Genomic DNA, 57,671 nt, shown 5'->3' on the forward strand with positions numbered 1-57,671 from the left:
TTTACTGGACATATACGCATTAAATATAAATACGACCGAGAAAGTTTATGAATAACAATAAACAAACCCGGTCGTATTTAAATGTTATTGCAAGATAGAAAAGCATGTCGGTAAAGACAAATTTTGCTAATCTACAACATGTAAAGTACGATAAATGTAATTTTTATATTTTTCTGGATTAAGCTTACTACATATTTCAGCATTCGGAGTCTTCCCAGAGAAGAAATTAGCGTCAACAAGAACTGAACCATAACTTGGTCCAGGAGTTGCATCAACTTGGCAATAATATTTTGTGCATTCGCTTATACATTCAGGATATAGCGCAGCGGCAACAGCAGATGGATCAGCCATATCGAGATAAGCATCCCCAAAACGGCTAATATTCATTTCCATTAATTCCCTATTGCAATCAATGGCAAACTTACCAAGTTCTCCACTTTCGCGAATATTAGCAATTTCTTGTGGATTCAGCATACATTCTCCCAAGCATGCATCCCATCCAACAAACATAATATTTTTAAGACCAGAATCAACTAATATCTTTGCAGCTTCTGCATCTTGCCAAATATTGAATTCTGCTACAGGAGAAACATTTCCACGACCTAGACCAGCAGATCCCATAACTACTATGCGACCAACTTTTTTCATCGCTTCATAATCAACCTTAATAGCTAGAGCAATGTTAGTTAATGGCCCTAATGCAATAATGTCTATTTCACCATCCTCACTGTTTCTCAAAGTTTCAATCATTTTCAAAACAGCATTACCATTACTTTCTTTTAAGCGATGAGGCACTAGACCAATATCACCCATTCCATCTCTGCCATGGGTTTCATGAGCATAAACCAAATCGCGCAACAGCATGCTGCTACTTCCTTTATATACAGGTGGTTCATATGAACCAGCATGCTCGATAGTAGTAAGCGTATTAATAGTCGCTTGTTCCATGCATACGTTTCCTGATACAGTGGAAAACATTAATATCTTATATCTAGGATCATTTAAAGCCATGGCAATTGCCATAGCATCATCCGAACCACAATCTGTATCTATTATTATTTTCTTTTTAGAATAAATTTCTTTATTTTCCATAAACTCTCAACACCCTATCAATTAATAGAAACTGTATCTTCAAATGTAACTATCTTTAGCAGTGCAGCCGAAGCAATACATATTGCCAGCATTATAAGCCCAAATGTATATGAGAACCCTACTCCAAATTGCGAAATAACAGCACCAACAACGATAGGAGTTAGCATATCAGCTACGCCACTTGCTGTAGCAACGATAGAGCATGCTATACTCACGCGCTTATACATAATTCTAGAGGCAATTGCAACAATAACACTAAATAAAACGCCTAAGAAAAGACCAGCAACGAAAAGCCCAATATAGTAACTCAAGGCAGTGTTAACAAGCATTGCGGCAAGAATAGCAATAAAGGAACCGATACAATTCATGAGTAGCACTAAGGTACCTTTTACATATCTCAGAATCCAAGTGAAAAGGAAACCTCCAAGGACACAACCTAAGTTAAATAGTGTAAACATAAATGCAGCATTTGATTCGCTTATTCCTTTTGTTATTGCAAAACTTGTTGTATACATACCTATAGCAGTCGATACTCCGCTGAATGCGGCAACTGAAATAACAATTCCAGCATAGGCAAGAATCTTACTCTTAGCATATAGTGGCCTGATATGTTCTTCCTCTTTCTCTGTATCTTTAATCTCAGACGTATCTTTGACTATAAAAGACACCGCACAGATAATAAATGAAAGAATACCTAACACATAATATGACCATGCATAAGATAATTTACCACTCAAGAACAGACCTAATACAAATGGTGAAACTGTAGTTCCTACACCAAATAGTCCTTGTCCAAAAGTCAATGAACTTTCATAATTCTTTTTGAATATGCTACTTAACAATGTTGGGCATGCAGCATCCTGCGTGCCAAATGCAATGCCTCCCGCAAACGCAAGTATTAAACCAGAAACAAAACTAGGAATTGTAGGAATACCAAACATAAATATGCCAGTAATAAAAGTACCAATTCCTAAAACTTTTACTGATCCAATTTTCTCTACAAGAACACCTGTTATGTTAACGGTGAGAATTCTACCAAGAGCATATGCTGATCCAAGTAAACCGACAAGTTCAATCTTCTGTCCATAGGTTTGTACTAACTGTGGCAACGTACTGCCAATCATTACACATGTCGAACCTGCCAAGAAATACATAGCAAATGAAAGAAAAGCTTTTAGCGCATCATTACGCTTCATGATTTCACACTTTCCTAGTTCTTTTAATTAACATTTATAAACCATTAGAGGCTTGCCTAAAAAATATCATGATTTTATAATGCTTAAAATGACACTTGTCATGACTAATTTTGTTCTTAAGGAGTAAAAGTAAATCATGAACAACAAATGTATAGCAACGGCGCTTGCATTTATACTAGATGCAACGGATAGCATGAGTACGATTGTAAAAATAGAGAAAGCAAAACAACTCATTCCTCACCAATTCATACGAACATATCACACTAATGATGTTCTCATAAATATGAATAGTGCAGCAAAATATGTATATATCTTTTTAGATGGTAAAGCTACAGTTCGAGGAAGTTTAAATCGTAACGATGGAGTTATTTCAAATATTGAACCAATAGAAATACTGGGACTTTTTGAACTCGTTACCAATGAACCGCATTATACTGCTTTCGTTATGGCAGAAGAAAAAAGTTTGGTATTTAGAATTCCATCTTCGCTATTTCGCGAAATTGTTCAAGAAAATGGCAAAATTTGCTATTGCGTATTATCAATATTCGCAAAAACAGCGGGAAGAACAATGCAAGAAGCAGCAACGAAAAGACTACTTGAATCAATTGACATTATTGGATATTATTTATATACTCAAGCAAACAAAGATAGACCGTATATATGCCCATATACTCGCGAAGATTTAGCAAAAATACTAAATATTAATTTACGAACTTTATACAGGTATCTAGAATCCATGAAAAAAGAGAATCTTATAACAAGCATAAGAGGAAAATTGGTTATAACGGACCAACATTTTGCTTTGCTACATAAAAGATACTCTTCTATGACTATTTAATTATCAAATGACAAATGTCATTTGATAATTAAATAGTCAAAAAGATAATATTTGTAGTAATCAAATAGGAAGTGATTGCATGAAACAGATAATTAAATCATTCAAGGAAGAATTTACTACTGTTGCAGTTGTCACAATACCATTATGTGTTGCTGTTAATTATATTTCTGGAACTATAGCAGGTATGCTAAAACTACCTATTTTCCTTGATACTATAGGTACTTTATTTGCATGCATGATTTTTGGGCCACTTGTAGGAATAACAACTGGAATGCTATCTTCAATAATTTCATCAATCACTATGCCAACCATGCTTCCATTCATAGTGGTCAATATTGCTCTAGCCTTATGCGCTGGTATTCTAGCAAAACATAAAATGTTTTCAAATTATATGAAAATTTTTATTTCTTCAATAATCATGGCAACAATATCCATTATTATTTCAGCACCGATTGTAGTCCTAGTATTTAGCGGGTTCACTGGCGGAGGATCATCTATTATAGCGGCTTTAATAACTGCATCTGGAATGAATATCTGGATTTCTGTATTCTCTACTGAAGGATTCTTTACATGGGTTGATAGAGTATTAACAATCATTATATGCTTAAGCGTTATAAAATGCTTGCCCAATAAATTACTGCTTCTTTTCCCATTAGGTTTACTTTATTTAAAAAATTCAGATTCTGAATAGTAAAAATTAAATCGAGTTTACTATATAAATACAGAGATAAAAGTAATTATGTACATGCATTATATCGATACTATTAATCAAGTAAAAAATACCAAGATACTTGCGACGCTATACCCGACAACAAAATTTATATTGACCATATATTTAATATTAGTAGATATTATATTAAATACTTTTTCATTCACATTATACAATTTGCGACTTTTATTGTTCCCCTATTTTGTTGCTCTACTTGTTCTGATGATTCTATGTGGAATAAAAAAGAATGGATATAAGCTCGTATCAAGTATAGCCATGTTCTCATTATTTGTTGCGATATTTCAAGTCGCTTTCTGTAGACAAGGAAATACAATATTAAGTCTTAATTTTTTGCAGATTACAGATACAGCATTGTCTAATTCTATAACGCTCGGAATGAATACCTTAAATATATCAACTATAGTCATATGTTTTTTCCAAATAACTGATATAGAAGATATTACAATATCTTTAAACAAACTTGGGATGAGCAATAAAACATGTTTCATAATACTTTCTACTTTCCAAACTATTGATTATTTACAAGTGCAAATTAAAGCAATCATAACCTCGCAAAAAAGTCGTGGAATAAACTTTAATGGAAATTTAATACGTAGAATTGGCACATTTACTTCGATTTTGCTTCCAGCATTTATTACTTCATTAATAAACATCGAGCAACGCATAATGATGCTTGATTCGCGAAATTTTTTTAGTTCAGAAAAAAAGACATATATTAAACAGGTTAATCATAATGGTCACGAAAAATTGGTATTAACAATAGGAACAATTACACTAGTTTTTCTTATTCTAGGAAGAGTAATTTATGGTTATATCATATAATATTTGCAATTTTTCATACACTTATCCACTTACTTCAAAACCAGCTTTAAGCAACATAACAATACAGATAGAATCAGGGAAAATATATGGAGTAATTGGCGCTAATACTTCAGGTAAATCAAGTCTATGCTTATCTCTTAAGGGATATATTCCTCATTTCTATAAAGGAAAATATTCTGGAAAAATACTATTAAACAACACGATTGATTTATTAAAATCTAATGAATGTGACAGCGTAGGCTTTGTATTTAGCGATCCTTTTTCGCAGTTGAGTCATATCAAAAAAACTGTATTTGAAGAAATTGCATTCAGCTTAGAAAATCGCAGTATCCCTATTCAACAAATAGAGAGTCTGGTTACACAAGTTATGCAATTACTTAACATAGAACAACTTGCGCTTCAAAACCCACTAACCCTATCCGGAGGGCAGGTTCAACGCGTTGCAATCGCGTGCGTTATAGTTAATAATCCAGAAATACTAATTCTTGACGAACCTACTTCACAACTTGATCCAGAAGAAACTAAAAATATTTATAATTTTCTACAAAAATACAAAGACGAGGGACATACCGTAATAATTAGTGAACAAGATACAAATTTGTTAGCGGAATATGCAGATAATATCATTGTTCTTCAAAATGGTTTTATCACTCATTATGGAAATAAATATGATGTTTTTTATGATGAAACTTTCCCTTCTGACTGTATTGATATTCCAGAAGTTGTCAAAATTGTGAAAAAGTTACGTAAGTTTGATATCCAAATAACCCCTGGCATAACAGATATAGGCGAATTAATAGTTTTATTAAAGGAGAAATGCGATGAGCATCGCAATTAAATTGAACGATGTAAGTTTTCAATATCCTTCAAATGAAAAAATAAAAAATAAAAATAATGATAAACAAGAAAAATCCTGCAGAATACTAAACCACGTAAACATAGAATTCGAAAGTGGTGAATTATGCGCAATAATAGGTAGCAATGGAGCAGGTAAAAGCACTCTCGCCAAAATAATAGACAATTTATTACAGCCAACTTCTGGAGACATAACTATTGAAGGAAAACAATATAAGACATTAAAGCAACACGATATTACATCACTCGTTGGTTATATTTTTCAAAACCCAAATGATCAAATTTTTAACAGCACTGTACATAAAGAAATTACATATGGGATAAAGAATATAAACAATGATCTTTACAGTCGCGTTCTGAATCTTACTGGTTTAAACGATAAAGAAAATACAAACCCATTTAATTTGTCATTCGCTGAAAGAAAATTTATTAACATTGCATCTGCACTACTAAGAGAACCACATATTATTATTATGGATGAAGTGACTGGTGGGTTGGATAAACCACAAAAAATGCGACTTGTAAAAATACTTAATTATTTACATACGATAAATGTAACAGTATTATTTATCACCCATGACATGGAATTCGCATACGAAAATTGTCAAAATGCTCTCATACTTGATAACGGAAATGTGTTATACAAAGGGAGCATCGAATCTGCATTCCAGAATGTAGAAATAATAAAACGCGCGCATATTGACCAACCAATCATAGTACATATAATGAATGCGCTCGGAATTAACTATATGCATAAAGATAATCCTATACGTGCTTTAGCTAAATATATTGCGAATCGCAATAATCATTAAGGTATATGCAATCAAAAGCATCAAAATATAAACAAAATATCAACATTAAGATGCAATGCGAATACGCAATGAACATAGTTGGAAAGGACGTAATTCTACATTTAACGCGTCATTATTATTGTGCAAAGCTATAGGCATACCATGCAGCACTGGCATTTCCATAAGATCTACCTCTTCAATTGAGGAATAACGCAAGATTTTATTGAGTTTTATTTGCCCATTTGCATATCCACCAGACGGCTCGTGAATACGTAAGATTATATCTCCAGAACAATCGTCAGCCAGCTTAACCCAATCTAATGCAATTAGACCTGAGTTTCTGCGAATCGTAAACAATGGATCGACTTCTGGTAGCATATCAATAATTGGCGAATTCAAAAAATCAGCTGTACTTAGAACTGAATCCATATTTGCATCAGCAATAAATGACCAAGTAAATTCATGCTTACCTTGATCGGTGTTAGGATCGGGGTAAAGAGGCGCAGAAAGCAAAGATAATCTGAGCATAGTTCCATAAGATGAAGAATAATCGCCAATAGGAGCAGTATCAGCGCCATAAGTAGACGAATTTGCAACAGCAACAGCATACGAGGAATCTTCTATACGAACAAACCTATGTGTGCATGATTCAAACTTTGCATCATCACTACGAGTATTTTTTACTATTGGCCTTTCAACTAAACCATATTGGCACTCATACTGGGCCTTATCTGAACATACGGATGTTGGCATATCTACTTTTAGAAATTGCTCTTTAGCATTCCAATCAACTTGCGCATGGAAATCAAGTCGTTTAACACATGGCTCTAAAATTATACTTGTTTTAATCTTAACATCCTTTTTACATGCCAAGATTTCAACAGATACACCGCCCGATAAAAGCTCTTTAACGTCAACAATTGAAGAATCATCAATCTTACGATTCCTCATAAATGCATCTCGCTCAATATCCCATGCATCCCACTGATACGGCTCATCTTTTAATATCTCATATTGCGCCATGCGATAACCAGATGGGATTAGCTCACGATTAAATTTAATATCTTCAACAGAAGATACTGTGCCATCGCGTTCAATAGTCACACTTAAAACACCATTATTAAGAATTACTCCACCATCATTTTTGTGTTTTACAGTTGTTGTATTATTTTTACAGCTTTCACTACATTGATATAAATTCCAAGCGACCTCATTTTTACCTGTATAAGTCAACAACTTTACATTTTCACGCGCATTAACCGCGTTAACCGTGCTGTTAGCTTTTACAATCGCATTGGCAATATCTGAAATAATTTTACGTAAACAAGAAATATCTCTAGCATATTCTTCTCTAGCTTGCCTATGAACCCATGCAATAGCAGAACCAGGAAGAATATCGTGGAACTGGTTCAATAATAAAGTCTTCCAAATTCTAGTAAGCTCATCGTTATTGAAACGATATTCTGGCGCATACACTCGAGCTAAAACAACAAGATATTCAGCCACACGCAACAATGATTCCTCCATGCGGCAATAACGCTTCATATCTTGCTGAGAAGTAAGAGTTTTTCTATGCAACTCTAGATAAAGCTCACCCTTAAACACTGGCGTATTGCAATTTGAATCGTCAACAATATCTTTTCGTATTTTTTCAAATAACTCATCAGGAGTGCCGAAATCAACTCTAGGAGCACCCTCTAAATTACGATCACGCCTAATACGAGCAGTCATTTCGCGAGTAGGCCCTCCACCGCCATCGCCAAAACCGTATAACAATATTGCGTGATCAGATAAATCTTTATCCAAAAAATTGCGTTGAGAATAAACTAACTCATGCATGCTCACAGATGAAGCATAAGTATTAGATGGAGGAAAATGAGCTAAAATCCTAGAACCGTCTATTCCTTCCCAAAGGAATGAATGATGTGGGAATTTAGTGGTATCATTCCAAGAAATCTTTTGAGTTAAAAACCAATCAAATCCAGCGCGGCGAGCAAGTTGAGGCAATGCGCCAGTATAGCCAAAACTGTCTGGGAGCCAAATGCCATGCGGATCAACACCAAAATGCTCCTTAAAATAGCGCTTACCAAAAGTCATTTGTCGAATTAAAGATTCACCACATGGCATAATTACATCGGACTCAACCCACATACCACCAACAGGTATAAAACGTCCTTCTTTAATCCTATTTTTCATACGCTCAAATAAATCGGGATGCTCGTTTTCTAGCCACTCGTATTGTTGAGCAGAACTCATAGCATAAGTACAATCAGGATCCTCATCCATAAGAGCTAAAACGTTAGATATTGTGCGTGCGACTTTCCTGTGCGTCTCGCGCACAGGCCATTGCCAAGCAGAGTCAATATGAGCATGTCCAACAGCAATATGCCTTAGAGAACTTGCCGCCGCGGGCTGACTTAATACATTAGACAACATATTACGAGCATTTTGAACAGTAGAAGAATCATGTTCATCATAGGCATTTAAGGAGCGCTGTAAAGCTTTAGCTAGTTTCCAGTATCGCGGATTATCGTCATTCAATTCTCGCATCAAAGAACTTACAGTCTCAAGATCCATATAATAATCAAAAATATTACGATTAAAAACAGTAACGTCAACATACTTCAACATATATTGGCATTCGGTTTTTCCAGTAGCACGCTCACCTAAATCAGTAGGAGAAAACGCAGTAGGTCCTTCAACAAATGGATTGTCTGCAGCTTCCAAATATAAAGTAAAATTACCATTTTCATCAATACTAATCGAACGATTATTATGCTCATCAATCAACGGAACCCAATGATTACAAGGGTTTACAGCTTTTATAACTCTTCCGTCAACGTTATACACTAATCCTTCAGCTTGAAAACCAGGGAAAAGATTACTAATCCAACCTAAATCAACATTTAGCTCAACTTTGCACCCCTTTACCTTTGAAAGATCAATCGACCCTGATATCTCAAACCACGTTGTTCCCCAAGTTGTTCCCCAAACGCTTGGAACATTGAATGAATGAAACACAATATCGTTTCTTTTTAACTTAGAAAAGAATTCGTTAGAAGAAATAGGTTCTCCAGCAATCTCATACGCTCGAATTTTACAATGCAATAAAACAGTATTTATATGCGGGTATAAGCGTTGTTGCATAACTCTTGTACAGCGATTTAATTGCTGCTCAGGTAATAAAAACATAGTTTCTACACTTCTTTCTTACACAATTAAACATTTATACGTAAATCACGTACACGCAAATCACATACGCATAAATCGCATATCTAACATATAAAGACAAGACAAGTATACGATATTAAATCAGTAAAAGTTTATGACAAAAGACAGTAATTAATAAAAATTCATAACTGTTATGAATTTTGGGAAATAAACCTGAATTTTGCTAACCAAAGTTATAATATTTAATCAGCAAAGAGTAATTGTCCATATATAGTGATGAGCTGTTAGAAACTTCAGAAAATATTAAAGATGATATTTTCTAATTGGAATAATTATCTGTAGACAGTATATAAACAGCATAAATGAAGATAGGCAATTATTCATCCCTAACATAACACATGACTCTGTTGATTCAATTTTAAAATTACAATCTACGAAAGGACAATAATGCAAGATTTTGAAACAACTAAATATACGTTTGACACACAAGCCAACAGAATATTCATGGCAGAACAAACAAAACAATTACTTGATTTCGCAAAAAACTTCCCAGCACCAATAGGAGGGTCAGGATGGCTCAACACAGACGGAACACTAGATAAAACACGCGGAGTACAAACATGGATTACAGCACGAATGACTCATGTTTACTCAATAGGAGAAATGTTAGGATACAAAAAAGCGAATCAACTTGTTGAACGAGGACTCGACGGACTATTAGGTCCTTTACACGACAACGAACACGGAGGATGGTATCAACAAGTAAGTTGGAACAAAGAACCTGAAAAAGACAAAATTTGTTACACTCACGCATTCGTCATACTAGCCGCATCAAGCGCACTACTAGCAGGACATGAACGAGCAAAACAACTATTAGAAGATGCATTAAAAGTATTCGATAAATACTTCTGGAATAATGAAATAGGTTTAACAGTAGACACATGGGATACAAGCTTCAATAAGCTTGATTCTTATCGCGGGCTTAATGCAAACATGCATACAACAGAAGCATTTCTTGCAGTAGCTGATAGCACAGGAGATGAAAAATATAGAGAACGCGCAAAGCGCATAATCAGCCACGTAATCAATTGGGCATCTAACAACAATTGGCGAATACCAGAACATTTCAACGATCAATGGCAAGCAGACTTAGAATATAATAAAGACAAAAAAGATGACCAATTTAAACCATACGGTGCAACACCAGGTCATGGAATCGAATGGTCAAGATTAATACTCCAATGGGCATACAGTTACTATAAGGAAGATTGCAAACAGCGAAGAGAAGCATTAAACGCTGCAGAAAATTTGTTTAACCAAGCATTAAAAGATGGATGGAATGTTGACGGACAACCAGGTATCGTATACACAACAGACTGGAATGGAAAGCCTATAGTCCACGACCGTATGCATTGGACACTAGCAGAAGCCATTAATACATCATCAACGCTTTACAGAATCACTAAAAATAAGCAATATGCTACTTGGTATAAAGAATTCTGCAAATATCTAGACCACTCAGTCATTGATCACGCTAACGGTTCGTGGTTCCATCAACTCGATGATAAAAACAATGTTTTAAATACTGTATGGCCAGGAAAATCAGACGCTTATCATGCTTTCCAATCCACTCTGATTCCATTTATAGATCCGACGTGTTCTATAGCAAGTGCTATATACAGAGAGCAACTTGATTAATAATAAAATATTGTTAATTTATTAATTTAATAATCCACATTGCAGTTAAATCTGCAGTGTGGATTATTTCATCACATACACTCCAAATATTCCACAAATACGTATAAAAATATAAAAATGAGAAACGTTAAAAAGTAAAGTAAACAGCATTAGGACGTAAATACAATATTGATACACATTATAGAATTTGCGACTGAAGGTCTTTTCGAGCGCTTTCCATTTTAGTGATTTGACCTAAAAGAGTGAGCTTTTCTTGACCATCAGGAAGCTTACTCATACGAACTTTAAAAGCTCCAATTTTTCGCATAAAACCAACGTCTAGAAGTTTAATAAGCAGCTCGTTTGCGTACTTTTGCTCTTCTTCACTAGGAACGCGCAAAAGATCAGATGGTCCGCCTTTAACGCTTTCGCCACTATAGTCGTAAGCAGCCGACGAGTTAAGCGAAGAAGCGCTACTTAAGCCCTTGCTTAAAGACAATGGAAGAGGCATTACAGAAAGCTCGTTAATAACACCTTCTAACATAGGGCCAGCAGCTTTAGTTATAATATGAAGCCATAATCCTTGACTTACATTTGAAGTAGGCAATCCCCCAGCTGCAACAAAAGCCTGAAAAAGCGTTCTAAAAACTGGCGTAATAAAATTATTCAAAGTAAGCTGCGCAAAAAGCTGACTGTTAAACGCTAAAGGAGATTGCATAAGAACAGCCATAAATTGCTGCTCACACATAAACACGGAATCGTCAACCTTATAGTAACTTTGATTTTTGTACGCGCTTCTAAGCATAGCTGTTTTTATAGCAGCTTCATTCATGCTTTGAGAACGCTGATCAAATACGCGAGAATCCGAAGAAACGCTAAAAGAATAACTTTTAGAATAAGCGTCATCGTCTGCAACGTGCAATCGCCTTCTAGCAGACTCCACTTCCCTACGCATAACGTCTAAATCAACACCAATATTTCTAACAGCTTTCCTAGTGTACAAGTCCAACAAAGACCTATCTCGAATTTGCGCAACAAGAGGAGCAACCGCCTTAACAGCACCCATCTGCCCTGTTGCAAAAGACGTGTCAAACTTACGAATAACAGTGTCGATTACAAAATCGTAAAGAGGATTAGCGCGCGCAATCAAAGAACGAACAGCCTCATCTCCCCTTTGAATACGCAAATCACAAGGGTCTAAGTTGTTATCTGCAACAGCAACAAAAGTCTGTGTCAAAAACGCCGAATCTAAGCCAAAAGCATGTAACGCAGCTTTCTGACCTGCAGCATCTCCATCAAAAGTAAAAACAATACGCGAACTAACTTTTTGACCTTCTACTTTTACAGGCCCCACAAGCTGAATCGCTCCCAAAGAATCGTCTGCAATAAGACGGCGAATAATCTTCGCATGCTCCGCGCCAAAAGCCGTTCCACAAGTTGCAACAGCAGTATCTACACCAGCTAAATGGCAAGCCATAACATCCGTGTAGCCTTCCACAATCACAACTTGACGCTTTTTAACAATATTCGACTTAGCAATGTCAATTCCATAAAGAACTTGCGTTTTTCTATACAACACAGTGTCTGGAGTGTTAATGTATTTTGCGCTAATAGAATCGTCGTCGTAAAGCTTTCTAGCACCAAAACCCAAAGTTCTGCCTGTAGAATCGCGAATAGGCCACGTTAATCTGCCGCGAAAATAATCGTAAATTCCGCGCTGACCTTGGCGCGCTAAACCTGCATCCAATAATTCTTGACGAGTAAAGCCTTTATTAGACAAATATCTAACTAGAGTATCCCAACTATTCGGCGCATATCCGCAACCAAAACGTTCACATTGCGCTTGAGTAAAATTACGTCCAGCAAGCAAACTACGAGCTGGAGCTGCTTCTTTAGAGTTGATTTGGGACACGAAAAAACGCTGAGCTTCCTCATTTGCTTCTATAAGACGAGCACGCTTTGAACCTGCGTGAGCACTATCTTTACCAGCTTGCGATTGGTCATAATGAACTTCAACATGGTATCGATCTGCCAACAGTTCTACTGCCTCGCGAAAATCAATGTTTTCTTTTTGCTCAACATACTTAAAAACATCTCCACCAGCACCGCAACCAAAGCAATGCCAGACACCTAAGCTTGGACGAACGCTAAAACTAGGCGTTTTTTCATCGTGAAACGGGCAAAGCCCTACAAAAGTACCCGTTCCAGAAGGCTTAAGCGTAACAGTTGCAGACACAATATCGTACAAATCTGCAGCAGCGCGCACACGCTCAACGTCTTCTTTTACAATCATTCCAGCCATAGTCTCTAGCTTATCGCAAGCCGGAGGCTATAGACACTCTATACTAGAAAGAGTTGATTTAACACAAAGCGGCATGAAGAGCTGTAGCAGATCCATCTGTAAGACTTGCAACTTGATCAATCGCAACTCTTAAACGCTCGTCATCGCTAGAGCAAGCATTCCAATCGCTTATAAACACAGATTCCATAGCATCGTGCGCTCGCGGAGACTTGCTCATAAAAACTTCAACCAAATCCGTTAGAATCTTTTGCTCACGCCTATAAAACTCGCGCTCTCTAGGTTGGATTATAAAATGTACAGCCAAGCTTTTAAGAACGATTATCTCGTAAGATGTTTCTGGCGGAATCACAACGTTTGCGCGGTAGCGAATTAAAGCGCCGTTGCCGTATTTTTCTCGAGTTGCTCGCTCAACAGAGCTTGCAAACCTGCCGATTAAAGCACTCGTAATATTCTTTAGATAAGCGAGCGACCTTCTAGAGCCGTCATAAGAATCAGGGAACATGTTAAGAGAACGCAAACGCTTAAAAGCTGACAAAAGACTATCCGCATCCCACTGGCTACCGTACCAATTATGAGCTTCTTGAACAATTTGATCCGCAACGCTTGAATCCCAAACAAGCTCCGTGTTAAAAGCGCCAGTCACAATCGCATCTTCAATATCGTGAACACTGTATGCAATATCGTCGGAAAGATCCATAATTTGGCACTCCATAGGCTTCGATTCGCGTGGAGAGCCACTTTTTAGCCAATCAAAAACTTCTCTATCGTCTGGGTAAACGCAGAATTTTAGGTCACGCTCGCCTTTATCGTGCGCTTTTGCTTCATCAAAACCCCAAGGATATTTAACAGCAGCATCCAAGCTTGCACGCGTAAGATTTACGCCTGCGCTAGCTCCATTTTCTCTAAAAACTTTAGGCTCTAAACGCGTTAAAAGTCTAAGAGTTTGAGCATTTCCTTCAAAACCACCAATATTGCTTGCGATTTGAGCAAGCGCGCGCTCGCCATTATGACCAAAAGGAGGATGACCTAAGTCGTGAGCTAAGCAAGCGCAATCTACAACGTCTGGATCCGCGCCAAGCATCGAAGCAATCTGGCGACCAATTTGCGCAACTTCCAACGTGTGCGTTAAACGCGTGCGAGCAAAATCGTCGGAGCCTGCTACAAGCACTTGACTTTTAGCGCCGAGTCTTCTAAGCGCTGAAGAGTGGATTATTCTGGCTCTGTCTCGCTCAAACGGTGTGCGAGCGCGCGTGTGATGAGGCTCGCTAGCCCATCTCTCAGTATCGTGCAAGCTGTATTCGCCAACAACTTCGTTATCGGAAGCAATCACATCGTTACACATTAAAAACCTCTTCAACTAATCGCAAGCCGCAAATCGCAAAATATTTAGATTAAGCTTTTTTCGTCCAACATTTTTATGTCTTTTTTAGGCAAAACTTCGTAAGCATTCTTATACAATCGAGGAACTCTAGGACCAATCCCAGTCATAATCTCGTAGCTTATTGTTCCTGCAGCTTCCGCCCAATCGTCTGCCGTCGGCTCCGCATATTCAATACCTCTGCCTGGCCCAAAAAGCCTGACTGTATCTCCTTCTTTAACCCCAAGCTCTTTAGCACTGCCTTTTAAGTCAACGATAAATTGATCCATGCAAACGCGCCCCGAAACATGCAAAATCCTAGCACCGTTATTAGTTTCTACGCGCACTGGTCCTCCAGGCTTATCAACATGCCGAGATCCTTGCATATCGTATCCGCTAGCGGCGCGCAAAATGCCATCCGCATAGCCAAGTGGAACGATTGCTGTGCTTGTATTGTCTGGCGTTAAATACGTGCGGCCGTACGAAATGCCGTGACCTGCTTCTACAGATTTAACTGTTCCTAATTGCGCTTGTAAAGTCATAGCTGGACGCAAGTCGTAAGTTTGAGGCACTCCCATAACAGGGTCTGGCTCGTATCCGTACAATCCAATTCCTGGGCGAACAAGCTCAAATCGTATCTCTGGTCTATTAAGAGTTGCAGCCGTATTAGCTAAATGTCGGATTTTAGGCTCCAACCCAGCTTCGCGCATTCTGCGAGTAAAATCGTGGAATTGCTCAATTTGCCTATCTGTAGACGCCACAAACTCTGGAACGTCTGGGCAATCAGCAACAGCCAAGTGACTCCATTGCCCAATAACTTCGATTAATCCCTGGCTAGAATATTCACTAAGTTTTTCTAAAGCATCACTAAAGCCTGCAGGCGTAAAACCGTTTCTGCCAAATCCTGTATCTACTTTAACGTGTACGCGCGCGGTAGTGCAAACCGATTTAGCAGCGAGCGCAACAGCATCAATTGAATCAAGCGAGCCAACAGAAATATCAATATCCGCGTTTATTAAATCAGCAAAAAGAGACGTTGGAGCGCTGGTGAGCCACGTAAGAATACGGCATCTGCTTGAATCAATTCCACACGCGCGAAGTCGCAAAGCCTCATAAGGCTGAGCTGTGCCAAGCCAAGTTGCTCCTCCTGCTAGAGCTGCAAGCGCACTAGGAATAAGCCCGTGACCATAAGCGTCTGCTTTAACAACTCCCATAACTGCTGGCGACTTTTGCCCAGGCTGCAAATCTTTAGAAACACGCTCAACCAGCGTTCGCATATTATCCCTGAGCGCTTTTAAATCAACGATTACCTGCCCCGGGTATGTACTTAAGGCGCGAGCATAGTTTTCTTGCAAAATCGCTTGTATACTCGAATTTTTACACATATCTCACGCCTTTACTTTTAGTTTTTAGCTTTATGTTTAATTTTTACTTTTATATTTATTTTTCGTCTACTATATCTGCAACTAATTTTGACTTACATTTTAATACTGCAAATACAGCAAATACCGCTAATACCGTATTACATGATTATGCGAGCGCAACCATTGATACGCGATTCTAGTTGCACTATGCGCGCGATCTGGAATCACAACAAGACCACACTTGCTAAAGCCTTCTCGCAAAATAACTTTTTGCATAATCAAGTTGTCGGGATGAGTGTCGATTCTAACATTAGAGTAGTTGAGCTTAGCCCATTTTAAACACTCTCTTGCCATTTTTGGCTTGACTCCCGAAGATGCAAGTCGATGGATTGTAACGTATGGCAAAACGTCATCTAGCCACGCTCCGTCAATCTTTGCGTAGACTTCATCAATCCCTTCGCACAGTGCAAATTGCGCCAAAATGCGCTCATTGCCAAAGTCTGGGTCCGTGTCTACAAGAAGATTAAAACGGTTCAAACGAATATCTTCTATAACACTAGATGTTAGAGGAAAACGATCTCCCCATTGATGAGGATTGCCATTATTTGCCATAAATACTCTTGCTCTCTCATAAATATTTTCAATATCTTTTAGATCGCTAAGAGTTGCTTTCCTCAATCTTATTTCACACATACACCCCCCTATGCTTAGAATATGGCGATTTTACAGTATTACACAAGCGAACGCAACAAGTCACACAATCTTACGCTCAAAAGGATCGGAGCTAATGCCCTTGTCTAAAATATCTTTGCACCATTGACGCGCTCCAAACAAACTATGATCGCGGTAGTTTCCGCAAGACTCAATAGTTGTAGCTGGAACATCTTCCCAAGTAGCTTTGTACGCAATAAATTCAAGCGATTCCTTCAACGCGCGCGCAACATCTTCCGTGCTATGAGTGCCCCAAGTTAAAAGGTGGAATCCTGTGCGGCAACCAAATGGAGAGCAATCAATGTAACCTTCAATGCGCTGACGCAAAAGAACAGCAATCGTATGCTCAATCGTATGCAAAGCGCCCGTAGGAATAGCCTCTTGGTTAGGCTGAGTTAAGCGAATATCGTAGTTAGAAATAACATCTCCATTCGGGCCTTTTTGAGTGTCAATATAGCGAACATATGGAGCTTTAACTTTAGTGTGATCAAGCTCAAAGCTTTCTGGACGAGGAGTTGGCTTATTGTTTTGATTTTCGCTCATTTTATCTTTCCTAACTTGTAATACACGCGCAAAATGTATGCGTAAATATGCGTAAATAACGATTACTAACAATATTAGACGCTATTCTTGCCAAACACACATAAACGCGAATTTAAAAAATATTTTTTATTGACTTACAAAGCTTATTACTTACAAACTTGCAAGACTTACAGATACAGACTTACAAAGTAGCAGCATCAATAAGTTCACGCGTGTAGCTATGTTTTGGATTAGTTAAAATTTGACTTACATTCCCAGATTCAACAACAACGCCATCTTTTAGAACAACAACACTAGACGCCAAATGCTGAATCATACCAAGATCGTGGCTAACGAATACGCACGCCATATTAGGGCGATTTGCACGAATCACATTAAAAGCATCTAAAATTCTTGTGCGCTCAGCAACATCGATTGCGCTCATTGGCTCATCTGCAACCAAAACTCTAGGATTATTGATTAGCGCGCGCGCAATCGCAACGCATTGAGCTTGCCCACCCGAAAGCTCGCAAGGGTATCTTTTGCTAAAAACATTAGGATTTAATCCAACTAAATTCAAAACATCATCTACTTTAGAATCAATAACATGTGAATCAACAGTATTTGAATCAACAGTATTTGAATCAGAACTCATGTTTTTACGCCATATTTCAAGCGGCTCAGAAACACTTTTTCTAACTGTCCAACGCGGGTCTAAAGCTGCAAAAGGATGCTGAAATACAAGCGAACATTGTCTTCTCATATTTACGTAAGCAGAATCTTTTAAACTTAATTTTTTAGCGTTTTTAACAGTTTCAACAACTTTGCCGCAATACTCTATTCTTCCTTCGCTTATTTCTTGCAATCCAAGTAAAGAGCGAATCAAAGTTGTTTTACCACTTCCAGATCCGCCAATTAGCGCTAACGATTCGCCAACTCTAAGATTAAAGTCAACGCCTTTTAATGCTTCAACCCGAGTCTTTGAACTTCCTAAAACAACGTGAATGTTTTTAGCTTTAAAAATGCAATCATCTTTAGAAGAATTATTCTTATTTAAATCACTTTTACAGTCAAGGCTTAGATCATTATTATCTAAACTTAAATCATTTTTACTAAGACTTAAAGCTCGCGCAGCAAGAACAAGCTGTTTAGTAGAGCGAACCTTAGGATTTTCTAGCAATTCACCAACGCGCGCGCTATCGACTAATCGCCCAGAATCCAAAACATAGCAACGAGTAGCAGCGCGAGAAAGAACCGAAAAATCGTGAGTAACAAAAAGCATTGAAGCGCCCATATCATCAACTAAAGAAGTGAGCATATTTACAACATCTTTTTGCGTAACAGAATCAAGAGCAGTAGTTGGCTCATCCGCAAGAATCAACTTAGGGCAAGTTATAAGAGCTGTAGCAATACCAACTCGCTGCATTTGCCCGCCCGAAAGCTCAAAAGTACGCTTATTCAAAATATTCGCGCCTAAACCAACTTTTTCAAGCATAACTTTAACGCGATTTTGAATATCGTCTTCGTCTAAATTGTAATGAAGCCTAAGAGGTAACGCGATTTGCTCGCTAACACTCATAATAGGGTTAAGAGCACGATCCGCTTGCTGAAAAACGACGCCAACATACTTGCCACGAATGCGCGCAAGCGCAGAATCGTTAGCGCCAACAGTTTGGGCATTGCCAACATGGCAAGAACCAGTGATTTTGCAATTAGACGGAACTAAGCCAATCGCAGCTCTTAAAAGCATTGACTTACCAGAGCCAGAAGATCCAACTAGCCCAACGCGCTCACCATCTTTAACGTTAAGTGAAACATCACTTAAAATGCGCGAAGATCCAATGCTAAGAGATAATCCTTTTACATCAAGACTCATTCTTAGACTCCCTATTTGCTGGATTTGTAACACTTCTTAAAACATCGCCAAAAAGATTAAGAGCCAAAACTGTTAAAGTAACAACAAGACCAGGCCATAGAGCCGCAAGCGGATAAACGTGAATCAAAGTAACCGAAGTAGAAAGAACACGACCCCAACTCGGCACTCCCGAAGGAACACCAACACCTAGATAAGTCAGTCCGCTTTCCGCTAAAATAACAGTTCCTGCAGAAAGCGAAAGCTGAACGGAAGCAATTGGCAAAATATTAGGAAGAACATGCTTTAGCAAAACGTAACTTCTGCTAGCGCCATTAGAAATCGCGCAATCAACATAGTCAGACTTAAGAACAAGAACAGCACTTGGACGTAAAATACGCGCAAGATTTAAGCCGTAGCCGAATCCGCATGCAAGCATGATTACAAGAACGGACGCTCCAAGAGGCACAGCAAGCATAAGCGCAATCAAAACCGTTGGAATGGAAATTAAAGCGTCTACTGCCATAATGATTACGGAACGAATTTTTTGAACGCGGCAAATCGTAAAGCTTAAAATCACAAACCCAACAACGCTTGCAATCACAATTGTTGAAATAACAAGCAAAATCTCTACTCTAGAACCAGCCATAAGCCAACTAAGCATATCTGTACCCGTGCCATCTGTGCCAAGCCAATGCTTTAGCGAAGGCTTTTGCCATACCTGGTATCCGTTTGTTTCCAGAAGAGAATAAGGCGTCCACACAAAAGAAAGCGCAGCTACAAAAATCCACAAGCACAAAATAATGCAAACAAATTTTCCAATAATTCCGCGCCAAATGCGGCTTAAAAACTTAATCATTGCTTGAATCACTCCCCACTTGAATCTTGGCTAAGTCTTGAATCCAACAAACGATGCAACACGTCAATCGCAAACCCAACAAGCAAGAACAATGCAGAAAGCATAAAAAGATTGCCTTGAACAGATATAAGATCTCGCAAACCAACATCGCGCACAAGACCCATACCCATTCCAGGAAGCGAAAACAGATTTTCAATAACCATTACGCCCATAATCATGTGCGCAAAAGTCAAGCCGATTACAGACACAAGCTGCGGCAACGCTAATCGCAAGCCAACGCGCCAAATCATTTGCTTTTTAGTCATTCCACAAGCCATAGCTTGCAAAGCAATATCGCTATTAGAAATCTGTTCTAACGATGCTGCAGTGTAACGCATAAAACCAGATCCAACAATAATGCCAACTGTTAGCGCTGGAAGAATCAAAGACAAAAACGCACTACCAAAATCACGCCAACCATCTGTTGGAAAACCTTGAGTAGGGAAAAGCTCCACCAAACCAATGCCCTTGCCAAAAATCATGATTAAAATCATTCCACCCCAAAGAGCTGGAACAGATCCTGCTGTAATAGCACAAAACCTTGCGACTACTTGCGAAGCCTTGCCAGAATGCAAAACTTGCAAACATCCAAGAGGAATACCAATTGCGAGCGCAATTAAAAGTCCAAGGAAAATAAGTGGAAAAGTTATACTAGCACGCATAGCAATAGTGGATGCAACGGAGCGACCAGTGAGCATTGAAACACCAAAGTCGCCTCTAAAAACGCCAAAAATCCACTCTAAATATTGAACGAAAAGGGGCTTGTTTAATCCTAAATCGCGTCTTAATTGCTCAACTTTTCCATCTGGCGCGTTTAAGCCAGCCATAACTTGAGCAACGTCTCCAGGTAAAACCCTAAGAGCAAGAAATACGATTGCAGAAATAAATAGCAGCGCTACAAAAAACAACGTGATGCGTCGAAGAATCATGCGCTTCATACAAACCCCTTACTTAGTTTAATGTTCCCGAGAATTTCCGCTTTTTGTACGTGATTTTGCCTATTTTACGTACAAAATCGGGAAAATTAGAACAAATCACTTAAGTCGCAAGTTGTATAGCGGCAAAAGAACTTGATTAATATCAAAAGGCATGCCTTCAAGATTCTTTACCTTAGCTGTAACAACCTTATAATTAAGCAACCAATCTGCAGGAGCATCCTTGCTAACAATTCTCGCAGCCTTAGCAAGAAGCTTATTAGACTCCTTAGTATTCGCGCAAAGCATTGCCTTAGCATACAAATCCTGAACCTGCTTATTGTTGTAGCCATAGTAATATTTAGGATCTGCCCACTGGCCAAAATCATGGCTTTCATTGTGATCTACCATAGACAAATCGTAGTTTTTATTGTTATAAACGTCGTGAAGCCAAGTAGTAAATTCTACAATGTTTACCTTCAGATCAATGCCAATCTTCTTTAGCTGAGACCTCAACTGGTCACCAAGTTGCGTTCCATAAATATTCGGGTATGTAAGCGAAAGATGCAAAGGATTTGATTCGCTGAAACCAGCCTCCTTCATCAATGACTTAGCGCGCTTAACATCATGAGTGTAAATATTAGTCAAATCCTCATAACCTGGGTCAAGAGAAGGAATCGGTCCGCCAAGCAAAGCATCCGTACCGCCGCGTGAAGCAATAATCTGCTTATGGTCAATAGCATATCGAATCGCTTGGCGCACGCGCTTATCTTTAGTCCGCTCACCATTCATGTTCATAGCAAGCACAAATTTATCGGTACTGTTTCCAGCTTTAACAACATAGCGCTTTGTATCCGCTTTAAAAGTCTTAGCAAGCTGACCTGAAATAGGCGCCAAAGCTTGAACAGCTCCAGAAGAAAGCGCATCTACAGCAGCAACATCATCCACAAAATAGCGAACAACAACTTTTGATGTTCTAGGCTTATTAATACCCTTGTAGCACGGATTTGCCTTTAACACAACACGGTCATTCGGCACAAACTTTTCTACCAAATACGGGCCAGATCCAACAGCTTGAGTTTTAGCATCATAATTCGCAAGCTTATCGAAGACTAAGCCAGCTCTAGAGCACAACGCCCACAAAAGCTTTGCGTTTGGCTCTTTAAGCTTGATTTCAAACGTGTAATCATCTTTAGCTTTAGCGGATTCAACTTTTCCAACCATGTTTGATCCGCGATATTTCTTTGCAACAAGCTCGTTAAAAGACCACTCAGCATCTTTAGCAGTAAGCCTGTGCTTGTTAGAAAACACGACTCCCTTACGCATGTGGAACGTGTACTTTAAGCCATCTTTGCTTATTTCCCAACTCTTTGCAAGGGATGGAACAACCTGATTTTTAGTATTTCTAGCTACAAGACCTTCATACACGTTTCCAATCAATAGCTGTTCCAAGGAAGAGCCAGATTGATTGCGAATATCGAGATTTGTAGGAGCAAGTTTTAATCCGATTGACACAGTTTTATTTGATACTTGTGTAGAAGATGTTTGACTTGCAGGATTTTTTTGTGGACCTGTAAATGTTGCAATAATAGCGCTAACCACTGCAATTACTACGATTGCTACAGAAACAAGCCAGAATTTTCCTAAACCACGCTTATTAGCTTTATATCCCCTTTTAGACGCAGCATTAAGCGAAGCATCTGTACTAGAACTAAATTGCGATTGCTCTGCGTTTTCTTGCCCATAGAATTTATCGGTCGCGTCGTTATTGTACGCGCCATCTTTGGGTTCTTTGTTATCCATTCAACAAACCTTTCTGGATTGTAATTAGATACATTATTTATATTTAATTTATATTTATTCTGTTTTACAGCTCGTCGCTTTATCTAGCTGCAACTTTCGCAACCATAAAGTCAACGGCAAACACAATCGTATCCGATTCACAAGTCAAACGAAGATGCGGTGAGTCTAAACAACACATTGCATATTTGCATGATTTTTCAGATATTTTAAGCCTATTTTATTACCATATATCCTACGAATGTGATTAAATGCCAACAGACGTAAACTTGCAAACGTGCGCAAAATCCTAAAAAGATTAGAATCACGCTAGCTTGCATATTAACAAAATACATACGTTTAATAGATGCATGAAAATGTGTAGTATAACAATGTACAACATAAAAATGCGTTTAATATGTTTAGTAAAAAGCGAGGAATAATGGCAGAGAACTTGAATACTACGGTAACAGTAAACGAATCCTCGGATCCGCAAAATAACGGCAGCCAAGACCGCACTGCTCTAAATCGCCAGCTTGCACAAATGCTTAAGGGCGGCGTGATTATGGACGTTACTACTCCAGAGCAGGCACGAATTGCTGAAGATTCTGGAGCTTGCGCTGTAATGGCGTTGGAGCGTATTCCTGCCGATATTCGCGCGGCTGGCGGAGTTTCTAGAATGAGCGACCCAGCTATGATTCACGGAATCCAAGAGGCTGTGTCTATTCCTGTTATGGCAAAATGCCGTATTGGTCACTTTGTTGAAGCGCAGGTGCTTGAGGCTATTGAGATCGATTACATTGACGAAAGCGAAGTGCTTAGCCCAGCAGACGACGTTTACCACATTAACAAGCGCGATTTTGCAGTTCCATTTGTTTGCGGTGCAAAAGATTTGGGAGAAGCTTTGCGCAGGATTAACGAGGGTGCTTCCATGATTCGCACAAAGGGCGAGCCTGGAACTGGAGATGTTATTCAAGCTGTGCGCCACATGCGCATGATGAATTCCGCAATACGCAAGCTTACAAGCATGCGCGAAGATGAGCTTTTTGAGGAAGCTAAGACTTTGCGCGTGCCTTTCGATCTTGTAAAGTACGTTGCACAAAACGGCAAACTTCCTGTTGTAAACTTTGCAGCTGGCGGTGTTGCAACCCCTGCAGACGCTGCTTTAATGATGCAGCTTGGTGCAGAAGGCGTTTTTGTTGGCTCTGGCATCTTTAAGTCTGGAGATCCAGCAAAGCGCGCTGCTGCAATAGTTAAGGCTGTGACTAATTACAAAGACGCTAAAATGATTGCTAAGCTTTCCGAGAATTTGGGCGAAGCGATGGTTGGTATTAACGAGCAGGAAATCAAGCTTTTAATGGCAAATCGCGGCGAGTAATTGAGGCGAATTATTTTGGCAAACTCACCTATCAATACAAATAATTGCTCGCATACTGTAGCAGTTTTAGCTGTTCAAGGTGCTTTTCTTGAACATCGCTTAATGCTTGAAAAATTAGGCGCACACGTTATTGAGCTTCGTCAAGCGCGCGACTTGGAGCAGTCTTTTGACCGCCTTGTTTTACCGGGCGGCGAAAGCACTGTGCAATCGAAGCTTCTCAAAGAGCAAAATATGCTCGAACCTTTGCGCGAGAAGATTGCAAACGGAATGCCAGTTCTTGGCACTTGTGCAGGCTTGATTTTGCTTGCAAAAAACGTGGAAGGTAACGAAGTTAGCGGATTTGGCACACTAGACGTTACAGTTAAGCGCAACGCTTACGGCCGCCAGCTTGGAAGCTTCCACTACGAATCTGAGTTTGGAAATCTTGGCAAAGTGCCGATGACGTTTATTCGCGCGCCTTATATTGTGCAAGTCGGTCCTAATGCCGAAACTCTTGCAACAGTAGATGGCAACGTTGTTGCAGCTCGCCAAGGAAATCAAATCGGAACAGCTTTTCACCCAGAGCTTGATGAAGACACTAGAATACACCAGCTTTTCTTAAGCTTATAGATATCTTGCGTTTGTAAATTAAAGTGGCACTTAAATAACTTGATTAAGTGCCACTTTTATTGATTAAATCGCCAGTAAAATCGCTAATAAATCGCTATTTTACTTCAAAAATCGCGTATCCAAAAGCTCCAAGAGATTGATTTTGAGCATCATAATTGTAGCTAATAATCGGCTTACAATCAGGCAAAGCACTAAACGAATCGTTAGATTCATTAAACGCATTTAAAGCTACAACAACACGCTTAGAGTCAGTTTCTCGCGCAAACACAAACTTTCCGCGCTCATCATAGTCAAGAACTCTAAAATTACCATGAATAAAGCAATCGTTATTTTTACGCAATTTTATAAGTTCGCGAAATAAATCACGATTATCGCTGACAGGATTTGACCAAGGCATAGGCGCTCGATAATCACACTCTTCAAAACCAATTACACCAAGCTCATCACCATAGAACACGCTTGGGGCTCCAACAGATGTAAGCAAACAAAGCTCAGCCAAGCGGAATCGCTTATCTGCCGTAGAAAAGTCGCAAGCTTCCGAAGAGCTTTGAGCACACAAGCTTCTAAAGCGACTAACGTCATGGCTATCAAGCAAATTCAATTGACCTTGAACAATCGGGAATGGGTATCTTAAAAGCATATCTACAAATCGACTATTAAACTCGCGCGCATTAATCTTGCCAAAAGCAAAGAAATCGCGGCAAACTTTGCGGAATTCGTAGTTCATAGTGGAGTCAAACATGTCTCCTTGTAGCCAACGCTCAGAATTCTCCCAAATCTCAGCAATTAGCACACTATCTTTTTTAGTCTTTTTAGCAACAGAGCGGAAGGCACGCCAAAAGTCTTTATCAACTTCATTCGCAACATCCAAACGCCAACCGTCAACATCAAAATCTTCAAGCCAATAGCGGCAAACGTCCATAAAATAGTCGCGAACTTCGGGATTAGAAGTATTGAGCTTTGGCATTTTACGCTCATACGCAAAACACGTGTAGCTTGGGCGCTTACCATCTTCGGGGCGCTTAACAGGGAACTTTAATCCATAGAACCAATCCTTGTATCGCGAATTTTCGCCATTTTTAACAACATCGTCAAACGCGAAGAAATACCAACTAGAATGATTAAAAACGCCGTCAATAATTATGTGCATGCCGCGATTATGAACCTCGCTAACAAGCTCCCTAAAATCGTCGTCCGTTCCTAAATTAGGGCAAACATGGTAGTAGTCAAGAAGATCGTAACGATGGTATTCTGCAGCTTTAAAAATAGGATTTAAATACAAGCAATTAAAGCCCAAATCCTCAATATAATCAAGATTTTCGATTATTCCTCTAATGGTTCCACCTAAACGAGTGTGTAAAGTTTGGCCAGTTTTCTCATCAAAATAATCTTTTGCCTCGCAACTTATGCCACGTTTAGAATCTGCAAAACTATCTGGGAAAATGTTATAAACAACAGCCTCTTTAAGCCAATTAGGAACGTCGCTAATCTCCTCGCGGCGAATAAATGGGAACTGGTAGACTTCTGTACGATCGTCTGGAAAATCAGTCGCAATAGTATCGGCGTACAAATACAAGCGCTCATCCGCATCTTGCATCTCAAAGTAATAACAAACTCTATCTAAATCGCTGCTTATGTTTGCTTCATAGTAGTCAAAGTAATCGTCGCTTGCAATCTTTTCCATTTTCAGCGTGCAGAACTGATCTAACGGAGTCAAATCGACGCGATTTCCGTAATGCAAAACGCATGAACAAAGATTATTCTTTGCCGCACGCAAGCGAATTGTTAAACAATATTCTGCCGTAGAATACGCGTATTGTGAAAGTGGTCGGTGCAATATTGCATGACGATTTATCATTTACATTTCCTTTCTAGCCTCGCTGCCATTGTTTTCGACTTTATCACCTACTGTGCTACACCGCCACACTTTTATGCGATTTTCTAAAGCAGCAAGCACAAACAATCAAATTGAACGCAACGGACTTAGCATTAATGTAATATTGCTCTAAAGATGCGCATACTTAAGTTTGGCAACACACAACAAACACAACGGAGGCGAATATGCTTTTAGCAGTAGACATTGGAAACACGAATATTGTGCTTGGATTCTTGGAGAACGGCAAGATTGTTGGCACGTATAGAATGACTACAAAAGCAAATCACACTTCCGACGAATACGGCATTATGATTACGCAATTCTTAAATCTTAGCGGTTTTAGCGTAAACGATGTTGAAGATGTTATTGTTGCTTCGGTTGTCCCAAAAGTTATGCACTCGTTCCGCGCAAGCATTGTTAAGTTTTTGCAAATCGACCCTATGATTGTAGGCCCTGGAGTAAAAACTGGCGTAAATATTCGCATTGACGAGCCACGCTCTTTGGGAGCAGACTGCTTAGCGGATTGTGTTGGCGCGTTTTACGAATACGGCGGCCCCGTATTAGTTATAGATTTTGGCACAGCTACAACCTATAACTACGTTGATAAAAGCGGAGCAATTACTTGCGGACTTATTTGCACGGGAATTAGTGCGGCGGCTGCAGCTCTATGGGATAATACTGCTCAGCTTCCAGAAGTTGAGATTTCGCGCCCTAAATCCGTTCTTGCAAAATCAACTCGTCCTGCTATGCAAGCTGGATTGTATTACAGCTTCTTGGGTGGAATTGAGCGCACGATTGAGCAATTCAAAATAGAAATAAATGAGCCTTTTAAGGTTGTTGCTACAGGCGGCTTGGGACGACTTTTTGAAAAAGACGTTGAAACTATTGATTATTACGATCCAAATTTGATTTTTAAAGGAATGTACGAGATTTATAGACGAACGATCGGCTGCTAGCGACTTTTCCTTTGGATTACAGACCTAAAGTGCATAAGTCTAGCGCACAACAAAACCCTGATTATACCCGTATTCTTTCAAGTCTTTTTTCCAAAGATTAATACCATCTTTAAGACTAATTTTAGGACCAGGGTCGTCTGGAAGTTGAAAATCCTTACCATCGTCTTGTTTAATGCCTGCATCAATCATCGACTGCACTGTTAAACGTGCTCTTGATTTTCTGTTCCAATCATAGGCCAAACCGACTGTGAAACGAAAATCGCTACGAGAATATACTTCAAACGGCAAATATTTGTAGCCTGTATCTACATGATTTGCTGCATCTGCAAAAATACGGTTGAATTGTTGTCCTCCGAAATATGGCACATCGATTCCGCGAGAATCACGAACCATTGTTTTGTTTAGGAACGCTTTGTCTCTAAGAGTCACAACGTCTGCTGGGAATGCTCCAGATAAAACTCTTTCTTTAATACCAGTCTGATCATGGCATACAAAATTCACAAAACGCATCGCGGCTTCAGGCTTGCGACTAGACTGAAGGACGCTTAGAGCAGATCCTCCCATTTGCGCATTGTCATTGTTTCCATTCATAGTCGGAACTCTCGCTACACGCCACAACCCTGCTCCGCCTGGAATATCATGCATTAAAAGCGATGTCATCCATGCTCCAGCAAAAACAGATGCAACGCTGCCAGAACCGACTGCACTTTTCCAAGCTGGAGTCCAAGTTGCAAGTCTTGTATCAACCAAATCTTCGTCAATCATGGACTGCCAAAATTTAGTAAAGTCTTTTGTTCCTTTGTCTTTACTTAAGCGAACTGTAACGGTTTTACCATCGTGAGAAGTTATAAAAGGTCTTCCTCCTGCAAGCCAAATCATAGCGTTGTAAAAACTTGCATCTCCAGAATCTGCAGCAATATAAACGCCAATATTTTTTAATTTTCTTGCAGCATGTAGATAATCCTTCCAGGTGTGAATTTGCGTAACATCCACACCTGCTTGGTTGAATACGTCTTGATTATAAAACCATGCTAAAGGACCTGAATCCATTGGCAATCCATAAACTCGTCCTCCTAATTGAACAGAAGACCATGTGCCTGGCGTATAGAATGTTTGAGTTCCTTGAACGCGATTTGTAATATCCAAAAGTTGTCCGCTAACCGCGTATTGTGGCAAAGCGTGGTATTCAAGCTGGGCAACATCTGGCATACCGTAACCGTCTTGAATAGCGCTATTAAGATTGTTGTATCCGCTTGTATCTTTAACACTAACGCGAATATCTGGATTTTGTTTCTCAAAATCTGCCGCAATCCGCTTCATGCTTGGTTCCCAAGACCATACTGTTATTTTTGTTCTAGAATCAACAGATCCGCATGACGCACAAAAAGCAACAATAAAAACGCATGTAATCGCAGAAATTACGCGCTTTATATTACGAACAAAAACGCGGTTTATATTACGGTTTATATTACGCATAACAAAACAACCAAAATTCTGCTTGCGACTTTTCTGCGGGCTTCTTGCACACATAATATTCACTGCTATTCTACAGTTACAGATTTTGCAAGATTCCTAGGCTTATCAACGTCATAGCCTTTAAGCTTTGCCATATTCATAGCAAAAAGTTGTAATGCTACAACATCTACTAAAGGACTTAACAACGTTGGGCATTTAGGGCGCCAGAACACAATATCTGCGTAACGCTCAGCGTCTGGATCACCATCTTCTGCAACCGCAATAGTAAACGCTCCGCGAGCCTTAACTTCTTCAATTCCCGAGATTACTTTAGCGTGTAAAACGTCTCTGCCTCTAGAAGATGGCACTATAACAACAACTGGCTCGCCTTTGTCTACTAGAGCTATCGGGCCATGTTTAAGCTCTCCTGCTGCAAAACCTTCTGTAAACGTGTACGCAATCTCTTTTAGCTTTAATGCGCCTTCTAAAGCAACTGGGTAGCCAACATGCCTGCCAAGGAACAAGAACGATTTTGCATCTATTGTTTTCTTTGCGGCTTGCATAATCGAATCAGCTTGCGTATCTAAAACGTTTTGTATTTTATCTGGCATTTCTTTAAGCTGGGACACGATTTGCTGTATTTCATCTCTGTACATTGTTCCCTTGACTTGAGCCAAATAAAGCCCAAGCATGTATGCTGCTACGATTTGCGCAACAAATGCTTTTGTAGAAGCAACTGCGATTTCTGGGCCAGCATGAGTGTAAAGTACAGCATCCGATTCTCGCGGAATACTCGAGCCTTGAGTGTTGCATATTGCAAGCACGCGGCTGCCCTGCTCGCGCGCGTGCCTTAACGCCATTAACGTGTCCATTGTTTCGCCAGATTGAGATATTGCGACAACAAGCGTTCTATGCGTTAAAATTGGGTCTCTGTACCTAAATTCGTGAGCCAACTCCACTTCTACTGGCACGCGCACCCAATGTTCAATCGCATATTTTGCAACTAATCCAGCGTAGCTTGCTGTTCCACAAGCTACAACTATTATCTTGTCGATTGATCGCAAAATATCTTGACTAATCCTAACTTCGTCAAGAATAATATTCCCTTTTGCGTCGAATCGTCCTCGTAAAGTATCAGCTACGGCATGCGGATCTTCGTGGATTTCCTTATCCATAAAGGAATCCCATCCGCCTTTTTCTACTGCAGAAGCATCCCAGTCTACTGTAAAACAACTAGGGTTTTCAATCTCGTTGCCGTCAAAATCAGTAAGACGAAGCTGTGCTTTTTTGTTTCCTTCTATATCTCCGATTAAAACAGCCTGATCTTGACCAACTTCAAGCACTTTATCTGTGTATTGAACAAAAGCAGCAACATCGGAGCCTAGAAAATACTCGTTATTTGAAACACCTACTACAAGCGGCGAATCGTGACGAACAGCAGCAACAATATTAGGCTGTCTAACGTCTACTGCAAGTAGAGTAAAAGCTCCTTTAAGAATTTTTGCAACTCGTCTTATTGCTTCAAAAAGATCTGGCTTACCAGTTTCTTCAATTATTTGATTCGCGATTTTTCCAAGCGCTTTTGCTGCAACTTCCGTATCTGTTTGAGACGAAAACTCTATGCCTTCTTTTTGCATTCGTTCTTTAAGACTAATAGCGTTTTCAATAATACCGTTGTGAATAAGTGCGATTTTTCCGTCGGCACTAACATGCGGATGTGCATTTAAATCACAAGGAGCGCCATTCGTAGCCCATCGAGTGTGACCTATTGCCACACTCGCTTCTGGCATTGGATCAGCTTCTATATCTTTTCTTAAAACAGCTAAGCGACCAGCTTTTTTGCGTACGCATATAGAATCCATTCCTGGAGCAGCAAGAGCTACTCCAGATGAATCATATCCGCGATACTCTAAGCGTTCTAACCCATTTAAGCAAACTTCTAGAGGCTTTGAGCAAACTGTGCCAAAACCTGCATATCCTACAATGCCACACATAATTTTCTATTGTACGTTATAAAGCGTGCGTGTTTCTACACATGTCGAAAATATGCAAAAATCTTATTAAAATACGCGAAAAACACTTGCAAAACACTTGCAAAACACTTATAAAACGTGATGTAGAAAATCTTTAAATCTTTCTGTTTGTGGGCAATCTATGATTCCTGAAGTACCACATTCAACAACTTTTCCGCCATCCATGAACACAACTTGATCTGCAACTTCTCGCGCAAAGCCAATCTCGTGAGTTACAACAATCATTGTCATTCCATCATTAGCTAAATCACGCATAACGTTAAGCACTTCACCAACTAGTTCTGGGTCTAATGCAGACGTAGGCTCGTCAAAAAGCATTATTTCTGGTTTCATCGCAAGCGCACGCGCAATGGCAACTCGCTGCTGCTGACCACCCGAAAGCTGAGAAGGATAATGGTCTACGCGGTCTGCCATTCCAACACGTTCAAGTTCTTTAATTGCTAAATCGCGTGCAGCGGTTTTGTCCATGTGTAAAACATGAACTGGCGCTTCCATAACGTTTTCAATAGCCGTCATATGTGGGAACAAATTAAAACGTTGGAACACCATTCCAAGCTTTGCGCGTTGCGCTGCAATTTCTTTGTCGTTTAACGCTTGCAATGCTTCTTTACCTTTATGTATAACGGTTTTTACGCCAATGCGCTCGCCATAAATTGTGATTTTACCAGACGTAATTTTTTCTAGTTGATTTATCAATCGCAATAGGGTTGATTTTCCACTTCCAGAAGGACCGAGTATGACTGTTACACTTCCTGGATTAACAGTCATGTCAACTCCCTTAAGGACTTGAAGATTACCGAAGGACTTGTGTAAATCCTTTATGACTACTGCTGGAGTATCACTTTTAGTAACATTTTGGCTTTGTGTATCAACCGTTAAAATATCAGTCATTTTTCCTCAAATCTAATTACGATTATATAAAATTTGTAATTTTGACGCGGTTTATGCGTTATATGTTTATGCGTTAAAACCTAACATTGTTGCATTATTGCGACCCTTTACAGCGTCACTATTCGCTTTAATCGCATTATCTCCACGTTTTGCAGCATTAGAGTTAATTTGAGCATTGTTTACAATGTCTTTTGCTTCGAATCCTTTACCAAAATGCTTTTCTAACATAACTTGAAAAACCATCAAAATAGACGTAATAATTAAATACCAAATGCTAGCAACTATAAGCAACGGAATCGGCTTATAAATACGATTTGCTACAGCATTTGTTGCAAACTGAAGTTCTAAGGTAAAAGGCACAGCTAAAACCAGAGACGTAGTTTTAAGCATACCGATAGTCTCATTGCCCAAAGGTGGAACGATAATACGCATAGCCTGAGGCAAAACAACCCTGCGCATAGTCAAAGACCTGCCCATGCCAAGAGCTTGAGCTGCCTCAACCTGACCAGCATCCACAGCTTCTAAACCAGCACGAACAATCTCCGACAAATACGCAGCCTCATTAAGGGACAATCCAATAACTGCAGCGTTTAAAGAGGTCATAACAACGTTGGAATCAATGGAGAAAAACTCAACGGATGTAAATGGAATGCCCATACTCAACTTAGGAACAAGTACAGCAAACATTCCCCAAAATACTAGCTGCGTATAAACTGGAGTACCCCTAAAGAACCAAATAAAGAACCAGCTTACGGCTCGAAGAACAGGGTTTACAGACTTACGCATCATTGCTAATCCTATAGCAAGAACGATTGCAATAATCATAGACAAGAATGTGAGTATTAGAGTCCAAGCAATGCCTGTAAGAACATTGTCGCTTATTAGATATATGCCTACAACATTCCACTCAAATCGCGGATTTGTAACTATAGAATAAAGCAGCGAGCACGCAATTATAGCTACGATTATGCCAGCTATGATTGGTCCAGGTTTTTTGACTGGTAGAATTCGATCACCATCAGAATTTTGCGAAAGCTTCTTACTCGCATTGTTAAACATATTTTCTCCATTAACATTTTAAATTGTCACATATGTGAATAATAACTAGCGGATTATTAACTAGTAATTAACGCACTTGCGATGTACAAATATATTAAATACAAATAAGGCGTGCGGTTTTCACTATACTAATAGCTACAAACGCACGCCAAATTTAAGATCAGACTTCTGGATTTACTTGTGCTTCCTTAATGGCAACGTTTTCAACACCCCACTTCTTTAGAATGTCGTTATAAACGCCATTCTTCATAAGCTTATCGATTGCGGCCTTAATGAGCTTTAACATCTTAGCATCGTCCTTCTTAACAGCTGCACCCATTGGCTCCGCGTCGTTGCTGCTTTCTAGAATCTCTAGCTTTCCATTGTTCTTTATTGCAGCATAACCAGCTACAGGAGTGTCAGCATACATAACGTCTGCACGACCAGAAAGCAATGCTGTAGTGGCGTCGGTCTGCTCCTTAAAGCTCATGATTTCTAGTGGCTTATCGTTATTTGCCTTGCACTGCTTTTTAGCTTCTTCCATGATTGGCTCGCCAACAGTGCCTGTTTCTAATGTAACTTTTTTGCCGCAAAGATTCTTTGGATCTACTTTAGTTGGGTTTCCTTTACGAACTTCAAAAGATAAGCCAGCGTTTGCGTACGTTACAAAATCAACGGACTTCATACGTTCAGCGTTTACAGTAAAGCCCGAGATTCCAACGTTATATTTGCTTCCGATTGCTGGAATAATGGAATCAAACTGAGCATGCATAATCTTCGCTTTTAAGCCCATCAATTTTGCTAAAGCTTTAGAAAAGTCGATTTCGTAGCCGACTGGTGTTTTGCCATCTGCAGCGAAGAACTCTGCTGGAGCATAGCTAACGTTTACACCAACTGTTAATTCGCCAGTTTTTGCAACGCTTTCTGGAACAAGTTTTGCAATCTCATCGTCTTTTTGAACTTTGCTTACATCGTAGCTGCGTGCCACATCTGGGTCTGCTGCCTTAGAATCGGCTGGACCGCATGCGCATGTGCATCCAATCAATGCAAGAGTTGCAATTGCTGCAATAGGCTTAATTGACTTAAAAATCTTATTTGACTTAAGCATTTTCTTCTCCTGTCCAATATTTAAAGAATAAATAACTTATAATTTACAGTGATATGCATAACTATACACGATAACGCTACTAAATTGCGATTATTAAAATGCAAAAACTGAATATTCATAAATTGCCATACACGCGTATGCTGAAAAATAGCGAAAAATAACGAATTACAAATCAAAAAGCCGTATATTATTCGTAAAAATGAATAATATACGGCGTGTCGTTTATAGACCTACTACAAAGTTGTACGATTACACCAAGCTGGGTAGAGATTCGAGATTTTTCGCACTGAATGAGATGAACCTCAGCATCTTTGATGGTGATTCATCGAATGAAGAAGAAAAATCGAGAATCTCAGTGATAAAAACCACGTAATTGTTCAAGCACGTAAGAGGGCTGGGTGATTCTTGGTCGAACAGTATAAGAGCGGCAGCCGATACCAAATAATCCAATGAGCCACCACTACAAACAAACTTCAACTCAAAAAAACAAAATCAAAGCCAAATCGGAACAACCGCAACACCAGAAAACACGTAAGAGGCGGAGCGTTGTGAGACAAGAAACACCCAACCCTCGCGCAACAGTAAGCAAGAAATAAAAAACAGCAAATCACCTAGATTGCATATTCTTGTATCGCATAGCGCGCAATGCCTCGCGCTTATCTTGTTCTTCGCGCAAAGCCTGCCGCTTATCGTACTCTTTTTTGCCTCGCGCCAAAGCAATCTCAACTTTAGCGTAGCTGCCTTTAAAATAAATCCTCAAAGGCACAATGGTATAACCTTTAGCTTCAATTTGCCTAGAAAGCTTAGCAATTTGAACAGCATGAAGAAGCAGCTTACGCTTGCGTTTTGGCGCATGATTATTCCACGTCCCATTTAAGTATTCGGGAATATTCGCGCCTTCTAGCCAAATCTCACCACGCCTATCAATATTTACAAACGCTTCAGCTAAAGAAGCTCGACCTTCTCGCAAAGACTTAACTTCGGTTCCAGTAAGCGCAATACCTGCTTCGTAGCAATCTTCAATCGCATAGTCGTGATTAGCTTTCTTATTCCTTGCAACAGTTAAAGTACCATCTGAACCAGGTTTCTTATCCAAACTACACCAACCTAAATCGAGTCATACCTAAATCAAATCATAAAAATTAAAAATTAATAGTGAACGTACTCATAGTTTCCAGCATTGCTGATAGTCCTATAAGACGGGAAAGTTGCAAACCCAACACCGCCTTCGGATATAAGCACGGAGCCATCGGAATTTACACGCTCAACAACAGCAACATGGCCGTACGTAGGGTCGGACCCAGCAGCACCTCTAGAAAACACCATAACGGCACCAACGTGTGGAGTGCGATTTACAAGATAACCGAGTCTGCGCCCAGAATTTGCCCACTCTGCGCCGTTTCCCATAAATGATCCAACAGGCAAACCAAGCTGCGACCTACGCAAATATGCCCAAAGCGTGCACTGGCGAGCAGGGTATGCAGAACCTCCAGCAGTATTACCAGTATTATGTCCGTAGCAATTACCAGAACCAGCAGGGCAATTGCCAGGAACTGAGTAATTCATACCACTTGCAGCACCATTAGAAAGAGGCAACGCAGGCAAATAAGGCGCACTCCAGCCACCACCACGCATTTGTTGGCGATTAGCATTTGGATTCATGCGAGCTGCAGCAGACGCAGCCAAAGCCCTAGCTTGAGCGTCGATTTGAGACTTTAACGCAACGATTTCTGCAGCCTCACGAGCAGTACGAGACGTAAGACTGTTCTTTTGACTTTCCAACTGCTTTCTAAGAACACTTCCCTGGTCTCGCAGATTTTGCAAAGAACGCTGCTTATCTACAGCAGCTTTTGCTGCAGCTTGCGCGCTTTGCGCTTGATCTTGAGCCTGTTGCTTTAATTTTTGAATCTCATCTTCTATAGCAGCCAAACGCTGACGCCTATTCATTGAGTTGTTCAAAGTAACAGCAGCATCGTTAGCAGCATTCGCCTCACTACGAACAACAGCAGCTTCCGATTGAAGTTTTCCAACAAATTGCTCGGTAGTTGTTGAATTGGTTACCATAGCCATTACATTAGAAGCGTTTGAACCGTGGAAACTTTTTCGCGCAAGCTGAGCCACAGCAGCCTTTGCGTCGTCAAAATCTTCGCCAGTTTTTTTAATCTTTTCTTCCAAATCGCGCTTATCTTTTTGAGCAGATTGCAAACGTTGATTTGTTGATTCAACAAGACTCATTGCTTGTTGCGCTTGATCTTGAGCCTGTTGAGCTGCTCGAATCTGGTTTGGAATTTGATGCTCGTTAATATCATTAAGCTCTAAAATCTTATCTGCAAGCTGCTTACTAACTCCAGCCAATTGCTTTCTAAGAGCCGCATTACTTTGCACTTTTCTGTTGTAATCTTGCATTGTTACAGCATTCGCACGCAAAGGAGTATACGCAAGTAGAATAGTAAATGCAGAAAGCATAAGAACGCCTAGCGCAATCACGCTAGTAACAACGCGTTTAGAATAGTAAAAATAGCATCCTTTGCTTTCAAACTTTCTACCCAACTTGCTTTCCTTTCAACCTTTACAAGCACTAATGCGAATTATACATTAAAAATCTTATTAACCGTAAGCGTTTCAAACCAATCTTAAGTTTTATATCATTTATATTTATATTTAAGACAATTTACGCTTGCAAATATCGCCTCAAAGCAAACGCAGAGGCGATTATTGAAAGCAAAACAGCTCCAATAACCAACGCTGGAACAGTCATCCAAACAGTTGCTTGATTAACAAACGGCATCCAACGAACGTTTTGTGCGAGCCAATCCGTAATAAACACTTTAACAACAACACTTAGCGCGCAACCCGATAGCAAAGAGCCTATAAGAGAGGCAAACGCTCCCTCTAAAATAAACGGCATGCGAATAGTCCAATTAGAAGCACCAACAAGTCGCATAATCTCCGTCTCTTGCTTTCTAGAAGCCGCAGACATGCGAATCGTAGTGCCTGTAAGCATAATCGCTACAACAACCATAACTGCAGCAAGCACAATAGTCACAGCTGTTGCGTGATTCAAAACACTAAACACGGGGTCAAAAATCTGCCTTTGATCCACAACTTCTTCTACGCCTTCACGCCCAGAAAGAACTTCGGAAACAACTTGATATTTTGTTGGATTTGTAAGCTTTAGTCGCAAGGAATCTTGCATATCTGCAGCTGTTAAAGTGCGGCCTTGATATAAGCCATTAGGATATTGCTTAAGAAAAGTGTTCTTGTAAAACTCACTTCTGCTAACGTAAGTTATGTTTGAAACATCTGAGCCAAGTTCTTGGTTAATAATGTTTTCTAACTTTACGATTTCGCTCTTTGTTGGAGCTTTTCCAGAAGCGCAAGATGCTGACTGACTTGTACCATCTGGGCAAAGCCACGCAACCACTTCTACTTTGTCATACCAATCGCCCTTAGCTTTTGTGATTTGTGCTTGCATAAGAACAGATGCGCCTATAAACAAGAACGATATGAAGGTAACGAGCATTACCGAAATAATCATAGAAACGTTTCTGCGTAAACTAATCCACGTTTCGGAGAATATGAATCGCAATCGCATTACTCGTCTCCTTCGTTCTTAAGATTTTCGCTATTATTCACTTCTGTTTTATTCGCTTCGCTTTTATTTACTTCTGTTTTATTTATTTCTGTTTTATTCGCTTCACTATCGCTAGCTTTGCTATTAGAGCTTGTTTCATTCGACTCGTCAACGCTACTGGCATCACCCTTATCTTCTAACTTTTTTGCAGGAGGAGCAGGCGGAATCGAAAGCCCACGCCCCCAAGTCATAGTTGTTTCTAAAGGCTGAAAAACTTCGCCATATCTACCCGTTCTACCAGAATGAACTGATTGCGCAAGTCGAGCAATGCCCTCATTAGAATCAGACCCATTTTGCAAAGTTTGAGCAACAGCATCCATTGCCTTTTTTGCTTGAACTGCACGCTTTGCACGTTTAGACATAAAACGATAATTTTCTTGCGACTCATCAAAACCATTTGCATTTATAGGCGATTGACTATTAGCATTTGAGCTAGATTCGCCATTTGAACCGCCATTTGATTCGCTCTTAGAATCGCCCTTAGAATCAGCAACAGCCGCACTAATGGAGTCTCCTTCTACAGCTTGTTGAGCTTTCGACTTTTGCTCAACATCTGCGTCTGGGAAGTAAAGCGCAGAATCGTAAGAACCCTCGCGCTCATCTCGCACAATATGACCAGAATGAAGCTCCACAACGCGCTTTCGCATAGAGTTAACAATTTCCTCATTGTGCGTAGCCATAACAATCGTAGTACCCGTGCGATTAATGGCGTCCAAAACTTCCATAATTCCAAGCGAAGTTGTAGGATCCAAGTTTCCAGTAGGCTCGTCTGCAAGAAGAATTTGCGGATGATTAACGTACGCGCGAGCAATCGCAACTCGCTGAGCCTCACCACCCGAAAGCTCGTGCGGATAATTATTCTCCTTGCCAGTTAAACCAACTGTTTCCAAAACTCGCGGAACAAGCGACTTAATCGTAGAGCGGCTTGTGCCAATAACCTCTAGTGCAAAAGCCACATTTTGATACACAGTTTTATTATTAAGCAGCTTATAATCCTGAAAAATAAAGCCGAGCGACCTTCTATACTGCGGAACCTGGCGATTTACAAGGCGTCTCAAGTCGTTGCCAGCAACGTGAATCTCGCCTTTTGTGGCTTCTTCTTCTCGCAAAAGCAAGCTCAAAAGCGTTGTTTTACCGGACCCGGAAGCACCAACAAGAAACACAAAGTCGCCGCGATTAACGTCTAAAGAAATATCGTCCAAAGCGGGGCGCGTGCCCTTAGGATAAATCTTCGACACATGTTCTAGCGAAATCAGAGACATATCTGCATTTTCCTTTACGAACTATTGAACGATATTCTTTACTTTTTACTATCTTATAGATTGTTTTTGATTTTAGGCGCTTTACGCTAAGTCAAAACAACCTAGACGCAATTATCCGCGCTTTGCAGCAACTCGCTGCTCGTGCCTCCAGCGAATGCCAGCTTCAATGAAACCGTCAATATCTCCATCGAAAACAGCCTGAGTTTGCGAAGTTTCGTAGCCTGTGCGCAAATCTTTTACCATCTGGTATGGGTGAAGAACATAGGAGCGCATCTGATCTCCCCAACTTGCCTTAATATCTCCAGCAAGCTCCTTCTTTTTAGCAGCTTCTTCCGCATGTTTTAACACAAGCAAACGCGATTGCAAAACTGCCATTGCAGCAGCACGGTTCTGAATCTGGCTGCGCTCATCTTGCATAGAAACAACCAAACCAGTAGGCAAATGCGTAATGCGAACAGCAGAATACGTAGTGTTTACGCCTTGTCCGCCAGGTCCAGACGCTTGGAAAGTATCTACACGAATATCTGAATCTGGAATATCAATATGATCCGTAGCTTCAACAAGTGGGATTACTTCCACGGCACTAAATCCAGTTTGACGCCTGCCTTGATTATCGAATGGCGAAATACGAACCATTCTGTGAGTTCCGCCTTCTACAGAAAGACGACCATACGCGTATGGAGCATCCACTTGGAAAGTCGCAGATTTAATACCAGCTTCTTCCGCATAAGACGTGTCCATCATCTTAGTTTTGTAGCCATTTCGCTCTGCCCAGCGCAAGTACATTCTAAGAAGCATTTGCGCAAAATCAGCAGCATCCACGCCACCAGCGCCAGATCTAATAGTAACTACAGCTGCACGCGCGTCGTATTCGCCATCAAGAAGAGTTTGTACTTCCATATCGTCCAACTCGTGAGCAATAGCGCCAAGCTCCTCTTGAGCCTCGCTCATAGAATCAGCATCCTCTTCTTCCTGACCAAGTTCAATCAAAGTCTTAGTATCTTCAATGCGTTGCTCAACGGCTTGTAAACGCTTTAATTGAGACTGAGCTGCCGAAAGCTTACTCGTAACTTGCTGAGCGTGATCAGAATCATCCCAAAGTCCAGGCTCCGAAGCCTGCTTTTCTAAATCTGCAATAGCAGTCTTCAACGAATTAACGTCTAAAGCCTTAGAAATCAAAGAATACTTTGCTTCAACATCATTTAACGCTTGGGCAAAATCAAATTCCGCCATTTATTTAAAGTACCTCTTTATATTCTATATTATTCGTTTTACGCACTTACTATTCGAAGTTTAGCGTACGGTCAAAATCTCTGGACCATTCTCTGTAATTGCAATCGTATGCTCGCTATGAGCGCCACGCGAACCGTCAGCAGATCGAAGAGTCCAACCGTCTTTTGGATCTTGATAAATCTCGTCAGTAGTCTTTAAGAACCACGGCTCAATAGCAATAACCAAGCCTGGGCGAAGCTTGTAGCCGTGATGCGCAGTGCCATCGTTAGGAACGTGCGGATCGCCATGCATAATATGGCCAACTCCGTGACCGCCAAACTCAAGGTTTACGCTGTAACCATACTCGTGAGCAACGCATCCAACAGCTGCAGAAATGTCTCCAAGGCGGTTTCCAGGCTGAGCCATGTTAATTCCAGCCTCAAGTGCTTCCTCAGTGCACTTAATTAAGCGCAAATCTTCAGGATCCGCATGCTTTCCAACCACGAAACTAATAGCAGAATCTCCAACCCATCCGTCAACGTTAATCGCTAAGTCAAGAGTCAACAAATCGCCGTCTTTAAGGTTGTAATCAAAAGGAACTCCGTGAAGAACAGCATCGTTTACAGAAGTGCAAATGTAGTGCGCAAAAGGACCAGTTCCAAAATCAGGAGCGTAGTCAACATAGCAAGAAGACGCACCTTTACGGCTCATAATGCGTTGACGAACAAAGTCATCAATCTCAAGAAGATTTGTTCCAACTTTTGTCATTGCTTGTAAATCTTTAAGAATACTACCAACGAAGCGACCCGCAGGCTTCATAGCTTCAATCTCGGATGGAGTTTTAAGTTCAATCATGATTTAAGACTAACGCGCAGGCACGAAAATAGCGCAAAATATAGCGAAAATACTAGCTAATGATGTCGCTTAATACTTGTAATCTAGGCACATGCCTAATAACAATGATAATAATAATAAAGAATCGCAGAAGGAAATTTCTGCTGTAAATTTTGACCCAGCTTCCTTCTCATCGGTTACTCGACCACAAGACGATTTATTCCGTTACGTAAACGGTCCTTGGATTGACACTTACACTCTTCCAGAAGACAAGCCAATGTATGGTGCTTTCTACAAGCTCGCAGAAGATGCAGAGACGCAAATTCGAGATATTTTAGAAAGCGAAGATTGCCCAGCCAAAAAGTCGCGAATCTTATACCGCAACTATTTGGATACTGCATCTATTGAAAAAGCTGGAATTACGCCAATTAAGAGCGATTTAGACGCTGTTGATGCGGCAAACAGCAAGGAAGACCTGGTTCGCACTATTGCTTCTCTTACTCCATACGGTGGTCCAAATGCAATGTTTGCTTTTGGCGTCTGCGGAGACCCTAAAGACCCTAAGACGAATATTATGCACATTGAGCAGGCTGGATTGGGCTTGCCAGACGAAGCATACTATCGCGAAGATAATTACGCTCCGATTCGCGCTGAATACGTAAAAATGGTGGCTTCATTGTTGCGCTTAGCTGGATACGGTGATGCCACTACTACAAGAGAGCAATCGGAACGTTTCTTGAAGGTTGAAACACAAATCGCAAGCAACCACTGGGATAACGTAGCAACACGCGATTCTCAAAAAACTTATAATCCTTACGATTATGCGGATTTGGCAAAAACGCTTGAAGCGTTAAATCTTGACGCCTTCTTGGATTCTGCCCAAAAATCTTACGACGATTCCGAAGAAGCAAAGAATCAGCCAATAGATTTTCGTAAAGCTTTTAGCAAAGTAGTAGTTCACGAGCCAAGCTTTATAGAAGGATTGAATAAGATTTGGCAAGAAGCCGACTTAGAAGATCTAAAGCTTTGGGCACGCGTGCACGTGATTTTGTGCTGGGCAAGCATGTTAAGCGAGGATTTTGCACAAGCGCGATTCGACTTCTACGGCAAAGTGCTTTCTGGCGCCACCAAGCCGCGCGATCGCTGGAAGCGCGCAATCGGAGTTGTTGACGATGCTTGCGGCGAGGAAGTCGGTAAAGAATACGTGCGCTTGCACTTCCCTGAGTCTTCTAAAAAGTATATGCAAGGCTTAGTTGACAATCTTATTAACGCTTACCGCGAGTCGATTTCTCACAGCAGCTGGCTTGGCGAGGAAACTAAAGCAAAGGCTTTGGAAAAGCTTAGCAAGTTTGAGCCAAATATTGGTTATACTAATCATTGGATTGACTACTCTGCGCTAAATATTAAGGAAGACGCTGGCTTAATTGAGAATATGCGCGAAGTTTCTCGATTTGTGTTTGGTAGGTATACTGCAAAAGCTGGAGAACCTGTGGATCGCGAAGAGTGGCAGATGACTCCGCAAACTGTAAACGCTTACTACGATCCGCTGCTTAACGTAATCGTGTTCCCAGCTGCGATTTTGCAGCCGCCATTCTTTAGCCCGAGTGCTCCAGACGCAGCAAACTACGGCGCTATTGGTGCCGTAATCGGTCACGAAATCGGCCACGGTTTTGACGATCAAGGTTGCGAATATGATGGCGACGGCGTGCTTAACAATTGGTGGACTGAAGAAGACAAAACCAACTTCACTGAGCGCACTAAAACGCTTATTGAGCAATACAATGCTTTTACACCAACGCAGCTTATTGTTAAATACTCTCACTTAAAGAGCAAAGAAGAGCGCGATGCAATGCCTCACGTAAATGGCGCTTTAACAATCGGCGAAAACATTGGTGATTTAAGCGGCGTAACTATTGCTCTTAAAGCCTACGCTTTTGCTTTGCAAAAGAGCAAGGGACAAGAAGTCGACGGAAGTGATGATGCGATTCGCGAAACTTTGCTGAACGCTCCTAAGATTGATGGTTTCACTGCTTTGCAACGATTCTTCTTAAGCTACGCACTTGTGTGGCGTTCAAAGGCTCGTAACGAGATTGCGGAGCAATACCTTCAAATCGACCCACACTCCCCTGCAGAGTGCCGCACTAATGGCATTGCGCGCAACGTTGACTTGTTCTACGATGCTTTCGACGTTAAAGAAGGCGACGAGATGTGGCTCGACCCAAGCGAGCGCGTACACATTTGGTAAATCGCAAATAAAACTAAAGTAAATAAGTAAACAAAAGCCTGCAAGCGTTTAAAACGTTTGCAGGCTTTTTAAATGATACTAATCAGATTTACTAATCAGATTCACACGCCGAAAGCGTAGGTCTTAACATCCGACAAATTACCGTTCTCATCGTAAGCTTCGAAATGAGTCCAGTAAATGCCTGGGCGTGGGCTCCACAAAGCCCAAGGACCATCAAATCCTTCAACCCACTGCTTAGCATTGTAATCATAAATCTTAATCTTGGTAGAACCATTAGGATTATTAGTGGATGCACCAAGAAGAACACTACTGCCTTGCCAACCAGCATAAGTTCCAGTAATAACTGTTTGGCTTGGAACTGTGTAGTGGAAAGCAATTGTTTTCTCTAAAATAACTTTCTTGGTAGAAGGATCACGAGCTTCGCAATGCAGCCAATAATCACCTGGCTTTGTAACCCAAGAAGCCCAGTTTCCAGTACTCCAATCAGCAATAGTAGCCCACTGCTGAGTATTCAAATTGTAGGAAAGCCAACGATACTCAAGCTGCTTGTCGGTGTAAGCATTTGCACCAACAGCAATATCGTTATTACGAATAATCCAAGCAAAATCAAGGTGAGGAGCAACACCTAACTTGCCTTGTGGGTAGTCAGTGTCTCCAACCTGAGTTGAAAGAGTCAAAACAGATACTCTTCCGTATTTGGTACCTGCTATTTCGCCATATCCGAAGGAAATGTTTTCTGGATTCAAAATCTGGTAAAGATGAGCATTGTAAGTAGTTTCAGCACCATTAGATTGGTGTAACGCAGACTCCTCTCCAGCGGTCCAATCCGACATAGATTCTTCTGAGCTTTCACCCCAAGCAATGTTTTCGACCCAAGCCTTACGACCATCGTAGTTTGGAAGGTTCACACCATCCGCAGCAAAATGTCCAAGTTTTCCATGCTGAACAGTCTCATTTGCACGACGATAAGCATCCTCTTCATTAGCACGATCGTAGCGAATATCATTAATATACTGTTCTTTTGTAAGACCCTTAGAAGTAACATAATCTGCAAGAGTCATACCGTTCATAAGGGTAACGCCATCGTCATAATACTTTGAACGCACATCACGAATTGCACCTAAAATGTAGCTTGCAACCGACTGATTCTTAACTTGCCAATTAGTATTAACATTAGCAACACTGTGATTTTGCACTATAACCAAAGCACTAGCAGATACGGCAGTAGATCCAATCATTGCTACGCAAGCAACAGCTGATGCCGCAGCAGCTAAACATTTCTTTGCAGAAAATACGTGCGACTTATGCCACATAAATGTAGACCTCTCTCCACGTGATTAATAACTACTTTTCAGTAATCCCTGATTCAAATAACACAAACATGTAGGCAAAAAATTCAAGCTTCACCTTCCAATGCTAATGAAAAACAAAAACTACTTCCGCTAAGTATATCAATCTACATATATTTTCCGCATTTTAGACTCGCTTACTCAGTTTTATATATTTTGTCAAGAGTTTTTAAACGATGTGCATAAAGCATAGGCTTTAACCACATTGATAAAAATATCTTGCAAAACTATTTTTGATACTTCATAGTTGATTCTACTGCGGCAAATTTATTGAAAATCACAATAATCAACACGTGTTGCGCGATGAATTTTGAGATTTAAATTAGTCGCAGTCCAAACTTTTGAAAGGTTAAGAATATGGCACAACAACAAGCAACACTAACAATCAGCGGCTATGTAGGGAATGACCCTGTGAACTTTAGTCGCAACGAAAACTCACCAGCATGCTCACTTAGAATAGGAAGCACAACGTCTTACTATCATAGCGAGGAAAGACAGTGGAAAGATAGACCGACAACTTGGATGACAGTAAAAGCATACAAGTCTTTAGCTGCAAATGTACTAAAAAGCGTGCATAAGGGAGACGCGATAGTCGTATGTGGAAATTTAAACACGGAATCCTGGCACAAAGACGGAGAAGACCGATCTCGAGTTGTACTAGAAGCAACCGCAATTGGACACGACCTAAATCGAGGAATCAGTGCTTTTACTAAATACTCTTATAATCGTGGAAGAACCGATCAGAGTAACAATAGCAAATATCACACTAATCAAATAAACCAAGAAAATCGGTCAAATCAAGAGACTTATTCCAACCAAGATTTGAGCTTGGCGATGAAAAACCCTATGGCTAATACATATTCTATGGATTCTTCGCAAGAAAACGACAGCCAAGAATACCATTATGATGCTGAATCTTCAGCAAAAGAAACAATAGATTTCGTCTCACAAGTCGAAGAAAACCAATATGACGATATTGAAGGAGGTGTAAATGATTTTTAGAAAGTTTTAATAGAATTAAACATTAAAACTTATGAACATTCTATTCTAATAATTTAGATAATTTTTTACTATTCATAGCAATATTGCCGCTGAAAATAATGCGTATAATATACAAAGCATTACACCAACGGCAATATTGCTTAGTCGTTTAATTGTTTAATAGTTTAATTGCTTAATCGCTGATTCGTTGTTAACAGTTATTGCGATTACAACTGTTCACGAACGCGCTCTACAATTCGAGCAGCAGCCTCATCCACTGGAATTGCCTCAACGTTTGAACCGTTGCGATCGCGGATTTCAATCGTTCCATTGTTCACAGTATCGCGGCCGGCTACAGCAATCAGCGGCACACCAACAAGCTCAGCATCCTTAAACTTCACGCCTGGAGAAACCTTTGGACGATCGTCGAAGATTACTTCGATTCCCTGCTTACTAAGCTCTTCAACAACCTTCTCAGCAGCATCGAAAGCAACTTGATCCTTGCCTGTAGCAACGACGTGAACTTGAGCTGGAGCAATCGCCATAGGCCATGCAAGACCAGCATCATCGTGATGCGTTTCTGCCAAGCATGCAATCACGCGGCTAACGCCAATACCGTAACAGCCCATCCAAACTGGTACAGCTTTACCATTTTCGTTAAGAACGCTTAAGCCCAAAGCCTTAGAATACTTTAAACCAAGCTGGAACACCTGACCAATCTCAACACCGCGTTCGAAGCTCAATGGACCGGAACCATCTGGGCTCATATCGCCATCGCGAACCTGGGCTGCTTCAACAACACCATCAGCCTCAAAATCGCGGCCGTAAACAGCGTTGTAAACATGCTTTCCGTCTTCGTCGGCTCCTGTAACCCAGGCGCTGCCCTTTACAACGTGAGCATCCATCAAGTAGCGGACAGGATTTTCAATTCCACTACCATCTTTGCGAGCTTGAGGACCTAATACGCTAAAGCCAATGTAGCCCTTAACAAACTCAGGATGAGCCTTCAAATCATCCTCAGTTGCTTCTTCAATTTCTGCAGGAGCAAACTGAGCTTCAAGACGCTTCATATCTACCTGGCGGTCACCTGGAATACCAATAGCCACGATTTCGCGCCATGGCTCCTCGTGCTCACCACCCTCAGCATCAGCCGGATGCTTAACAGCAATGATCAGATTCTTCAAAGTATCGCTTGCTTGCCATTCGCGACCATCTTTACGCGGATGCAAATCGTTGGAAACCTTAACCAAAGCCTCAATCGTCTTAGCCTCTGGAGTTTCGAGAGCTTCTGCTGCAGGAGTTGCCGAATAATCAACCTCTTGCATTTCTGGAGTGGTAAGAGCCTCAACATTCCAAGCTTTTCCAGAAGGAGCGAGCGCAAAAGTATCTTCACCAATTGGCATTGGAGCCAAGAATTCCTCAGAATCCGATCCGCCCATAGGGCCAGAAACAGCGTGAACAATCACATATTTAATGCCCAAACGGTCGAAAATTCGAGCGTAAGCAGCGCGCTCTTCAACATAAGCAGACTTCAAACCATCTTCGTCAATCGAGAACGAATAAGCATCCTGCATAATAAACTCGCGTCCGCGAATAAGACCTGCACGAGGACGGAACTCGTCGCGATACTTCGTTTGAATCTGATACAAAGTAACTGGCAAATCCTTGTAAGAAGAATACATATCCTTAACAAGCAATGTGAAAACTTCTTCGTGCGTTGGAGCAAGAAGATAGTCAGCCTCATGACGATCCTTAAGGCGGAAAATATTGTCGCCGTACTCTTCCCAACGGTTTGTAGCCTCGTATGGCTCGCGTGGAAGAAGCGCTGGGAAGTGGACCTCCTGCGCACCGATACCGTTGATTTCTTCACGAATAATCGCTTGAACCTTGTTTAAAACCTTGAGTCCAAGCGGCAACCAAGTCCACACACCTGGGGCAGATTTACGAATATAGCCTGCGCGCTGCATAAGTTTTGCGGAAGTTACGTCCGCGTCTGCTGGATCCTCGCGCAGCGTACGAAGGAACAGCTGAGACATACGAAGTACATTGGAATTCATGCGTTCCAATCTATTTGCGCATGAGGACATAAACACTTGTTTACACAGCTAATCAAAAGCAAAAACACTTTACCGACTTTGTAGCTCTAAATGGAGTGTTGGACTACAAACTCTGGAAACATCCTCCGCATTTTGTACCAATTTTGACCCGAATCACGTACAAAAAGCGGAATATAGATTATGTCGTTCGCGCGGATTAGTCGCAAAACGCTCTAAGCGCTCAGGCAAGTCATGGCGCAAAATGCTAAAACTCGTTATCGAAAGAAAACTCTTCATTATCTGCGTAATTGACAGCGCCAAAAATGTCAAACTCTTGCTGATTCGCAGAATCATCTTCCGCATTATTTGTTACGAAAGCAGCAGCACCGTCGCTAGCAAGCAACTCACTCGCGCGTTTAGAAGCCTCACGCAAGAATCCGTCTAGCAGTACAGCATCCGCCGAAACACTAAACGCGCGATCGTTAATACCTTCCAAATAAAGCCCGCCCAGATTTTCCACGCGAGAAAGCGCCACATATCCCATTCCGGGAGCAAAAGTTCTACGCAAATCCATTACCGCACTGTCAAGCGTCATACCTTGCGATTTATGAATCGTAATTCCCCACGCGCATCTAAGTGGCACTTGATTTATGCTAGCAAGAACAGTCTCACCATCCGTCATTTCCCAAGCAGCCGGCTTAAGAGTGACAATATTGCCGTTTTCAAACTCAACAATCGGCCATCCGCCTTTAGATTCAGGTGCGAATCTCAAAACTCGCCCAACCGAGCCGTTCACATATTGCTTATCTTGATCGTTTCGCAACGCCATCACTGCAGCTCCAGCCTTTAATACAAGCCGTTCTGGAGCGAGCATATTCTTTTTTAAACGCTCGACGAGATTTTTAGGGCCGGCTTCTGTTGCCACGAATTCGTGAGGCTCAGCATCAATTGCCGCAAGCTGCACATTATTTAAGCCATCTGCTTGTGAGTTCGTAGGGAAAAGATGCACTGAAACTTCATCGTCTTGCGGATACTCACCAAGGCGACTAGCCAACACTTGCTTATCTTCGTCGCTTACAAGACCGCCACGAATATCCGTCAAAACTTCAAGCAATTTGCCGTCATCCTGACGATGTTGCTCAGTTAAATAGCACACAACAGGCTTTAAAGCATCCCAGGCGAAAGATTCCGTAATATAGCCTTCTGGATTTTTGCCAGCAGCAGCATAATCTTCGCGCGACTCAATAAACTCTGGACTTGGCTCGAACACATCACGATTTCGCGTAGACGTGCTAACTGGAGGCAGCTGGAAGAAGTCGCCAGAAACCACCACTTGCAGTCCACCAAAAGGCAAATCATTTTTGCGCACCTTGCGGCACACTTCGTCAACCATGTCGAAAAGCCAAGCGTGAATCATGGAAACTTCGTCCAACACAAGCACGTCTGTGGCTTTTATGCGCTTTCCTCTCCGAGCTCTAATGGTTTTAAGAAGCGAATCGGTAAGCGCGTTTGCAACGCCTGTTCCACTCCACGAGTGAATTGTTTGGCCGTTCAAATGCGTTGCTGCGATTCCGGTAGAAGCCGTTACAGCCACGTTTAAACCGTTTTTTCTCATTGCGCGAATAGCTTCGTTTAATACGTAGGTTTTACCTGCACCCGGAGCGCCGGTAATGAAAACGCTTGCACCAGCGTTGATTATGGTTAGGGCTTCGGATTGCTTCATTGGCAGTACCTTTTATTGCGTTTAGTAGTCGCGCTTTGTTTAATAGTCGCGCTTTTCTGCGGAATTTACGTCTTCTAATGCTTCACCGCGGCGCTCATAGTCACGAAGCAAGCTCGTGCTCTCAATGTGCTGTGCGCCAGCTTTTGCCTGTGCTTCGCTTGGGCCTGGAGCTGGAACGAACATCATGTCACGGTAATATCTCAACTCGTCAATCGACTCAATAATATCCGCGAGCGCGCGGTGGCCGCCATGTTTTGCCGGCTTATTGCGGTAAACGTCTGGGTAAAGTCTGCGCGAAATCTCCTTCAACGTGCTTACGTCGATTACGCGATAGTGCAGATTTGCCATTAAATCTGGCATGTAACGGTCGAGGAACTTTTTGTCGGAGCCAACGGAGTTTCCAGCAAGATGCGCTTTTCCGCGCTCTGGCAGGAAGCGCTTTACGTACTCAACTACCTGCTTTTGCGCTGCTTCTAGCGGCAAACCGTTTTTATTCCATTCGTCAACAAGCCCAGAAGAAGTGTGCATATTGCGTACGAAATCGTTCATATGAGCCACAGCAGCATCGCTCGGCTTAATCACTAAATCAATTCCGTCGTCTAGAACTTTCAAATTAAAATCAGTTGGAACTACAGATACTTCGCATAATTCGTCGTGGAAAATATCGAGTCCCGTCATCTCGCAATCAATCCAAATTAAGCGCGATTCTTCCGGCGTAAACGTAAGATCTTCCTTAGCTTCAGCCATTTTCGTTCCTTTCCTAATATTTTTTCGAACCCATCAGCCTACATCTTCCCAGCGACGACTAACAGCTAAAATCACATCTCTGGCATATCAGAAAGTGAAATTCTAGAATATGATCCATTTTTCTTATCTTCAGGGTGAGGCTCTAAACCGATAATAGTTATTGACATATGATCTGGACCATAAACCCAATACATTCTCATTGCACTACTTGTTTTATTCTCCAAGTAGGATTGCCAAACTCTAACACCATATCTATTTGTCAATTCTTCAATATCATGAGTATGCAATCCTGGATGCCTTGGATTTTCAGATAAAAGTTTCATAGATTTTCCCCATTTCTTATAAAGAGAAAGATCTTTTTTACTTATACTGCCTTCTAGAAACTCTTTCTTCAATCTCTCCCAAATATTAGACATCTCTGGAATACCCATTCTAATATTGAAGTTCATTCACTTACTCCTAGAAGTCAGAGAGATCAACAGGTTCAGAGACTTTGCCAATCTTAAAATTGCGGATTGCTTCACCCATACTTTTAAGAGTTTTAGAAGAGATACTCTTAGGAATAGTAAGCTCACGTGGCTCTAATAAAATACAACCATTATCACATTCTTTAACATTGTAATAAGGGTATTTAGCTCCGCGCAGAGTTACACGCTTTTTACTATCAAGACGAACGTCATAATCTTTCACTACTTCCACAAAACACCTCATTTTTAGTGGGATATCCCACTAACTATACAATAATTTTATACGAATTGTCAAAACAAAAACGACGAAAAGTTAGAAAGTAGCAAAAAAGACTTAGCTAACTCTTCGCCGTTTAATGCAAAATTACTTGCGATTTATACGCAACTTATACGCGCAACTTACGCAACTTACGATTTAGTTGTGGAAACCGCTGTAGTTTGGCGCTTCTGCAGTCATCACAATATCGTGAGGATGCGATTCGCGAAGACCAGCATCCGTAATGCGAATAAAGCGACCGCGCTCTTGCATTTCCTTAATATTGTGCGCACCAACGTAGAACATAGACTGATGCAATCCGCCAAGCAACTGGTAAAGCACAGCGTTAAGTGGACCGCGATATGGAACTTCGCCTTCCACGCCTTCTGGAACCACCTTGTCGGAGCTAGTAACGTCTGCCTGGAAGTAACGATCCTTAGAATAAGACTTCTTACCGCGAGGAGCCATTGCGCCAAGCGAGCCCATGCCACGATAAAGCTTATACTGCTTGCCGTGAAGCAAAACCTTTTCACCTGGAGCTTCCTCGCAACCAGCCAAAGTGCCGCCGAGCATAACGGTGTCAGCGCCAGCAACCAAAGCCTTAGCAATATCGCCAGAATAGTGAATACCACCATCAGCAATGCATGGAACGCCAGCAGCCTTGCAAGCCTGAGCCGCATCATAAACAGCAGTAAGCTGAGGCACACCAACGCCTGCAACAACGCGCGTAGTGCAAATAGAGCCTGGTCCAACGCCAACCTTTACAGCGTCGACGCCGGCATCAATCATAGCCTGAGCGCCTTGGCGAGTAGCAATATTTCCGCCAATAATTTGTACTCCGTCAAACGCCTTATCTGCCTTAATTCTGCGAATCATATCAAGAGCCAATCGAGCCTCGCCGTTTGCGGTATCAACCACAAGCACGTCAACTCCAGCCTCCATAAGCGCGCACGCACGCTGCCAAGCATCTCCAAGGAAGCCAATTCCAGCAGCCACGCGCAAGCGACCCTGATCATCCTTAGTAGCATCTGGATACTGCTCAGTCTTCACAAAATCCTTAACAGTAATCAAACCAGTAAGCTTGCCTTCTGCATCAACCAAAGGCAATTTTTCAACTTTGTTGTCTGCAAGCAAACGATGCGCGTCTTCTTTAGAAATATTAGAAGGACCAGTGACGAGATTTTCGCGAGTCATCACGTCTTTGACTTTCAAACGATCATAGTCTTCGGAAGCAATGAAACGCATATCGCGATTGGTAATAATACCAACTAGACGATTTTCGCTATCTACCACTGGCAAACCAGAAATATGAAAACGCCCGCACAATTTATCTAAATCTGCGAGCGTTGCATCTGGGTGAACAGTGAGTGGGTCGGTAATCATACCAGACTCGCTGCGCTTAACAATATCGACTTGCGCAGCCTGATCATCTATAGAAAGATTGCGATGAAGAACACCAATTCCACCATTTCGAGCCATTGCAATAGCCATATCGGACTCGGTTACTGTGTCCATTGCTGCAGAAATTGCAGGAACTTTCATAGTGATTTCGCGAGTTAGATGAGTAGTTGTATCCACTTCGGAAGGAATAACATCAGTCTCATTTGGAAGCAACAGCACATCATCATAAGCAAGGCCGAGCTTCTCGAAAATTGGTGGAACAGGAGCATACACGGATTCCGTGTTCATATCAGTTGTAGCCATAGGGTTACTATACGTTTTTGCTATGACGTTTGTAAAAATCGCGTTTCATAAACTATGATTCGCGAGTATTCGAGTATTATTTTACGAATTTCGTAGCTCTGGCAGCCGCCTGCGCAAATATGGCATCATTGTAAGAACTGTAAGCAGCGCTGCCGCAATAATCATGCCAACAAGCACGTAAATTGCTTTAAAGAACAGAATCATTATTGACCCGAAAGATATAAGCGCCGCCCATCCCCACAAAATAAGTACTGCTCCTTGCACAGAATGCCCAATGCGCAACATTCTGTGATGCAAATGCATGCGGTCTGGATGCATTGGCGACTGCCCTTTTGCAAGCCTTCTGCATATTGCTAAACACATGTCTAACACTGGCAAAAACAGCACTAAAATCGGAAGCAAAATCGGCATAAATACTGGCAAATATATGCTTGTGTGCACTGCAGATGGATCTAAGTGACCCGTCATTATAATAGACGCGCAAGTTATTAAATACCCGATTAGCATGGAGCCAGAATCACCCATAAAAAGCTTTGCAGGATGCCAATTGTGCAAAATAAACCCTAAGCACATTCCAACCATTGCAACATCTATAAGAGTTGCCATTGAAGCATAGCTTGGAGATGTGCGCGCAAGAATATAAGAGTATGTCGCGAAGGCGATTCCGCCAATTGCCACAATTCCAGAAGCCAGTCCATCTAGTCCGTCTACAAAGTTGACTGCATTAATTGAAGCCACGATTAGTATTGCGGTTATTGCGATTGAAAGACTTGGAGACGCTGTAACTAGAGAGCCGAGCGGCAATGTTACGATTTGAAGCCCTCCCCATGCTACAAAAACAGCTATTAGCAATTGACCTGCAAGTTTTAGCATCCAATCTAAGTCCCAAATGTCGTCACAAACACCCAAAAGGCATACGAGTACAGCTCCAGCTAAAACTACCCACGGCTGGTGTGTTCCTGTAAAAAGCCCTGAAATAAAAGGCATGGAGCTTGCAAACGCCATTGATACAGCAAAGCCGAATAGCATTCCCACTCCACCCATACGTGGCGTAGGTATTGTGTGCACGTCGCGAGCGCGCACTTTTCCCACGGCTCCTATGCGAATCGCAAGATGACGTACAAGCGGCATTATTAGCCAAGTTGCGCCTCCTGCGATTGCTGCTATAAACAGGTATACCCTCATTTCTTGCGACTTTCTGCTCTTATCTGTTCTTCACTTATTACGCCTTCGCGCAAAATCACAATTCCGTCTTTATCGCTTGCATCCGCGCCAACTACTGTGCTTGCTACGTGTGAGCGAGTTGGACCAGCATTTAAATACAGCGGAATTTCGTCTCCAAAAGCTGCTACTGCCTCTTCTACGCTGTCTGCGCTCTCGTTTCCGCTGCGATTTGCGCTAGACGCAGCCAAAGGGCCCGTAACTCTTAAAATTTGCATTAATTCTGGGCAATCTGGCACGCGCACGCCTTGCGTTGCTTCAGCTTGGATTTTGTTTTTATTATTGTTTTGAACGTCACTACTATCTGCTTTACAAAGCGTAGCAAGCCTTGTAGCTACCGAATCTTTTCTTGCGCGAGCGATTGGCGAATATCCGCCTGGCAGGAATTTTTCCGCCAGCACGTCTAATGGGCTTGGCAAGTAAAGACCGAGTTTTTCTAAGTCACTTACGCTACTCATAAGTATTTGCAAGGCTTTTGTGCGCGGCCTGCGTTTTAATTGGTAGATTTTCACTACTGCATCCTCGTTAAATGGGTCACATGCTACTCCGTAAACTGTGTCTGTTGGCACTACGATTACGCCGCCTGCGTTGATTATTTGCGCTGCAAGTTGCAATGATTCTTCGTTAATCGTGCAAATTTTACTCATTTTTAGCCTCTTTTTTGCATACTACAAATCTTGCTCTGTTTGTTAAGTCGTTTTTGACTTTTGCGCTGCTAAATCCTACGTTTTTTGCATAATCTGCAAGCGCTTCTCCTTGCGTAATATCGTGTTCCATAATCATTATTCCACCCCTACGCAAATATGCAAAACTCGCTTTTACAATTTTTTGCGGTATTAGTAGCCCATCTTGAGATCCACCATATAGCGCCATTTTAGGGTCGTAGTCGCGAGCTTCAATCTGCTCTACTGGCTGGCTTTCTGGCACATACGGCGGATTTGTGATTACTACATCTACTTTCTCTTTAATCGCAGCTTTTTCAGGCAGATTAACGTTTGTAGCATCACCTAATATTGCGTGATATCTGTTTAAAATATTATATTTTTCCGCGATTTTGTTGTAGTTTTTTTGCAAATATTCAAAAGCTTTGGGAGACTTTTCCACAGCCCACACTTGCGCATCTGCAACTTCGCTTGCAACCGATAATCCAATCGCTCCCGACCCTGCGCACAAGTCTAAAACAATAGGATTTTTTAGATTATTTGCGCGAATCCAATCTAATCCCTCTTGAACTACCACTTCTGTCTCAGGCCGCGGCACAAAAACACCTTTGCCAACTATTAGGTCTATGTAGCGAAAAGTAGCGCATCCAATAATGTGCTGCAATGGCTCGCGCGAAGCACGTCTAGATATAAAATCGCTATATTTGCTAGCATAATTGGGCAAAAAATCCTTAAAATCGCCAAGTATTAGCGCTTTGTTTAAGTCTGCCAAACTTACGCCACAAGCGTGAGCCAGTAGCAAACGTGCGTCGTATTCTGCCGACTCTACTCCTGCATCTTCAAGTTTTTCGGCAGATGCGCGCAAAATGTGCAAAATTTCTTGCATTTTACAAGCCACGTGGTGATTTTACTTATCTTACTTAATTTACTTGGATAACTTAACTTACTTGGCTTACTTGGCTTTAGCTAAGCGATCGGCTTCATCCGCCTGAATATCGCTGTCTATAACAGGCTGCAAGTCTCCGTTAAGCACCTGGTCAAGATTGTATGCCTTGTAGTTTGTGCGATGATCCACAATACGATTTTCTGGGAAGTTGTATGTGCGGATTCGCTCAGAACGGTCCAACGAGCGCACCTGCGAGTGGCGCATATCTGCAGCCTCCGCAGCCTCCTGCTCGTGCTTCATGGCTAGCAAGCGCGATTTTAGCACGCGAAGAGCTGCCGCACGGTTTTGAATTTGCGACTTTTCATCTTGCATGCTAACCACAATTCCAGTTGGAATATGCGTCATGCGAACTGCGGAATAAGTAGTGTTCACGGACTGTCCGCCAGGACCAGAGCTCATGAAGATGTCGATTTTCAGGTCTTTTGGATCGATTTCGATTTCGTCGTCGTCTTCGTCTGCTTCTGGGAACACGATTACGCCGGCTGCGGAAGTTTGAATACGCCCTTGCGATTCAGTTACTGGGATTCGCTGCACGCGATGCACGCCGCCCTCGTATTTCATGCTTGCCCACACGCCGTCTTCTGGAGCAGGCGTGCCTTTTGCACGAATCGCAAGCTGCACGTCTTTTACGCCGCCAAGCTCCGTCGAATTTTCGCTTTGTATTACAGTAGTCCAGCCGCGCTTTTCCGCGTAACGCATGTACATGCGCAATAAATCGCCAGCAAACAGAGCCGCTTCTTCGCCGCCCGTACCAGCTTTGATTTCCATAATCATGTCTCGCGCATCGTCTGGGTCTCTAGGAATCAGCGCTGTGCGCAACTTTTCTTTTGCTGCTGGAATTTGTTCTTCTAATTGTTTTGCTTCTTTTGCTAAGTCTTCGTCTTCGCTTGCCATTTCGTTAGCTACTTCGTAGTCTTCGCAAAGCTGCTTGTAGTTTAGGTACGCGCTTACGATTGACCCGAGTTCTGCGTGTCTACGACCGAGCTTGCGAATTGCGTCTGGATTAGACGCTACTTCTGGCTCTCCCATGCGATTTTCAATATCGCGGTATTCGTTTAGAGCTGTAACCGCTGCTGGGAACTGTTCCTCTACTGACTCAGCCATTTTGTTCCTTTGTAGTCGCGTATAACGCGGATTTTGAATAGAAAATATTAAATATTGAGTTAAGTATTAAATATTAAATAAGACACATGAGCACATGTATGTTTAGCACATAAAACGCCAGCCCCGATTCCGCGAGTTACACGAAAGCAGGGCTGGCGTTTAAAAAGCTACTTAGTCTTCTTACCGTAGCGCTTCTCGAAGCGAGCCACGCGGCCGCCGGTGTCGAGAATCTTCTGCTTGCCGGTATAGAATGGGTGGCACTTTGAGCACACGTCAACCGTCATATGATCGCCATTTGCGGTGGAACGAGTTACGAAAGTGTCTCCGCAGGAGCAGGTAACCTGCACTGCGTGATAGTCGGGATGAATACCCTGCTTCATAATGTCTCCTATGGAATTCGGGCGACCCGGGTCGCAAAGCCCCAATAGCTAAGCGTGAACCGGAACCTTCGTTATTCTAGTCACTACCCTCGACTCAACAAATCAACTTTCGTTATCTTCGTTCTTACGTCTGCGATGCTTAGCAGCAAATCCAGCTAAACCAACAGATGCCAACAAGCTGGCGATTAACGCGGACTGTGTAACGTCACTACCCGTTTGAGGCAGAGCTTCTGACGGCTGTTTTGCAGTATCCTTCACAGCTTCTGGCTCTGTTTTTTGCTTCGGTTCCGTAGCCTGTTCAGGTACGACTTCAGTCAAAGGAGATTCAGGCATTAGAATATACGGATATGATTCTGGCATCGGATATTCTTCTTGTCTTGGCTCTTCTTCTGGCTTTGACGGAGCTGGTGTAGGAGCTGGCAGCACAGGCGTTGGAGCAGGTTTGCTCTCAGAAATCACATCAATTTCAACAGTAATTTCCGCTTCGCGACCATACTTATCGGTAGTAGTAAACGTTAGCTCAACTTTCGGCTTGCCGTCAACAATCTTAGGCGTGCCAGAAATCTTGCATTCAGTACCAGCGCAATTTGCGTTAATGCCGTTTACAGAAGTCAAGCCTTGAGCAACTAACTCGTTAATAGTTAATGTCTTGCCATCTACTGTAACCATTGTGTTATTAACATCTCCTTCAGT

The 57,671-nt window shown here is 41.3% G+C and carries 48 protein-coding genes (1 of these 48 running past the window's edge); 11 read left to right on the plus strand and 37 right to left on the minus strand.

Features of this window, described 5'->3' with window-relative positions:
- Positions 1–126: 126 nt before the first annotated feature.
- Both HXT25_RS00005 and HXT25_RS00010 read right to left on the minus strand, forming a co-directional pair.
- A complete protein-coding gene (locus HXT25_RS00005; RefSeq protein WP_415681787.1) occupies positions 127–1,092 on the minus strand; it encodes a nucleoside hydrolase in 966 nt (321 codons plus the stop codon).
- A gap of 17 nt (positions 1,093–1,109) precedes the next feature.
- A complete protein-coding gene (locus HXT25_RS00010) occupies positions 1,110–2,288 on the minus strand; it encodes an MFS transporter (RefSeq protein ID WP_004113554.1) in 1,179 nt (392 codons plus the stop codon).
- 136 nt (positions 2,289–2,424) lie between these two features.
- On the opposite strand from HXT25_RS00010, the gene HXT25_RS00015 reads away from it, so the two are divergent.
- The 5 genes from HXT25_RS00015 to HXT25_RS00035 all read left to right on the plus strand — a co-directional run bounded on the left by HXT25_RS00015 (position 2,425) and on the right by HXT25_RS00035 (position 6,345).
- A complete protein-coding gene (locus HXT25_RS00015) occupies positions 2,425–3,126 on the plus strand; it encodes a Crp/Fnr family transcriptional regulator (RefSeq protein WP_004113553.1) in 702 nt (233 codons plus the stop codon).
- 79 nt (positions 3,127–3,205) lie between these two features.
- Positions 3,206–3,817, plus strand: coding sequence for an ECF transporter S component (locus tag HXT25_RS00020; RefSeq protein ID WP_013399619.1), 612 nt, complete (start codon positions 3,206–3,208; stop codon positions 3,815–3,817).
- Positions 3,818–3,871: 54 nt separating this feature from the next.
- A complete protein-coding gene (locus HXT25_RS00025; RefSeq protein ID WP_032833893.1) occupies positions 3,872–4,678 on the plus strand; it encodes an energy-coupling factor transporter transmembrane component T in 807 nt (268 codons plus the stop codon).
- Positions 4,662–5,516 carry an energy-coupling factor ABC transporter ATP-binding protein gene (locus HXT25_RS00030; RefSeq protein ID WP_415699000.1) on the plus strand — a complete coding sequence of 285 codons (855 nt, stop codon included), beginning with the start codon at positions 4,662–4,664 and terminating at the stop codon, positions 5,514–5,516. The genes HXT25_RS00025 and HXT25_RS00030 overlap by 17 nt, the downstream gene beginning before the upstream one ends.
- On the plus strand, positions 5,500–6,345 hold the full coding sequence (locus HXT25_RS00035) for an energy-coupling factor ABC transporter ATP-binding protein (RefSeq protein ID WP_009993757.1): 846 nt from the start codon (positions 5,500–5,502) through the stop codon (positions 6,343–6,345). Before HXT25_RS00030 ends, HXT25_RS00035 begins: the two co-directional genes overlap by 17 nt.
- Before the next feature lie 45 nt (positions 6,346–6,390).
- Here HXT25_RS00035 and HXT25_RS00040 read toward each other — a convergent pair whose 3' ends face one another.
- Positions 6,391–9,516: an alpha-mannosidase gene (locus HXT25_RS00040; protein WP_415699002.1), complete on the minus strand. Its 3,126-nt coding sequence runs from the start codon at positions 9,514–9,516 to the stop codon at positions 6,391–6,393.
- 426 nt (positions 9,517–9,942) lie between these two features.
- On the opposite strand from HXT25_RS00040, the gene HXT25_RS00045 reads away from it, so the two are divergent.
- Positions 9,943–11,193 carry an AGE family epimerase/isomerase gene (locus HXT25_RS00045; RefSeq protein ID WP_415699003.1) on the plus strand — a complete coding sequence of 417 codons (1,251 nt, stop codon included), beginning with the start codon at positions 9,943–9,945 and terminating at the stop codon, positions 11,191–11,193.
- Between the two features lie 178 nt (positions 11,194–11,371).
- Here the strand turns inward: HXT25_RS00045 and dnaG are convergent, their stop codons facing one another.
- The 9 genes from dnaG to HXT25_RS00090 form a co-directional block, all read right to left on the minus strand.
- Entirely contained in the window at positions 11,372–13,474 is a 2,103-nt protein-coding gene (gene dnaG / locus HXT25_RS00050) for a DNA primase (protein WP_422118539.1), read from the minus strand.
- Between the two features lie 58 nt (positions 13,475–13,532).
- Complete coding sequence (locus HXT25_RS00055; protein WP_422118540.1) at positions 13,533–14,816, minus strand: deoxyguanosinetriphosphate triphosphohydrolase; 1,284 nt, start codon at positions 14,814–14,816, stop codon at positions 13,533–13,535.
- A 44-nt stretch (positions 14,817–14,860) separates the two neighbouring features.
- Entirely contained in the window at positions 14,861–16,216 is a 1,356-nt protein-coding gene (gene alr / locus HXT25_RS00060; RefSeq protein ID WP_415681089.1) for an alanine racemase, read from the minus strand.
- A gap of 126 nt (positions 16,217–16,342) precedes the next feature.
- Complete coding sequence (locus tag HXT25_RS00065) at positions 16,343–16,888, minus strand: N-acetyltransferase (protein WP_415681088.1); 546 nt, start codon at positions 16,886–16,888, stop codon at positions 16,343–16,345.
- Positions 16,889–16,948: 60 nt separating this feature from the next.
- Positions 16,949–17,449 carry an S-ribosylhomocysteine lyase gene (locus HXT25_RS00070; protein ID WP_101887959.1) on the minus strand — a complete coding sequence of 167 codons (501 nt, stop codon included), beginning with the start codon at positions 17,447–17,449 and terminating at the stop codon, positions 16,949–16,951.
- A gap of 181 nt (positions 17,450–17,630) precedes the next feature.
- Positions 17,631–19,304, minus strand: coding sequence for an ABC transporter ATP-binding protein (locus tag HXT25_RS00075; RefSeq protein WP_101887958.1), 1,674 nt, complete (start codon positions 19,302–19,304; stop codon positions 17,631–17,633).
- Complete coding sequence (locus HXT25_RS00080) at positions 19,294–20,139, minus strand: ABC transporter permease (RefSeq protein WP_422118541.1); 846 nt, start codon at positions 20,137–20,139, stop codon at positions 19,294–19,296. The genes HXT25_RS00075 and HXT25_RS00080 overlap by 11 nt, the downstream gene beginning before the upstream one ends.
- Positions 20,140–20,147: 8 nt before the next feature.
- Positions 20,148–21,116 (minus strand): ABC transporter permease, encoded by a 969-nt coding sequence (locus HXT25_RS00085; protein WP_004138287.1) that lies wholly within the window; start codon positions 21,114–21,116, stop codon positions 20,148–20,150.
- Positions 21,117–21,212: 96 nt separating this feature from the next.
- Complete coding sequence (locus HXT25_RS00090; RefSeq protein ID WP_101887956.1) at positions 21,213–22,895, minus strand: ABC transporter substrate-binding protein; 1,683 nt, start codon at positions 22,893–22,895, stop codon at positions 21,213–21,215.
- A gap of 418 nt (positions 22,896–23,313) precedes the next feature.
- Here HXT25_RS00090 and pdxS point away from each other — a divergent pair, with 418 nt between their 5' ends.
- Positions 23,314–24,249, plus strand: a complete 936-nt coding sequence (gene pdxS / locus HXT25_RS00095; protein WP_004113518.1) for a pyridoxal 5'-phosphate synthase lyase subunit PdxS — start codon at positions 23,314–23,316, stop codon at positions 24,247–24,249.
- Positions 24,250–24,264: 15 nt separating this feature from the next.
- Positions 24,265–24,858, plus strand: coding sequence for a pyridoxal 5'-phosphate synthase glutaminase subunit PdxT (gene pdxT, locus HXT25_RS00100; protein WP_075038864.1), 594 nt, complete (start codon positions 24,265–24,267; stop codon positions 24,856–24,858).
- Between the two features lie 94 nt (positions 24,859–24,952).
- Here the strand turns inward: pdxT and HXT25_RS00105 are convergent, their stop codons facing one another.
- Positions 24,953–26,716, minus strand: coding sequence for a glycoside hydrolase family 13 protein (locus HXT25_RS00105; RefSeq protein WP_101887954.1), 1,764 nt, complete (start codon positions 26,714–26,716; stop codon positions 24,953–24,955).
- Positions 26,717–26,919: 203 nt separating this feature from the next.
- Here HXT25_RS00105 and HXT25_RS00110 point away from each other — a divergent pair, with 203 nt between their 5' ends.
- The gene (locus tag HXT25_RS00110) at positions 26,920–27,690 is read left to right on the plus strand and encodes a type III pantothenate kinase (protein WP_004114938.1); all 771 of its coding nucleotides are present in this window, start codon (positions 26,920–26,922) and stop codon (positions 27,688–27,690) included.
- A 39-nt stretch (positions 27,691–27,729) separates the two neighbouring features.
- Here HXT25_RS00110 and HXT25_RS00115 read toward each other — a convergent pair whose 3' ends face one another.
- The 11 genes from HXT25_RS00115 to map form a co-directional block, all read right to left on the minus strand.
- Positions 27,730–29,220 (minus strand): ABC transporter substrate-binding protein, encoded by a 1,491-nt coding sequence (locus HXT25_RS00115; protein ID WP_075038910.1) that lies wholly within the window; start codon positions 29,218–29,220, stop codon positions 27,730–27,732.
- A gap of 11 nt (positions 29,221–29,231) precedes the next feature.
- The gene (glmS, locus tag HXT25_RS00120; protein ID WP_422118542.1) at positions 29,232–31,139 is read right to left on the minus strand and encodes a glutamine--fructose-6-phosphate transaminase (isomerizing); all 1,908 of its coding nucleotides are present in this window, start codon (positions 31,137–31,139) and stop codon (positions 29,232–29,234) included.
- A 108-nt stretch (positions 31,140–31,247) separates the two neighbouring features.
- Positions 31,248–32,069, minus strand: a complete 822-nt coding sequence (locus HXT25_RS00125) for an amino acid ABC transporter ATP-binding protein (protein ID WP_014554542.1) — start codon at positions 32,067–32,069, stop codon at positions 31,248–31,250.
- A gap of 66 nt (positions 32,070–32,135) precedes the next feature.
- Positions 32,136–33,128: an amino acid ABC transporter permease gene (locus HXT25_RS00130; protein WP_004113501.1), complete on the minus strand. Its 993-nt coding sequence runs from the start codon at positions 33,126–33,128 to the stop codon at positions 32,136–32,138.
- Between the two features lie 160 nt (positions 33,129–33,288).
- Entirely contained in the window at positions 33,289–34,215 is a 927-nt protein-coding gene (locus HXT25_RS00135) for an ABC transporter substrate-binding protein (protein WP_004114929.1), read from the minus strand.
- A 607-nt stretch (positions 34,216–34,822) separates the two neighbouring features.
- A complete protein-coding gene (gene smpB / locus HXT25_RS00140) occupies positions 34,823–35,311 on the minus strand; it encodes an SsrA-binding protein SmpB (protein WP_004130644.1) in 489 nt (162 codons plus the stop codon).
- 53 nt (positions 35,312–35,364) lie between these two features.
- The gene (locus HXT25_RS00145; RefSeq protein ID WP_230472057.1) at positions 35,365–36,681 is read right to left on the minus strand and encodes a CHAP domain-containing protein; all 1,317 of its coding nucleotides are present in this window, start codon (positions 36,679–36,681) and stop codon (positions 35,365–35,367) included.
- A gap of 205 nt (positions 36,682–36,886) precedes the next feature.
- On the minus strand, positions 36,887–37,810 hold the full coding sequence (ftsX, locus tag HXT25_RS00150) for a permease-like cell division protein FtsX (protein ID WP_032839522.1): 924 nt from the start codon (positions 37,808–37,810) through the stop codon (positions 36,887–36,889).
- On the minus strand, positions 37,810–39,111 hold the full coding sequence (gene ftsE, locus HXT25_RS00155) for a cell division ATP-binding protein FtsE (protein WP_020759045.1): 1,302 nt from the start codon (positions 39,109–39,111) through the stop codon (positions 37,810–37,812). The genes ftsX and ftsE overlap by 1 nt, the downstream gene beginning before the upstream one ends.
- Positions 39,112–39,222: 111 nt before the next feature.
- Entirely contained in the window at positions 39,223–40,344 is a 1,122-nt protein-coding gene (gene prfB, locus HXT25_RS00160; protein ID WP_422118543.1) for a peptide chain release factor 2, read from the minus strand.
- Between the two features lie 60 nt (positions 40,345–40,404).
- Positions 40,405–41,178 carry a type I methionyl aminopeptidase gene (gene map, locus HXT25_RS00165; protein WP_004132877.1) on the minus strand — a complete coding sequence of 258 codons (774 nt, stop codon included), beginning with the start codon at positions 41,176–41,178 and terminating at the stop codon, positions 40,405–40,407.
- 91 nt (positions 41,179–41,269) lie between these two features.
- Here map and HXT25_RS00170 point away from each other — a divergent pair, with 91 nt between their 5' ends.
- Positions 41,270–43,402 (plus strand): M13 family metallopeptidase, encoded by a 2,133-nt coding sequence (locus HXT25_RS00170; protein WP_422118544.1) that lies wholly within the window; start codon positions 41,270–41,272, stop codon positions 43,400–43,402.
- Positions 43,403–43,503: 101 nt separating this feature from the next.
- On the opposite strand, the gene HXT25_RS00175 is transcribed toward HXT25_RS00170, so the two are convergent.
- Positions 43,504–44,715: a 1,4-beta-N-acetylmuramidase gene (locus HXT25_RS00175; protein ID WP_422118545.1), complete on the minus strand. Its 1,212-nt coding sequence runs from the start codon at positions 44,713–44,715 to the stop codon at positions 43,504–43,506.
- Positions 44,716–45,108: 393 nt separating this feature from the next.
- Between HXT25_RS00175 and HXT25_RS00180 the strand changes: the two genes are divergently transcribed.
- A complete protein-coding gene (locus HXT25_RS00180) occupies positions 45,109–45,753 on the plus strand; it encodes a single-stranded DNA-binding protein (RefSeq protein WP_004138146.1) in 645 nt (214 codons plus the stop codon).
- A 206-nt stretch (positions 45,754–45,959) separates the two neighbouring features.
- On the opposite strand, the gene HXT25_RS00185 is transcribed toward HXT25_RS00180, so the two are convergent.
- The 12 genes from HXT25_RS00185 to HXT25_RS00240 all read right to left on the minus strand — a co-directional run.
- Positions 45,960–47,789, minus strand: a complete 1,830-nt coding sequence (locus HXT25_RS00185; RefSeq protein ID WP_192382170.1) for a proline--tRNA ligase — start codon at positions 47,787–47,789, stop codon at positions 45,960–45,962.
- A gap of 244 nt (positions 47,790–48,033) precedes the next feature.
- Positions 48,034–49,491: a PIF1 family DEAD/DEAH box helicase gene (locus HXT25_RS00190; RefSeq protein ID WP_422118546.1), complete on the minus strand. Its 1,458-nt coding sequence runs from the start codon at positions 49,489–49,491 to the stop codon at positions 48,034–48,036.
- Positions 49,492–49,530: 39 nt separating this feature from the next.
- Positions 49,531–50,238: an oligoribonuclease gene (gene orn / locus HXT25_RS00195; RefSeq protein WP_075038870.1), complete on the minus strand. Its 708-nt coding sequence runs from the start codon at positions 50,236–50,238 to the stop codon at positions 49,531–49,533.
- Between the two features lie 71 nt (positions 50,239–50,309).
- Complete coding sequence (locus tag HXT25_RS00200) at positions 50,310–50,561, minus strand: hypothetical protein (protein ID WP_004130611.1); 252 nt, start codon at positions 50,559–50,561, stop codon at positions 50,310–50,312.
- 136 nt (positions 50,562–50,697) lie between these two features.
- On the minus strand, positions 50,698–50,937 hold the full coding sequence (locus HXT25_RS00205) for a hypothetical protein (protein WP_004114892.1): 240 nt from the start codon (positions 50,935–50,937) through the stop codon (positions 50,698–50,700).
- A gap of 183 nt (positions 50,938–51,120) precedes the next feature.
- On the minus strand, positions 51,121–52,665 hold the full coding sequence (gene guaB / locus HXT25_RS00210; RefSeq protein WP_004114891.1) for an IMP dehydrogenase: 1,545 nt from the start codon (positions 52,663–52,665) through the stop codon (positions 51,121–51,123).
- 81 nt (positions 52,666–52,746) lie between these two features.
- Positions 52,747–53,850 carry an MraY family glycosyltransferase gene (locus tag HXT25_RS00215; RefSeq protein WP_004113078.1) on the minus strand — a complete coding sequence of 368 codons (1,104 nt, stop codon included), beginning with the start codon at positions 53,848–53,850 and terminating at the stop codon, positions 52,747–52,749.
- Positions 53,847–54,533, minus strand: coding sequence for an L-threonylcarbamoyladenylate synthase (locus tag HXT25_RS00220; RefSeq protein ID WP_004120010.1), 687 nt, complete (start codon positions 54,531–54,533; stop codon positions 53,847–53,849). Before HXT25_RS00220 ends, HXT25_RS00215 begins: the two co-directional genes overlap by 4 nt.
- Positions 54,526–55,434: a peptide chain release factor N(5)-glutamine methyltransferase gene (prmC, locus tag HXT25_RS00225; RefSeq protein WP_013399634.1), complete on the minus strand. Its 909-nt coding sequence runs from the start codon at positions 55,432–55,434 to the stop codon at positions 54,526–54,528. The genes HXT25_RS00220 and prmC overlap by 8 nt, the downstream gene beginning before the upstream one ends.
- Before the next feature lie 66 nt (positions 55,435–55,500).
- Positions 55,501–56,598 (minus strand): peptide chain release factor 1, encoded by a 1,098-nt coding sequence (gene prfA, locus HXT25_RS00230; RefSeq protein WP_009994429.1) that lies wholly within the window; start codon positions 56,596–56,598, stop codon positions 55,501–55,503.
- A 167-nt stretch (positions 56,599–56,765) separates the two neighbouring features.
- Positions 56,766–56,978: a 50S ribosomal protein L31 gene (gene rpmE, locus HXT25_RS00235; protein WP_004114884.1), complete on the minus strand. Its 213-nt coding sequence runs from the start codon at positions 56,976–56,978 to the stop codon at positions 56,766–56,768.
- A gap of 102 nt (positions 56,979–57,080) precedes the next feature.
- A protein-coding gene (locus HXT25_RS00240) for an InlB B-repeat-containing protein (protein ID WP_422118547.1) crosses the window boundary here: on the minus strand, positions 57,081–57,671 show its 3' end. The gene runs 8,715 nt beyond the window's last position; 591 of the gene's 9,306 nt are visible here — the last part of the coding sequence; its start codon lies off the right edge, out of view — the gene reads right to left on this strand; it ends in the stop codon at positions 57,081–57,083.

Origin of the sequence: Gardnerella sp. DNF00476, assembly GCF_049262735.1 — a bacterium.
GTDB lineage: Bacteria > Actinomycetota > Actinomycetes > Actinomycetales > Bifidobacteriaceae > Bifidobacterium > Bifidobacterium vaginale.

Bases quoted from the DNA above. Each gene is read 5' to 3' on its own strand.
- HXT25_RS00005 (WP_415681787.1), bottom strand. From the start codon at position 1,092: ATGGAAAATAAAGAAATTTATTCTAAAAAGAAAATAATAATAGATACA.
- HXT25_RS00010 (WP_004113554.1), bottom strand. From the start codon at position 2,288: ATGAAGCGTAATGATGCGCTAAAAGCTTTTCTTTCATTTGCTATGTAT.
- HXT25_RS00015 (WP_004113553.1), top strand. From the start codon at position 2,425: ATGAACAACAAATGTATAGCAACGGCGCTTGCATTTATACTAGATGCA.
- HXT25_RS00020 (WP_013399619.1), top strand. From the start codon at position 3,206: ATGAAACAGATAATTAAATCATTCAAGGAAGAATTTACTACTGTTGCA.
- HXT25_RS00025 (WP_032833893.1), top strand. From the start codon at position 3,872: ATGCATTATATCGATACTATTAATCAAGTAAAAAATACCAAGATACTT.
- HXT25_RS00030 (WP_415699000.1), top strand. From the start codon at position 4,662: ATGGTTATATCATATAATATTTGCAATTTTTCATACACTTATCCACTT.
- HXT25_RS00035 (WP_009993757.1), top strand. From the start codon at position 5,500: ATGAGCATCGCAATTAAATTGAACGATGTAAGTTTTCAATATCCTTCA.
- HXT25_RS00040 (WP_415699002.1), bottom strand. From the start codon at position 9,516: ATGTTTTTATTACCTGAGCAGCAATTAAATCGCTGTACAAGAGTTATG.
- HXT25_RS00045 (WP_415699003.1), top strand. From the start codon at position 9,943: ATGCAAGATTTTGAAACAACTAAATATACGTTTGACACACAAGCCAAC.
- dnaG (WP_422118539.1), bottom strand. From the start codon at position 13,474: ATGGCTGGAATGATTGTAAAAGAAGACGTTGAGCGTGTGCGCGCTGCT.
- HXT25_RS00055 (WP_422118540.1), bottom strand. From the start codon at position 14,816: ATGTGTAACGATGTGATTGCTTCCGATAACGAAGTTGTTGGCGAATAC.
- alr (WP_415681089.1), bottom strand. From the start codon at position 16,216: ATGTGTAAAAATTCGAGTATACAAGCGATTTTGCAAGAAAACTATGCT.
- HXT25_RS00065 (WP_415681088.1), bottom strand. From the start codon at position 16,888: ATGTGTGAAATAAGATTGAGGAAAGCAACTCTTAGCGATCTAAAAGAT.
- HXT25_RS00070 (WP_101887959.1), bottom strand. From the start codon at position 17,449: ATGAGCGAAAATCAAAACAATAAGCCAACTCCTCGTCCAGAAAGCTTT.
- HXT25_RS00075 (WP_101887958.1), bottom strand. From the start codon at position 19,304: ATGAGTCTTGATGTAAAAGGATTATCTCTTAGCATTGGATCTTCGCGC.
- HXT25_RS00080 (WP_422118541.1), bottom strand. From the start codon at position 20,139: ATGATTAAGTTTTTAAGCCGCATTTGGCGCGGAATTATTGGAAAATTT.
- HXT25_RS00085 (WP_004138287.1), bottom strand. From the start codon at position 21,116: ATGAAGCGCATGATTCTTCGACGCATCACGTTGTTTTTTGTAGCGCTG.
- HXT25_RS00090 (WP_101887956.1), bottom strand. From the start codon at position 22,895: ATGGATAACAAAGAACCCAAAGATGGCGCGTACAATAACGACGCGACC.
- pdxS (WP_004113518.1), top strand. From the start codon at position 23,314: ATGGCAGAGAACTTGAATACTACGGTAACAGTAAACGAATCCTCGGAT.
- HXT25_RS00105 (WP_101887954.1), bottom strand. From the start codon at position 26,716: ATGATAAATCGTCATGCAATATTGCACCGACCACTTTCACAATACGCG.
- HXT25_RS00110 (WP_004114938.1), top strand. From the start codon at position 26,920: ATGCTTTTAGCAGTAGACATTGGAAACACGAATATTGTGCTTGGATTC.
- HXT25_RS00115 (WP_075038910.1), bottom strand. From the start codon at position 29,220: ATGTGTGCAAGAAGCCCGCAGAAAAGTCGCAAGCAGAATTTTGGTTGT.
- glmS (WP_422118542.1), bottom strand. From the start codon at position 31,139: ATGTGTGGCATTGTAGGATATGCAGGTTTTGGCACAGTTTGCTCAAAG.
- HXT25_RS00125 (WP_014554542.1), bottom strand. From the start codon at position 32,069: ATGACTGATATTTTAACGGTTGATACACAAAGCCAAAATGTTACTAAA.
- HXT25_RS00130 (WP_004113501.1), bottom strand. From the start codon at position 33,128: ATGTTTAACAATGCGAGTAAGAAGCTTTCGCAAAATTCTGATGGTGAT.
- HXT25_RS00135 (WP_004114929.1), bottom strand. From the start codon at position 34,215: ATGCTTAAGTCAAATAAGATTTTTAAGTCAATTAAGCCTATTGCAGCA.
- HXT25_RS00145 (WP_230472057.1), bottom strand. From the start codon at position 36,681: ATGCTTTCTGCATTTACTATTCTACTTGCGTATACTCCTTTGCGTGCG.
- ftsX (WP_032839522.1), bottom strand. From the start codon at position 37,810: ATGCGATTGCGATTCATATTCTCCGAAACGTGGATTAGTTTACGCAGA.
- ftsE (WP_020759045.1), bottom strand. From the start codon at position 39,111: ATGTCTCTGATTTCGCTAGAACATGTGTCGAAGATTTATCCTAAGGGC.
- prfB (WP_422118543.1), bottom strand. From the start codon at position 40,344: ATGGCGGAATTTGATTTTGCCCAAGCGTTAAATGATGTTGAAGCAAAG.
- map (WP_004132877.1), bottom strand. From the start codon at position 41,178: ATGATTGAACTTAAAACTCCATCCGAGATTGAAGCTATGAAGCCTGCG.
- HXT25_RS00170 (WP_422118544.1), top strand. From the start codon at position 41,270: ATGCCTAATAACAATGATAATAATAATAAAGAATCGCAGAAGGAAATT.
- HXT25_RS00175 (WP_422118545.1), bottom strand. From the start codon at position 44,715: ATGTGGCATAAGTCGCACGTATTTTCTGCAAAGAAATGTTTAGCTGCT.
- HXT25_RS00180 (WP_004138146.1), top strand. From the start codon at position 45,109: ATGGCACAACAACAAGCAACACTAACAATCAGCGGCTATGTAGGGAAT.
- HXT25_RS00185 (WP_192382170.1), bottom strand. From the start codon at position 47,789: ATGAATTCCAATGTACTTCGTATGTCTCAGCTGTTCCTTCGTACGCTG.
- HXT25_RS00190 (WP_422118546.1), bottom strand. From the start codon at position 49,491: ATGAAGCAATCCGAAGCCCTAACCATAATCAACGCTGGTGCAAGCGTT.
- orn (WP_075038870.1), bottom strand. From the start codon at position 50,238: ATGGCTGAAGCTAAGGAAGATCTTACGTTTACGCCGGAAGAATCGCGC.
- HXT25_RS00200 (WP_004130611.1), bottom strand. From the start codon at position 50,561: ATGAAACTTTTATCTGAAAATCCAAGGCATCCAGGATTGCATACTCAT.
- guaB (WP_004114891.1), bottom strand. From the start codon at position 52,665: ATGGCTACAACTGATATGAACACGGAATCCGTGTATGCTCCTGTTCCA.
- HXT25_RS00215 (WP_004113078.1), bottom strand. From the start codon at position 53,850: ATGAGGGTATACCTGTTTATAGCAGCAATCGCAGGAGGCGCAACTTGG.
- HXT25_RS00220 (WP_004120010.1), bottom strand. From the start codon at position 54,533: ATGAGTAAAATTTGCACGATTAACGAAGAATCATTGCAACTTGCAGCG.
- prmC (WP_013399634.1), bottom strand. From the start codon at position 55,434: ATGCAAGAAATTTTGCACATTTTGCGCGCATCTGCCGAAAAACTTGAA.
- prfA (WP_009994429.1), bottom strand. From the start codon at position 56,598: ATGGCTGAGTCAGTAGAGGAACAGTTCCCAGCAGCGGTTACAGCTCTA.
- rpmE (WP_004114884.1), bottom strand. From the start codon at position 56,978: ATGAAGCAGGGTATTCATCCCGACTATCACGCAGTGCAGGTTACCTGC.